Here is a 54,878-nt window from a genome sequence, read left to right as displayed (position 1 = left end):
GCAGCGGGCCTGTCACATCGCGACGGCACTTTGAGCGCCGACGTGCCCTACGTCGCCCTGGATACGTTCGCCTACGACAGCGCCGGGCGGATTTACTACCAGGTCAACGATATCCACCAGAAGCTGATTTCCGGCTACGAAAACCTGCCCGGCCCGCCGCCGGGTACGCCGCGCACCGATGACTATCCGGCGCTGGCGCGGTTTTATAACGCCAAGTATCAGGGCCAGAACGTGCGGGTGGTGAGCCTGCTCAAGGCGGTCTCCGAGCCGAACATGAACGGCATGGCGGAAATCCGCGTGGCCGAAACCGATGAGGCGCGCGTCGCCATGGCCCGCAGCCTGATGGCCGATACCTTGCTGCGCCTGGGCATGCTGGCCGTTGGTGCATTGTTGTTGGTGTTTTTCGCGGTGAGTGCGGCGCTGCGGCCATTGGAGCGCTTGCGCACGGCCGTGGAAGAGCGTCAGCCGGATGACCTGCGGCCGTTGCCGTTGGTGGAAGTGCAGCATGAGTTGGGCCCGCTGGTACGGGCGCTCAACCATTTCACCGAACGCCTGCGCGGGCAGTTCGAGCGCCAGGCGCAGTTTATTGCCGATGCCGCCCATGAACTCCGCACACCACTAGCGGCGCTCAAGGCACGCTTGGAACTCGGCCTGCGCGCCGAAGACCCGGCCACCTGGCGCACCACCCTGGAAACCGCCGCCCAGGGCACGGATCGCCTGACTCACCTGGCCAATCAACTGCTGTCGCTGGCCCGCATCGAAAACGGCGCCCGGGCGATTGCCGAAGGCGGTGCGCAACTGCTGGACTTGAGCCAGCTGGCTCGCGAGCTGGGCATGGCCATGGCGCCGCTGGCCCATGCGCGGGGCGTGGCCCTGGCGCTGGAGGCAGATGAGCCCGTGTGGCTGCGGGGCGAACCGACCTTGTTGAACGAGTTGCTGAGTAACCTGGTGGACAACGCTCTGGCCCACACACCGCCGGGCGGCAACGTGATTCTGCGGGTCACGGCGCCGGCGGTACTGGAGGTGGAGGACGACGGCCCGGGCATCCCGCTGGATGAGCGCGACCGGGTGTTCGAGCGCTTCTATCGGCGCAGCCAGCAGGGTTTGGGGTCGGGCTTGGGGTTGGCGATTGTCGGCGAGATCTGCCGGGCGCATCTGGCGCAGATCAGTTTGCATGACGGTGAGCTGGCGGGGTTGAAGGTGCGGGTCAGTTTTATCGCAGGCTAATCAGTAAAACATCGACCGCGCTGCGTCCAACTCGGCGCGCAAGGTGTCGTTGTAGGGGTCGATCCGCAGTTTCTGGATCGCAGGCAACGTCGATACCGGCACGCTGGCCAGCGGGTGGTCGGTGTTGCGATGGCAATACAGCACGGCGACCTGCACCAGATCGATATAGTCCAGGCGCTCGGAGTCGCGCTCCAGGTCCATGTAATGCGCCGGCAGGTTCACCAGCATTTCCGGGAAGTCCCAGCGTCGCAGCAGCTTGGCGCCCAGCAACGGGTGGATGCTTTCAATCACGTGGTTGAGGCTGACCGGGTCGGACAGCAGCTCATAGTGATCTTCGGCATAGGTCAGGATCGGCAGCACGCCAATCTGGTGCACCAGGCCGCCGAGGGCCGCCTGGTCTGGTTTCAGCTGGCTGTGGTTGCGGCACAGTGCATAGCTCACGCCCGCCACTTCCAGGCTGCGGCGCCACACATCGCGCATCTTCTGTTCGACCACTTCGGAGCGGGCGTGGAAGATCTGTTCCATCACCAAGCCGATCGCCAGGTTGCTGCTGTAGTTGGTGCCCAGCCGGGTGATGGCGGTGTGCAGGTCGGTGACTTCCTGAGTGGCGCGCAGCAGCGGGCTGTTGACCACTTTGATCAGCCGCGCCGACAGGGCGGTGTCGCGGCCGATGACTTTGCTCAGATGGCTGATGCTGATGTCCGGGTCTTCGGCGGCGTGACGAATCTTCAGGGCCACTTCCGGTAGCGTGGGCAGGACCAGGTCATCATTATCGATGGCCACAACCAACGCCTGTTGGACTTTTTCCGCCAGCTTGTTCATTCATGATCTCTAGGGTGTTGCAAAAAGGTACGACGATCAGCGCTGGATCTCGCGATCACGGTCCAGCTGGTAAGGCAGGTCGAGCAGCTGAAGACCCGGGCCTTCCAGCGTACCTACATGCACATCGCCACTCTCTGCTGCTTCGGCTTGCAGCACCGCTAGAAGTTCAATCGCCTCGCCGGCCCGGGCGGCAATCACCACCTCGCCGATGGCGCTGTTGTGCGTCGGGGAAAACAAGGGGGTGCCAGGCTCTGGCAGTTCGCTGGCATTCAGGCTCAGGCGATACAGGCGACGCTTGAGTTTGCCCAGGTACTGCATGCGCGCGACGATTTCCTGGCCGGTGTAGCAGCCTTTCTTGAAGCTCACGCCGCCGACGGCTTGCAGGTTGAGCATCTGCGGGATGAACAGTTCGCGGGTCTGGGGCATGACCTGGCCGATGCCCGCACGGATCTGGCCCAGCAGCCATTGATTCAGTTCATCTTCGTTCAATTGCGCGGCGAGTTGGCTGCGCAGGGTATCGGCTTGGGCGGCAGGGGCCCACAGCTCGGCACGGCCCGGCGATACGCGGATCGCGATCAACTCGTCGCTGCGCACAACGCTATCGGTCTCGGCAGGCAGCTCAAGGCCGAGGCTGGCCAAGACCTGATCGGCTTGCGACACACCGAAACGCACCCAGGCGGCGCTTTCGTCGGTGAGTTTGGATTTGGAGAACACGGCGTACTTCTTCAGGTCCGCCAGTTGCGGCTCCAGCAACTCGGTGGCCATGGCCAACAGCACGCCATCGCCCTGCAGCAGGATACGGAAGCTCGATTGCATGCGCCCTTTTTGGGTGCAGCGCGCGCCGAGGCTGGCCTGGGTGTCACTCAGGTAGTTGAGGTTGCAGGTCAGTTGTCCCTGGAGGAACTTGGCAGCGTCGGAACCGCGGACGGCGAGGACGCCTTCGTGGGACAGGGAGCAGAAGAAAGCAGAGTCAGCCATGGGTCATCGCAGGTTAAAAAGTCATGAGTGCATCATAGAGGGGCGCCCGGCAAATGGATAGTTTCCGTATGGCCGACCAAAGCCGACTGTTCCAGGCAGCTTCGGCCTGTATACTTGCGCTCTATTTGAGGAGCGCTCCATGGTCGAAGATGTAGAACTCAATCGCCTCTACTGGCACAGCCGCCGCGGCATGCTTGAGCTGGACGTGTTGCTGGTACCGTTCGTCAGGGAGGTCTACCCGCACCTCAACGACGTTGACCGCGACTGCTACCGCAAGCTGCTGGAATGCGAAGATCAGGACATGTTCGGCTGGTTCATGGAACGCGCCGAATCGGAAGATCCGGAGCTGCAGCGCATGGTTCGGATGATCCTGGATCGTGTCCAGCCCAAGTAATACGTTTGAATGCCGCTGGCACGCCTCCGGGCAGTTGCTGGCGGCTTATCTTTTCGCCCAGGCGTTCGCATTGGGTGCGTTGTGGTTTCTCGATGTGTCCCCGTGGATGGCAGCCTTTGGCGCCTTACTGTGCCTGGCGCATGCCGGTTGGGTGCTGCCGCGTCATATTCTGCTGACTCACCGTTCGTCGATCCGTGGCCTGCGCCGCGATGAGGACGGCTGGCAGTTGTGGAGCGCCGCGCGTGGCTGGCACAGCGTGCAACTGCGCCCCGACAGCCTGGCGTTGCCGTTGATCGTGGTGCTGCGCTTTCGGGTGCAGGGTGATTGGCGGGTGCGTTCGATCTGTGTGCCGCGTGATTCGCAGGCCACCGATGTGCATCGGCGCCTGCGGGTGCGTTTGAAGTTCAGCCGCCGTAGGTGGTTGGCACCAGGATAGTGTCGAGCGCCTCGGGCAGCATTTGCGGGTAGTCGAGGGTGTAATGCAGGCCCCGGCTCTCCTTGCGCTCCATGGCTGAGCGGATCATCAGTTCCGCCACCTGGGCCAGGTTGCGCAACTCGATCAGGTCGCGGCTGACTTTATAGTTGCTGTAGAACTCGTCGATCTCATCCAGCAGCAGCCGAACCCGGTGCTGTGCCCGTGCCAGGCGTTTGTTGGTGCGCACGATCCCCACGTAGTCCCACATGAAGCGCCGCAGCTCGTCCCAGTTGTGGGCAATGATCACGTCTTCGTCCGAGTCGGTCACTTGGCTGGCATCCCAGCGGGGTAGGGCGGCCGGCACGGGGATGCGCGGCAGTTGTTCAAGGATGTCGGCGGCGGCGGAGCGGGCGTACACGAAGCATTCCAGCAGCGAGTTGCTGGCCATGCGGTTGGCGCCGTGCAGGCCGGTGAAGCTGGTTTCGCCGATGGCGTACAGGCCGGGCACGTCGGTGCGGCCGTGCTGGTCGACCATCACGCCGCCGCAGGTGTAGTGCGCCGCCGGCACGACCGGGATGGGGCCTTTGGTGATGTCAATGTTGAACGCCAGGCAGCGCTCGTAGACCGTCGGGAAGTGGGTCTTGATGAAGGCTTCGGGCTTGTGACTGATGTCGAGGTAGACGCAGTCGATGCCCAGGCGCTTCATTTCATGGTCGATGGCCCGGGCGACGATATCGCGCGGGGCAAGCTCGGCCCGTGGGTCGAAGCGTTGCATGAAACGTTCGCCATTGGGCAGCTTCAGGTGTGCGCCTTCGCCGCGCAGGGCTTCGGTGATCAGGAAGCTCTTGGCCTGCGGGTGATACAGGCACGTGGGGTGGAACTGATTGAACTCCAGGTTCGCCACCCGGCAGCCCGAACGCCAGGCCATGGCGATGCCGTCACCGCAGGCGCCGTCGGGGTTGCTGGTATAGAGGTAGACCTTCGCCGCGCCGCCCGAGGCGAGAATCGTGAAGCGCGCGCCGTAGGTGTCGACTTCGCCGCTGGCGCGGTTGAGCACGTAGGCGCCGAGGCAGCGTTCGCCCGGCAGGCCCAGGCGTTTTTCGGTGATCAGGTCGACGGCAACCCGCTGTTCCAGCAGTTCAATGTTCGGACGTTGCCGGGCCTGCTCGAGCAGAGTCTTGAAGATCGCGGCGCCGGTGGCGTCGGCGGCATGGATGATGCGCCGATGGCTGTGGCCGCCTTCACGGGTCAGGTGGAACTCGAAACCGCCGTCGTCGGTGCCGGAATGTTCATCGCGAGTGAAGGGCACGCCCTGGTCGATCAGCCATTGGATGGCTTCGCGGCTGTGTTCGACGGTAAAGCGCACTGCCTCTTCATTGCACAGGCCGCCGCCGGCATTCAGGGTGTCTTCGACGTGGGATTGAACGGTGTCGGTGTCGTCCAGTACGGCGGCGACACCGCCCTGGGCCCAGAATGTCGAGCCATTGGCCAGGTCGCCTTTGCTCAGTACGGCTATGCGCAGGTGGCTCGGTAGCGTCAATGCGAGGCTCAAGCCCGCGGCGCCGCTGCCAATCACCAGGACATCGTGTTGAAACTGTTGGCTCATTTGAAGGATTCCGCAAAAAGCGATCCGAAGGGGGCGCAAACAGGACGCCTGGATCGGCGAATCAAAGGGTCACACGGCCCACTAGTATATAGAGGGGGGGAGCGGCACAATAGCCGGGCATTCGTGGCATTGTGAGACTACGGTCAACGAACTGCACGGCTTTCATGAAACGGACAGCGATTGGGATGGGAACTTTTTGCATAAGCCCCGACTCAATAGCAGGATGCCCGAAAGCTGGGAACACGCTGGATTTACTGAGCCGCGTCTCTGTCAGGCGCGTCAGGAAACTGGCGACAGATTATTCGCGCAGCCGGCATTGCCCGAGCTGCGTTTTTCGTGTGTGCCAAATCAGTGCGCGCCGGAAACTTGCTTGGAGGGGGAGAACTTTTGCGAAAAGTCCGAGTCTATGTTTGCAAGCCTGATCGATTAGTTATGCAAGCCTCCTTCAAGTACAACGAGGAGTGTTCATGCTAACCCAGGAAGAGGATCAGCAGCTGGTCGAGCGCGTTCAACGCGGCGACAAGCGGGCATTTGATCTGCTAGTGCTGAAATACCAGCACAAAATTCTCGGGTTGATCGTGCGGTTTGTGCACGACACCCATGAAGCGCAGGACGTTGCACAGGAAGCCTTTATCAAGGCGTACCGTGCACTCGGTAATTTTCGCGGTGATAGTGCGTTTTATACGTGGCTTTACCGCATCGCCATTAACACGGCGAAGAACTATCTGGTTTCTCGCGGTCGCCGCCCACCGGATAGTGATGTTAGTTCGGAAGATGCTGAATTTTATGATGGTGATCACGGCCTCAAGGATCTCGAGTCGCCGGAGCGTGCATTGCTGCGCGACGAGATCGAAGGAACCGTCCATCGAACAATTCAGCAACTGCCAGAAGATTTGCGTACGGCGTTAACTTTACGTGAATTCGATGGTCTGAGTTACGAGGACATTGCGGCCGTCATGCAATGTCCGGTGGGTACCGTACGTTCCCGGATTTTCCGGGCTCGGGAAGCCATCGATAAAGCCCTGCAGCCGTTGTTGCAGGAAAACTGAGACAGCGGCGACAGCCAAGAGAGGAACCGCCATGAGTCGTGATGCCCTGCAGGAATCGCTGTCCGCAGTGATGGATAACGAAGCGGATGAACTGGAACTTCGTCGAGTGCTCAATGCATTTGATGATGCCGAAACCCGTGATACCTGGTCTCGTTACCAAGTCGCTCGGGCGGTGATGCACAAGGATCTTCTAATCCCTCGTCTGGATATTGCTGCGGCCGTTTCTGCTGCGCTGGCTGATGAAGCCGTTCCGGCAAAAGCTGCTCGCGGTCCTTGGCGTAGCCTGGGTCGTCTGGCAGTCGCTGCTTCGGTGACTGTGGCCGTGTTGGCAGGTGTTCGCCTGTACAACCAGGACGAAATTGCCGGCGCCGAACTGGCCCAGCAGACCCAGCAACCGGTCATGGCCGGTCCGCAGGTCAAGGGTCCAGCTGTACTGGCCGGCTACAAGGAAAGCGCAGATACCACCGGGCCTATGGCCAACGGTGTACTTCAAGGGCAATCCGGCTGGCAGGATCAGCGTCTTCCAGGCTACCTGCGCCAACACGCACAGGAATCGGCCTTGAAAGGCACTGAAAGCGCTCTGCCATACGCTCGCGCTGCAAGCCTGGAAAACCGCTAGACCGCCAAGGAGCTTTATGCGCGCCATACCGCTCCTTACGCTGTTGCTCAGTGGCTGGTTTGCAGTCCCCGCCCATGCCGACGAAGCCCAAGACTGGCTGACGCGTCTTGGGCGGGCGGAGCAGCAACAAAGCTTTCAGGGCACTTTCATCTACGAGCGTAACGGTAGTTTTTCTACCCATGACATCTGGCATCGCGTCCAGAATGGTCAAGTCCGTGAGCGGCTTTTGCAGCTCGATGGTTCTGCCCAGGAAGTCGTGCGTGTAGATGGTCGTACTCAATGCGTGAGCGGCACATTGGTTGCCGGGCTTGGGGATTCCCCCGACTCTCCTTCACGCGCCCTTGATCCGCAAAAACTCAAAGCCTTCTACGATCTGGCCGTTATTGGCAAATCGCGCGTGGCCGGTCGAAATGCGGTCATCGTTTCTGTCACGCCCCGTGATCAATACCGTTATGGCTTTGAGCTGCACCTGGATCGCGAAACCGCGCTGCCACTGAAGTCGTTGTTGCTTAACGATCAGGGTCAGTTGCTGGAGCGATTCCAGTTCACCCAGCTCAAAACGTCGGTGCCTGACGATCGGGATCTGCAGCCCAGCGGTGAATGTACGCCGGTCGCCGTTACCAGCGCCAAGGCCCCGGAGGTCGAAGTCCCTCAGGATTGGCGCCTCGATTGGTTGCCGCCAGGCTTCCAGATGGTCAACAGCAGCGCCCACAAAGATTCCCACACCAAGATAACCGTCAGCAGCCTGATGTATGACGATGGCCTGGCGCGTTTCTCGGTGTTTCTGGAGCCGCTCAACGGCGCGACGGTGACCGAGACACGCACGCAGTTGGGCCCGACAGTCGCTGTATCGCGGCGTGTGAATACGCTGGAAGGCGAGGTGATGGTGACCGTCGTCGGCGAAATCCCGATTGGTACCGCCGAGCGAATTGCGCTCTCTGTACGCAGCGCCACGACCCCCGCCAAGCCGTGAGTTGTTAATCCTATGTTCATCCTGATATTTCAATGTTGCGCAGGAGAAAGTCCATGCCTGCCTCTGTCGAGAGCATGAAATGTCTGGATCGTTATTTTCACTTGCTAAAATCCCCTATGTTTTTTATAGGTCAGGGCTTAACGGCCCTGGCCTTGTTTTGTTCGCGGAACAAAAATGTCGATCGCAGTTTTTTCGGCGTTTATTGAACCCTGTCGCTCAACCCTGCTCGTCGTAACGGGAGCTGTATGTCGATACCACGTTTGAAGTCTTACCTATCCATAGTCGCCACGGTGCTGGTGCTGGGTCAGGCCGTTACCGCGCAAGCGGCCGAGCTGCCTGATTTCACCCAACTGGTGGAGCAGGCGTCGCCTGCCGTGGTGAACATCAGTACTACCCAGAAACTGCCGGATCGCAAAGTCTCCAACCAGCAGATGCCGGACCTGGAAGGCCTGCCGCCGATGCTGCGCGAATTCTTCGAGCGCGGCATGCCCCAGCCGCGCACGCCGCGTGGCGGTGGTGGCCAACGTGAGGCCCAGTCTCTGGGTTCGGGTTTCATCATCTCGCCTGATGGCTACATCCTGACCAACAACCATGTGATTGCCGATGCCGACGAAATTCTCGTACGCCTGGCTGATCGCAGCGAGTTGAAAGCCAAGCTGGTAGGCACAGACCCACGTTCCGACGTAGCCCTGCTGAAGATTGAGGGCAAGGACCTGCCGGTGCTCAAGCTGGGTAAATCCCAGGACCTGAAAGCCGGGCAATGGGTAGTCGCCATCGGTTCGCCGTTTGGTTTTGACCACACTGTGACCCAAGGCATTGTCAGCGCCATCGGCCGCAGCCTGCCGAACGAAAACTACGTGCCGTTCATCCAGACCGACGTGCCGATCAACCCGGGTAACTCCGGTGGCCCACTGTTCAACCTGGCCGGCGAAGTGGTCGGGATCAACTCGCAGATCTACACCCGCTCCGGTGGTTTCATGGGCGTGTCGTTCGCGATTCCGATCGACGTGGCCATGGACGTTTCCAACCAGCTGAAAACCGGTGGCAAAGTCAGTCGCGGCTGGTTGGGCGTGGTGATCCAGGAAGTGAACAAGGACCTGGCTGAGTCCTTCGGTCTCGACAAGCCGGCCGGTGCCCTGGTTGCGCAAATCCAGGACGATGGCCCGGCAGCCAAAGGTGGTTTGCAAGTCGGCGACGTGATCCTGAGCATGAACGGCCAGCCGATCGTCATGTCTGCAGACTTGCCGCATCTGGTGGGTGCGCTCAAGGCGGGCAGCAAGGCCAAGCTGGAAGTGATTCGCGACGGCAAGCGCCAGAACGTTGAGCTGACTGTCGGCGCAATCCCGGAAGAAGGCGCGACGTTGGATGCGCTGGGCAACACCAAGCCGGGTGCCGAACGCAGCAGCAACCGCCTGGGCATTGCCGTGGTCGAGTTGACCGACGAGCAGAAGAAAAGCTTCGACCTTAAAAGTGGCGTAGTGATCAAGGAAGTCCAGGACGGTCCTGCCTCCCTGATCGGCCTGCAGCCGGGTGATGTCATTACTCACCTGAACAACCAGGCCATCAACTCCACCAAAGAGTTCACCGACATCGCCAAGGCGCTGCCGAAGAACCGCTCGGTGTCGATGCGTGTCCTGCGTCAGGGCCGCGCCAGCTTCATTACCTTCAAGCTGGCCGAGTAATCCGCTAGTCCAATAAAAAGCCCCGCTCTCGATACACGAGAGCGGGGCTTTTTTGTGGCTGCGAGGTTTAGCCCATCATGTCTTTGATCATGCGTTCCTGGTCGATCAGTTCACGTTGGCGTGCATCGATACGTGACGAAAGCGGGAAGTTGCTTCCGGCGCGACGCTTGGCGAAGTCCAGTTGTTGAATGGCCTGTTTGAAGTCCCCTACCAGCGCAAAGTACTCGGCGCGAGCCTGATGCAGGCCGATGATGTTGCCCGACAAACCACGGGTTTCCGCGACCTGGTACCAGACATCCGGATCGTCCGTGCGTGATTTAAGCAGGCCTTCGAGGGCTTTTTCCGCGTCAGCGGTGCGGCTTTGCTTGAGCAGCAGATCCACCCGAACCTGATTCAGCGGGTAGTTGCCTGGATATTGCGTCAACATCCGGTCCGTACGCTGCTGGGCATCCGGCAGGCGATTGTTGCTCATGTCCAACTCGATCTGCGCCAGGTTGTAGGTAATGTCGTTGGGCGCCTTGGCCAGCAGCGGCTTCAGGTTTTCCCGGGCCAGGTTGAACTGGGCGCCTTTGATCTGGGCGATGGCCAAGCCATAACGCGCCACATCATTTTTCGGGTTTTCATCCAGCTGGGCCTGGAAGCGCTTGGCCGCCAAGCCCGGAGTGTCTTCGTAGTACAGCTGCACGCGCGCGCGGATCAGTTGGTAGCGCAGGCTGTCTTCAATGCCGCCCGGCTTGGCTTGCTCTGCGCGGTTACGGGTGTCGGCGATCCGCGATTCGGTGACCGGGTGAGTCAGCAGGAATTCTGGTGGCTTGGCGTCAAAACGGTACTGGCGCATCAGGCGTTCGAACATGGTTGGCATGGAGCGCGGGTCGTAGCCGGCTTTCTCCAGGTTGAGAATGCCGATACGGTCAGCCTCTTGCTCGTTTTGCCGGGAAAAGCGGCGTTGCTCCTGGATCGCGGCGGCCTGGCTGCCGGCAATCGCGGCAATGCCCGCATCGCCTGCGCCAGCAGCGGCGGCGATGATGCCGCCGAGCAGCGCGGCCATCATCGGGATCTGCATGCGTTGCTGGGCTTCCACGCCTCGTGCGAAGTGGCGTTGGGACAAGTGAGCCAATTCGTGGGCCAGTACCGAGGCATATTCGCCTTCGGTCTGGGCATTGAGGAACAGGCCGCCGTTGACCCCGACGATGCCACCCGGTGCGGCAAAGGCGTTCAGTTGCGGGCTGTTGATCAGAATGAATTCCAGGCGCCGGTCATTGACCTGGCTGGTTTCCACCAGCTTGTAAACGCTGCTTTCGACATAGTCCTTGAGCTGCGGGTCGTTGAGTTGCGAGACCTGGCCACGCAGGTAGGCCAGCCATGCCCGGCCCAAATCGTATTCCTGTTTTGGCGAGACAATGGCAGAACTGGCGTCGCCAAGTGACGGCAGGTCGTCGGCGAAGCCTGGAGAGGCCAGCAGGCAAGCCAGCGTCAGCAGGGTAGGGCGCAAAAAAGTCATGCACAAAGCCTTTCGACAAAGAGCTTACTGTAGCCGGACACTGAGCTTCGGACCAGATATTCTAAGCGCCCCCGACGCCCACCCGGAGCAAAACCATGACCGACGCTGTAGCCTTCGATGCCGAACTGGATGCCAGTGGCCTTAACTGCCCGCTGCCCTTGCTCAAGGCCAAGTTGGAACTCAACCGGCTGGCCAGCGGCGCGGTGCTCAAGGTGATCGCCACGGACGCGGGTTCCCAGCGGGATTTCCGTACGTTTGCCAAGCTGGCCGGTCACACCCTGCTGCATGAAGAAGACGAAGCGGGCGTCTATCGTTACTGGTTGCGCAAGGCCTGAATCGCTTGAATATGCTGTCCTTATCGCCTGAGGTTAATTGATGTTCAAAGTGTTACGTGACTGGATTCAGCGCTACTTCTCTGATGAGGAAGCCGTGGTGTTGGCCGTCCTGCTATTTCTCGCCTTTACGGCGGTGCTCACCTTGGGCGGCATGTTGGCGCCGGTGTTGGCAGGCATGGTGTTGGCGTACCTGATGCAAGGCCTGGTCTCCATCCTGGAGCGCCTGCGTTTGCCGGGCGGGGCTGCGGTGGGCCTGGTATTTGCCTTGTTCATGGGGCTTTTGCTGGTGTTTATCGTGATTGTGGTGCCTTTGTTGTGGCATCAGTTGATCACCTTGTTCAACGAACTGCCGGGCATGCTTGCCAAATGGCAGTCGCTGCTCTTGCTGCTGCCCGAGCGCTATCCGCACCTGGTGTCGGACGAGCAGGTGCTGCAGGCCATTGAAGTGGCCCGCGGTGAAATCGGAAAGTTCGGGCAATGGGCGCTGACCTTTTCCCTTTCGAGCTTGCCGCTGCTGGTCAACATCATGATCTACCTGGTACTGGTGCCGATCCTGGTGTTTTTCTTCCTCAAGGACCGCGAGATGATCGGTCGTTGGGTGCGTGGCTACTTGCCGCGTGAACGGGCGCTGATTACCCGGGTGGCCGAGGAAATGAACCGGCAGATTGCCAACTATATCCGTGGCAAGGTTATCGAGATCTTTATCTGCGGTGGGGTCACTTACATCGGTTTTGTCGCGCTGGGCCTGAACTATGCAGCCCTGCTGGCGCTGCTGGTGGGGGTTTCAGTGGTGGTGCCTTACGTCGGCGCGGTGGTGGTGACGGTGCCGGTGATGTTGATCGCGGTGTTCCAGTGGGGCTGGAGTGATCAGTTCATCTACCTGATGGCGGTGTACGGCATCATCCAGGTGCTGGACGGCAACGTGCTGGTGCCGCTGCTGTTCTCCGAGGCGGTGAACCTGCATCCGGTGGCGATCATCTGTGCGGTATTGTTGTTTGGCGGGTTGTGGGGTTTCTGGGGGGTGTTCTTCGCGATTCCCCTGGCGACGCTGTTCAAGGCGGTGCTGGACGCCTGGCCCCGGCAGGAACCGGTTGTAGCGCCATTACTCTGATATTTGTGCTGCCGGTGCAGGCCTCATCGCGGGCAAGCCCGGCTCCCACATTGACTGAGTTGTCATGTCGAGCAACGATCACATGTGGGAGCTGGCTTGCCTGCGATAGCTATTCCAAAGCCAGCAAGTGAATCAAGCCTTGTTCAGCGCCTGCGCCGCTGCCAGCACGGCATCCACATGGCCTGGCACCTTCACACCACGCCATTCCTGACGCAGCACGCCATCCTTGTCGATCAGGAAGGTGCTGCGGTCGACACCCAGGTATTCCTTGCCATACAGCTTCTTCAGTTTGATCACATCAAACAGCTGGCAAACCGCTTCGTCCTTGTCGCTGATCAGCTCAAAGGGGAATTCCTGCTTGGCCTTGAAGTTCTCGTGGGACTTCACGCTGTCCCGGGACACGCCAAATACTTCGGTGTTGGCGGCCTTGAACGCGGCGTGCTCGTCACGAAAGCCCTGGCCTTCGGTGGTGCAGCCCGGCGTGCTGTCTTTAGGGTAGAAGTAGATCACCACTTGCTTGCCCTTGAGCCCGGCAAGGCTGAAGGTCTGCCCACTGGTGGCCTGGGCTTCGAAATCGTCTACCGGTTTGTCGATGACTACTGCCATGAAAACTTCCTTACATTGGGTTCTGTGGGCGCCAAGGCTCGATCAGCGCGTCGAGGTTCAAGGCATCGGCGAAATCCAGGAACTGGTCGCGCAGCCAACTGATCTGCACGCCGGCCGGCAAGGTCACGGTAAAGGTAGCGTTGAGCATGGTGCCGCCGGTCTGTGGGGCCTGATAGGTGTCGCAGGTCAGGTTTTCCAGTTCGACGTTGTGGTCGATAAAAAACTGGCACAGCTCGTTAACGATGTCCGAACGGTAGGCCGAGCTGACATAGGCCACGTAGGGCAGGGCCTGGGGACGGTTCTCCAGGGCGGCGCTGCGCACCACGTTGACCGTGAAGTCATGCTTCTTGGCCAAACCCGGCAAGCCGGTTTCGAGGCGGGCCAGGGCGTCCCAGGTTCCGGAAATCTGCAGGACCAGCGCGCTGCACTCGCCATGGCGGGTCAGGCGGGAGGTCACGACGGCGCAGCGGTTTTCATGGCTGGCGCGGCACAGGACGTTAGTCAGCTCCATGGGGTTGGCGCCAAGGGCACTGATGACAAGGAATTGTTCGCGGACTGTGGGGGTGGACATGCAGCCTTCCTAAAGCGATGAGCGGTCGATACGATGAAAGCGGTATCAATCAAAGGATGAAGGGTAGCGAAAACCATCGCCAAGGGCTAGGAGGTGGCGTTTTCATTACGTAATCAGCTTCATCAAACCCTGCTTTGGCCCAATGATGGCGTTGCTGCGAACTAAGTTGATCCAGAACGCATCCTCAGGCGGTACTTCGCTTGTACAAGCATCTTGGCGCCAGTACCATTACCGCTCTCTTTTTCCGGCAGGAGCGGTTGCATGATTGCGGGCAGTATGGTGGCACTGGTCACACCCATGGATGCACAAGGTAATCTCGACTGGGACAGCCTGGGCAAACTGGTGGACTTCCACCTGCAAGAGGGCACCAACGCCATCGTGGCGGTCGGCACCACGGGTGAATCGGCCACACTTGATGTGGAAGAACACATCGAAGTGATCGAGTTCGTGGTCAAGCGCGTTGCAGGGCGTATTGCTGTCATCGCCGGCACGGGCGCCAATTCGACCCGCGAAGCGATCGAATTGACCAAGAACGCCAAGAAAGCCGGCGCCGATGCCTGCCTGCTGGTGACGCCGTACTACAACAAGCCGACCCAGGAAGGCCTGTACCTGCACTTTCGCTCCGTCGCCGAAGCGGTCGATATCCCGCAGATCCTCTACAACGTGCCCGGTCGCACCGCCTGCGACATGAAGGCCGAGACCGTGATCCGACTGTCCACCGTACCGAACATCATCGGTATCAAGGAAGCCACCGGTGACCTGCAACGCGCCAAGGACATCCTGGCCGGCGTCAGCAGCGACTTCCTGGTGTATTCCGGTGACGACGCCACGGCTGTGGAGCTGATCCTGCTGGGCGGTAAAGGCAACATCTCGGTGACTGCCAACGTCGCACCGCGCGCCATGAGCGAACTGTGCGCCGCTGCCATTGCCGGTGATGCGGTCAAGGCCCGGGCGATCCACGAGCAATTGGCACCGCTCAACAAAACCCTGTTTATCGAATCCAACCCTATCCCCGTGAAATGGGCGCTGCATGAGATGGGCCTGATGCCGGACGGTATCCGTCTGCCGCTCACCTGGCTCAGCGAAGCCTGTCACGAACCGCTGCGACAGGCCCTGCGCCAGTCCGGCGTCCTGGTTTAATTGAGGAAGCACTACGCATGAAGCGATTGGCCGGACTTTCCGCACTTGCCTTGATTATCTCCAGCACCAGTGGCTGCGGTTGGATCTGGGGCCCGGAAGGCTACTTCCGCGACCGCGGTAGCGATTACCTGGAAGCCCAACAAACCGCCCCGATGAAATTGCCGTCGGACGTCAATGTCGCCAAGCGCCTTGACCCGCTGCTGCCGATCCCGCGCAACGTGGCCGACGACACCTTCAAGGGTGAGTACGAAGTGCCACGTCCGCAGCCGTTGTCGGCCGTGGCCGATGCCAGCGACTACAGCCTGCAAAAGAGCGGCGACACCCGCTGGGTCATGGCCCAGCGCCCACCTGCCGAAGTCTGGCCGGTGGCCGTGCAGTTCTTCCAGGACAACGGTTTCCGCATTGACGAGCAACGCCCGCAGACCGGTGAATTCACCACCGCGTGGCAGCACACCAGCGAACTGTCGGCCTCCATGGCCAAGCGCCTGCAAGCCGGCGGCGTAGCCAATGACAGCGAAGCCCGCATCCGCGTGCGTATCGAGCCAGGCGTGCAGCGTAATACCAGTGAAGTCTATGTGGTCAGCGCCGAGCGTCCTGCCGGCAGCACCGCCAACGTCGACTTCACCCCGCGCTCGGTCAACACCGGCGTGGACGCGGCCCTGGTCGACGAAATGCTCGCCAGCATGAGCCGTATCTCCGAGAAGGGCGGTTCCGTCTCCCTGCTCGCCGCCGGCAGCTTTGACACGCCTAGCCGCGTCAGCCTCAGCGAAGACGGCAGCGGCAACGTCGTGCTCAACCTGGGTGAAGACCTGGATCGCGCCTGGTCGAGTGTCGGCCGCGCGCTGGAACACGGCGAATGGCGCGTTGAAGACATCAACCGCAGCCTGGGCCTGTACTACATCAACCTGGCCGAAAAAGCCGAGAAGAAAGACGATGAGCCTGGTTTCTTCAGCAAATTGTTCGGCAGCAAGCCGACCAAGGAAGAGATCGAAACTCGTGCCGAGCGTTACCAGGTTCGTTTGAGCAAGGTAGGCGACAGCGTGCAAGTCACCGTCGAGAAAAACATCAACACCGTGGCGCCGGCCGATGTGGCGCGCAAAGTGTTGGGCGTGATTCAGGACAACCTGGGCTGATCCGATGCGTTTTGCCGTTCTCGGCAGCGGTAGCCAAGGGAACGGCACGCTTGTAGCCCATGACGACACGTACGTCCTGGTGGATTGTGGTTTCTCCCTGCGGGAAACCGAGCGGCGCCTGCTGCGCCTGGGGGTTCACCCCACGCAGTTGAGCGCGATTCTGGTGACCCACGAACATGCCGACCACGTGCATGGCGTGGGTTTGCTGTCTCGGCGCTACAATCTTCCGGTGTACCTGAGTCGCGGTACCTTGCGCGGGATGCGCAAACCGATTGAACCCGCAGGTTTGCTGGCCGGTGGCGAGCAATTGCAGATCGGTGCCTTGAGCATTGATGTGATTGAAGTGGCCCACGATGCCCAGGAACCGACGCAATACGTATTCAGTGACGGTGAGCGACGTTTCGGCCTGCTCACCGACCTGGGTTCCTACTGCGCCAAGGTGCTGGACGGTTATCGCGACCTCGATGCATTGATGATCGAGTCCAACCACTGCCGTGACCTGCTTGCCCGTGGTCACTACCCGGCTTTTCTCAAGCAGCGGGTCGGCGGGCAGTTTGGACATTTGAACAACCACCAGGCGGCGTACCTGGTGTATGAGTTGGGCTGGCAAGACCTGCAACATCTGGTGCTGGCCCACCTGAGCAGCAAGAACAACCTGCCGACGCTTGCCCGGCAATGTTTTGTCGACACCCTTGGGTGCGACCCGGACTGGCTGCAACTGGCCGATCAAGATTCAGGGCTCGACTGGCGACACATCGCCTAGCCCACCTAACGTAATGCGGAGCCCATCATGGAAAAACGTGAAGAACTCTACCGCGGCAAAGCCAAATCGGTTTACAAGACCGACGACGCCAACCGCCTGATCCTGCTGTTTCGCAACGACACCTCGGCGTTCGACGGCAAGCGCATCGAACAGCTCGACCGCAAAGGCATGGTGAACAACAAGTTCAACGCCTTCATCATGCAGAAACTCGAAGCGGCCGGCATTCCGACCCAATTCGACAAACTGCTGGGCGACAACGAATGCCTGGTGAAAAAACTCGACATGATCCCGGTCGAGTGCGTCGTGCGTAACTATGCCGCCGGCAGCCTGGTGAAGCGTTTGGGCGTGGAAGAGGGCCTCAAGCTCAATCCTTACACCTTCGAACTGTTCCTGAAGGACGACGCCAAGGGCGACCCGTTCATCAACGAATCCCACGTAGTGGCATTCGGTTGGGGCACCGCTGAGCAACTGGCTCGCATGAAAGAACTGTCGCTGAAGGTCAACGACGTCCTGAGCAAACTGTTCGATGACGCCGGCCTGCTGCTGGTGGACTTCAAACTCGAATTCGGCGTGTTCCACGACGGCTCCATCGTCCTGGGCGACGAGTTCAGCCCGGACGGCTGCCGCCTGTGGGACAAAGACACCCGCAAGAAGATGGACAAAGACCGCTTCCGCCAGGGCCTCGGTGACGTTATCGAAGCCTACGAAGAAGTCGCCAACCGTCTCGGCGTACCGCTGTAATCGACGCAAGCATCTGATAGCACGGAAAAAAATCGCTCAGGCGCTTTGCTTCCACGAAACAGGCTGTTATGATGCGCGCCGTTGGAGAGATGCCAGAGTGGCCGAATGGGACGGATTCGAAATCCGTTGTACCTTCACCGGTACCTAGGGTTCGAATCCCTATCTCTCCGCCATTATTGAAAAACGAAAAACCCCTGATAACTTCAATGTTGTCAGGGGTTTTTTGCTTTCAGTCAGAAATTACATAATGAATTCTGCTACGGTCTTCGTTAATTGGCGATTCGGACATCAGTCATGAATTTTGAAAAAGTACTGGCGCACCTACAGGTTGAAGTCCCAGGTCTACTGGCTGTGTATGTGTTCGGTAGCCAAGTGACTGGTGAGGCTGGCAGTGAGAGCGACCTGGATGTTGCCGTTCTTTCTGCGGGAGTGGTCGAGCCTTTATCGCTATGGCGGCTTTCCGGGGAATTAGCCGATATAGTTGGCGTTCCAGTCGACTTGCTTGATTTGCGCGCAGCCTCAACAGTGATGCAATACCAGGTATTGACCACCGGACGTCGGCTATGGTCCGGGAGTATCCAGGCAGGTCTCTTCGAGAGCTACGTCCTGAGCGAAAAAACCGCGTTGGACACGGCAAGAGCCGAGTTGTTGGCGGATATCCAGAAGGAAGGGAATGTGTATGGTCGATGATGTTCTCATCAATAAAGCAGCCAGCATTGAACGTTGCGTTGCTCGCGCCCGTCAGGAATACGATAAAGATCCCACCAGCTTCGCTACCGATTTCACGCGCCAGGATGCGGCGATCCTGAATATTCAGCGAGCGTGTGAAGCCGCGCTGGACATGGGCCAGCACCTGATTCGTCGTGAGCGCTTGGGCGTTCCACAAGGAGCCCGTGATGTGTTTGAGTTGTTATGTCAGGGCGGTTGGGTCAATCCTGCGTTGCTGACCAACCTGAAAAACATGGTCGGGTTCCGTAACATTGCTGTTCACGAGTACCAGACGCTTCAATTGCCGATTACCGTTGCGATCATCACGAAACACCTTGGTGATTTTCTGGCATTCAGTTCGCATATTTTGATCAAGGATGCAGGTTTGGAAAGTAAACAGGTCTGATCTGTAAAATTCTCCCCTCCCTCTGAATAAGTTTCCTTGTTGCGGTGTTCACCACACAGACCACCCAGGAAACGCCCATGAACACCCCAACCGACCGCTACGACCGCCTGACCCGCACCTTCCACTGGCTGACCGCCGCCCTGGTGATCTTCATGTTCGCCAGCGCGCACATCTGGGAAAACCTGGAAAAAGGCACGCCACTGCGCAAAGGCCTGCAATCAGTCCATATCTCCCTGGGCATCGCCATGGCGGTACTGATTGCTGCACGTATCCTCTGGCGCCTGTTCGGTGGCAATCACCCAAAGAGCGACAGCCACCCGGGGCTGAACGTGACCGCCAAAATCGCCCACGGCTGTCTATACCTGTTACTAGTCACGCAGGTAATCCTGGGCTTCCTGTTCCGCTGGGCCCAAGGTGAACCCTTCAACTTCTTCGGACTGTTCCCGGTGCCCGCGCCGTTTGTGATCGATCACGAGTTGCGTGGCACCTTGGGTGGCCTGCACAACAATGTCGCCTGGGCGATCATCGTACTCGCCGGGCTACATGCCTGCGCTGCGCTGTGGCATCACTACATCCGGCGCGACAGCACGCTGCGCCGCATGCTGCCCGGCCCTCGGGGCGATCTTCAACACTGAGTTTGCTGCTGTACTTTCCCTATCGTTACGGAGCATTAACGCCATGAAGAGTCGTCACGAACACGCCGTTGGTTACCGCACCGCTCTGTTCTTCGGTGCCTGTATGGCCGCCGCGCTACTGGCCGGCCAGGCCCATGCTTCCGGTGATGAGTCGGCGCCGCCCAAGCCCAACTGCCCCAAAGGGCAGGTCTGGGATACCAAGACCGGCAAGTGCGTGCTGCAAACCAGCAAAGCCACGTCGGACGCCGACCGCACTGATTACGCCTATCGCCTGGCCAAGGACGGGCGCTACGACGAAGCCCTGTCACTGCTCGACACGCTGCAAGATCCGAACACCGCCAAGGCCCTGAACTACCGCGGCTACGCCACCCGCAAGCTGGGTCGCACCGATGAAGGCATCAGCTACTACCTCAAATCCGTGGCACTGGACCCTGGCTATGCACAAGTCCGTGAGTACCTGGGTGAGGCTTACGTCATCAAGGGCCGTGTAGACCTGGCCCAAGAGCAGTTGGTGAAAATCAAAACCCTGTGCGGCACCACCTGTGAAGAGTACGAAGACCTGGCCGAAGCCATAGCCGCTGCGCCTCAGGCTTAAACGGGAGACCGCCATCACCAGAGACGCCGAGTTACGCCGTGAGTTAAGCCAACTGTTGCCGCGTTTATGGCGATACGGCTGGGTGCTGTCGCGACAAAAGCATGTGGCGGATGACCTGGTGCAGGCCACCTGCGTGCGGGCACTGGAGCGTGCAGGCCAGTTCGTGGCCGGCACGCGGCTGGACCGCTGGTTGCTGACGATCATGCATTCGATATGGCTTAACGAACTGCGCTCGCAGCGCGTGCGGCAAGGGCAGGGGTTTGTCGATGCCGAGCAGGCATTGTCATTCGACGGCGAAACCCTGGCCCAGGACCACGTGTTGGCCGCGCAGGTGATCAAGCGCGTCAATGCGCTGCCCGAAGCCCAGCGGGAGACGGTTTTCCTGGCCTACGTCGAAGGGCTTTCATACAAGGAAATTGCCGAGGTCCTGCACATCCCGGTGGGAACGGTGATGAGCCGACTGGCTGCTGCGCGCTTGAAGCTGGCTGAAACGGCGCATTCAAGTGGCTTGCTGGATAAATCGAGCGGAGAACGACGATGACTCAAAATACCCCACCGTCGGATGAACTGCTGGTGGCTTATCTCGATGGCGAGCTGGACCCCAGCCAGCGCCAGCTTATCGATAATCTGTTGGGAATTGACCCCGCCGTGACGGCCCGCGTCGAGCAGCTCAATCGCGGTCACCTGCCGTTCAAAGCCGCGTTCGATTCGGTGCTCGATCAAGCCCCCACCGCGCGCTTGCAGGCGATGCTTGATGCCTTGCCACCGGCCCCGGCACCGGCCCTGAGCCGACGCAGGTTTCTCGCGGTGGCGGCCAGCTTCGCGGTGGCCGGCGTGGTCGCTGATCGGCTGTTCATGACGTGGCCCCGGCCTGAGCCCGGTTCGGGCTGGCGTGCTTCGGTCGCGGAATATATGGCGCTGTATACGCCCCAGACCCTGGAAAACCTCAGCACTGACCCTGAGTCGCATATCGCCCAACTGGGCTTGGTAGGGCGCCAACTCGGCCTGCCGCTGAGCCCGGCGGCGATAAGCCTGCCCGGCGCTGAATTCAGGCGCGCACAAATCCTCGATTATGACGGCGTACTGATCGGCCAGTTGACCTACCTCGACCCGCGCCACTGCCCGCTGGCGCTGTGCATCACGGCCGCAAAAAAAGGTGCTGTGGCCATGGCCACCGAGCAGCGCCGTGGCCTGAACGTGGTGTTTTGGTCCAGCCCAACCCATGCCTTCATGTTGATTGGCAGAAACCCGTTTGAGGATTTACAGATCATGGCGCGCAGTGCCGAGAAGGCTTTGTCCACTTAAAAATACGACACTCAATCATCAATATCGGGATAGATGACTCTCCCGAGTATCCAGGGCGCAACCATATCGCTATGAACCGTGCGCAGAAATGAGCCCCACTCGGTACGACTGTGGGCATCAGGTCCGATCACGGTCAGTAACAGATAGGCATCACAGTAGGAGTCGTGAGCGTAAATTAGCCAGAAGTCATTATCCGGGTCATTCAGGAGGGTAGTACGGTAATACTGGCGTTTGATTTTTGCCCATTGAACCTGAGTCTGAGAGGTGCCGGCCAGATGAATGTGATACAGATCGCTGAGATCAAGGCGTTCATCCCTGCCAAAAATAAGCGGCAGCTCACCGCACACTTTGTAGTTGAAAAAGTGCGCGGCGAAATTTTCCCAGTTACTGACTTTTTGAAACAGGGGGGAGATTTTGACAGCGGGCATTCAATCCTACTTGGAGATTGGAAGCTTGCCGCTGATCACAAAGGTGTCGAAAGCTTTTTGTCCATCACGCGCGGCTTGCCGTACATCAAGGAAGCTCAGCTCTCCGCTGACGGCCTTTTTGCGCGGCTTCTCGGTCTTTTTGGTGGTGGCCATCGGAGCCTCCGAAGGAAGTGTGTTCATAGCGTTCAGCTTATGTGAATAGTGATAGCCGAGCAAACCGCAGGCTTGATGGGCCGAGGAAAGGGACTATATCGATTGGCTTGATAGCCGCTCAAGAGCTTGGCGGAAGGACGAGGCTGATAACGCCGTCGGGCAAATCTTCATTTAGCTGGCGGTAATGGCTTCGCTACCTTTTCGCATACTTCAAGTTTTCTCCAACAACGCCCGCCAACGCGCTGGCGTCGTGCCTTCCCAGGCGCGAAACGCCCGATAAAACGAATTGGTGTCTTCATAACCGACCAGGCAGGCGATCTCGTCTATTTCGATCGTCGGTTCGGTCAGCAGGTGGCGCACCACTTCCTGGCGCGTCTCCAGCATCAGTTGCCTGAAACTGGTGCCGGCCTCGGTAATGCGCCGTTGCAACGTGCGTTCGCTCATGCCCAGTTCCCGTGCGACCTCCACCATCTCGGGCCGGCCACTGGCCAGGATCCGCTTGAGGGTGATCTTCACCTGATGGCTGATGCTGACGGGGGCCGATGCCTCGGCCAGCGCCGCTACCAGGCAGGGGTTCAGCATGTCCAGCATCTGTGGGTTGTATCCCGGAAAGGATCGATCAAGGTCCGCGGCATCCAGCACCAACGCATTGCGCCCGGCACCAAACCTCACGGGGCAGCCAAAAAACTCGGCCAGTGCACGGCTACCTTCGTCCGGGCGAGCCAGTTCGACTTTCAGAGGAATAACCTGTGCGCGGGAGCCCCGCCGGCCCAACTCGACAAACGTGGCAAACGCCGCGTCTATCAAGCGTGCAGGCGGCAACTCGGGCGTGTGCAACCAGTCGATGGTCACCGTGCAGGTGCGGCCATCCTCGGCAACCAGCAGGCGCTCGGGCGTGCACAGTTGCTTGAAGCGGGCGAGGCGGTGCAGGCCATCGCGATAATCCCGGGCGACAAAGGCGGCAAAGCTGGAGGGCGCAAGCGCGGCGATCTCCAGCTGCGTCACCAGCAAGATGCCGACAGCCGGATCGGGATTAAGCGTACGAACCGCCTCCCACAAGCGAAAGTATTCCAGCGTTGTCACCTGCCGCCGGTCTCGCCGCTCGCGCAGGTGCAAGGTCATGGGCAAGCGTGCCTGACGCAACACCTCCGATGGCTCCAGGCCGACGTTCTTCAGCGCCTGCCAGAACACATCCGGTATGTTGAAACGGGGTTGGGTCGCGTCAGACATGCAGCACCTTTTTCCAAACCGTGAGATTAATCCGAGGCTGACACACTGAGGTCGTGCCACTTTTTATCCGACTCGGCCAAGTCTGCCGCTGCCCGGGCGGCGTATTGCACGGCATCGCTGCCGATCAGCAAGCGTAGCGGGGCGTCTTTGTTCAGTGCCAGCTCCAGCACGATTTCGGCAACCCGGTCCGGACCCGTCGGCAGGATGCCGGGTGAGTTGAGCAATTCAACCAGGGCGCCGACCGTTTGCTGGTAGGGCTCACTGATGGCCGGAATCGTCATGGAACTGCCCGACCAGTCCGTGCGCATGCCGCCCGGCTCCAGAACGGTCACCTGGATGCCCAGTGGCGTGACTTCCTGTGCCAGCACTGTGGAAAATCCACCGACTGCCCATTTCGCACTCTGATACGCGGCCAGGCCGGCCATGCCGATGCGGCCACCCAGCGACGACACCTGGAAGATATGACCACTGCCCTGGGCCCGCAACACCGGCACCACCGCCTTGCTGACGTGCACCACACCATAGAAGTTGGTGTCGATCTGCGCCGAAAAATCCTCCAGCGTCACGTCTTCCACCGAAGCCAGATCACCGTAGCCGGCGTTATTGACTACCACATCCAGGCGGCCAAAATGTTTCACCGCGGCATCCACCGCTTCCAGCACCTGCTGGTTGTTGGTGACATCCAGCGCGACGGGATAAACCGCCTCACCGTATTCGGCCACCAGGTCATCCAACTGCTTGGGGTTACGGGCGGTGGCGACTACGCGATCACCGGCGCGCAGGGCGGCTACGGTAATCGAGCGACCGAGGCCGCGGGAACTGCCGGTGATAAACCATATTCTGGACATTCGAACACCTCTTCGTTTTGAGACAGCGGGAGCAACCTGTGAACGAATGATGGTGGACGAGCCCTTTTCATACACTAGCAAGAGGGCGCCAAGTGACTTGCAACTTACGCCATTTATTCCGCGGCCAGTCGCGCCGACAGGCTTTCGATAAACACCGTTTCCGCCCGGCTCATCTTCTGCTCGCGGTTCCACAGCAGGTGGATATCCACGTCGGTAATGCCTTCGTCCGGCGGCAGGCGCCACAGCAATCCATTCTTCACATCCTCGGCCACCACATGAATCGGCAGGCAGCCCAGGCCAAACCCGGCAATCACCAACCGGCGTACCTCTTCCAGGCTGGAGGACGACGCCACGATGCGCCCGCTGAAGCCCTGCTGGTCGCGAAAGATCGTCAACGGCGAGAGCATCCCGCCGATCTGGTCGCTGGTGAAACTCACGAAATTTTCCGACTGCAAATCCCCCTCCGCCAAACCGGTGCGACCAAACAACGGGTGATGCCGCCCGCAAAAAAACGCATAACGCTGGCGCAGAAACAGGTGCTGCTCCAGGCGCGGTTGCGGCCGGCGATTGAGGCTCAGGCCCAAGGTCGCGGTTTTTTCCAGCAAGGCGGCGACGATGTCGGAGCTGCGCATCACCTCAACGTCCAGATCGACCCTGGGATGCTGGCGATGGAAGTCGGCCAGGAAGTCATCAAAGGTGTCGGAGTTGATCCGGCTGATCATCAGCAAGCGCACCTTGCCGATCACCTCGTCGCCAGGCTTTTGCAGGGCGTTGCTCATCTGCGAGACCTGGCCGTACATCTCGCCGGCAATCGCGAAGATCTGCTCGCCGGCTTCGGTCAGCACAAAGCGCGGGCCGCGCCGGGCAATCAGCTGGCAGTCGAGCTGTTCTTCCAGGCGCTTGAGTGCCTGGCTGATGGCCGGTTGGGTCAGGTGCAGGCGCGCGGCGGCGCGGCTGATGCTCAATTCCTGGCCGATCACCCGGAAGGTGCGCAGCAGGTTCCAGTCCAGGCGGTCATTGAGCAGCGGGTGAAAATCGCGGCGGTTTTCAGACATGGCGACGGCTCGATAATAAGCAGGATTTATAATTGGAATAATAAATAGAAAATTGACTAATCATAGCGCCGAGACGAAAAATCACCCTCACTCAGCGCCATCAGAGCGCATGCGCCAGACCTTTCTCCTGCCAAAAAAATAACCAAAGGAGCCAACCCCATGAAGCCTTCCGCTTCGCCGCAGCCTCGCCGTGCCGCGGCCGCCGCCTTTATCGGCACCATGATCGAGTGGTACGACTTTTACATCTACGCCACCGCCGCCGCGCTGGTGTTCGGTCAGCTGTTTTTCCCTTCCGACGACAAACTGTTCAGCACCATGGCCGCGTTCGGCACCTTTGCCGTGGGCTTCTTCGCCCGGCCGTTGGGCGGCATCGTGTTTGGGCATATCGGCGACCGCATCGGCCGCAAGAAATCCCTGGTGATCACCCTGGTGATGATGGGCGTGGTGACGGTGTGCATCGGGCTGTTGCCGACCTACGCGCAGATCGGTGTCGCGGCGCCGGTGTTGCTGGTACTGCTGCGCGTGGTGCAAGGCATTGCCGTAGGCGGCGAGTGGGGCGGGGCGGTGCTGATGGCCGGCGAACATGCGCCCAAGGGCCGTCGCAACTTCTTTGCCTCCTTTGCCCAGTTGGGCAGCCCGGCGGGTTTGATTCTGTCGCTGCTGGCCTTCAGCGCGGTGACCCGTCTGCCGGAAGCCGACCTGCTCAGTTGGGGCTGGCGCGTGCCGTTCCTTGCCAGTGCGTTGCTGTTGATCGTCGGCTTGGCGATCCGCCTGGGCGTCAACGAATCCCCCGAGTTCCTGGAAGACAAAGCCAAGGCGGAAAAAGCCCGGGCCATCACCCAGGACCAGGCCCCGGTGATTGAAGTGCTGAAGACGGCCTGGCGCCCGCTGCTGCTGTGCATCGGCGCTAACACCCTGGGGATTGCCGGGGTGTATTTCACCAACACCTTCATGATTGCCTACACCACCCAGCAACTTAACCTGCCGCGCTCGTTGATTCTGGAATGCCTGTTTGTCGTGGCCATCATCCAGTTCTGCGTGCAGCCGCTGGCGGCCTGGGTGGCGGAGAAGGTCGGCGCGACGCGCTTTCTGTGTGCCATGACGCTGCTGGCAATGGCGTCGCCGTACCCGATGTTCGTCCTGGTCAGCAGCGGCCAGGCACCGTTGATCATCCTCGGCATCGCCCTGGCCGTGGTGTGCATGGCCTCGTTTTATGCGGTGATCGCCGGCTTCGTCAGCGGCTTGTTCGAAACCCGCGTGCGCTACACCGCCATCTCCCTGGCCTACCAAGTGTGTGGCGCGCTGGCCGGTGGCCTCACGCCGTTGATCGGCACCTGGCTGGCCCATGAATACCAGGGCCAGTGGTGGCCGATGGCTGTGTTCTACAGCGCGATTGCGGCGGTGTCGCTGGTGTGTGTACTCGCGTTGTCCCGCCGCCACGCCACAGCCCACCGTCTTGAAATGGCTTGATGAGTTTTATTGGAGCGTTTGTATGTTGAAGATTAAGGGTGAGCGCCTGTGGGCCAGCCTGATGGCCATGGCCGAGATCGGCGCCACGGCGCGCGGCGGCAGTTGCCGGCTGGCGTTGAGCGCCGAGGACCAGGCCGGCCGCGCACTGTTCAGCCGCTGGTGTGAAGACGCCGGGCTGACCTTGAGTGTGGATGCCATCGGCAACCTGTTCGCCCGCCGGGCGGGTACCGACCACGAGGCTGCGCCGGTGATGATGGGCAGCCACCTCGACACCCAGCCCGAAGGTGGGCGCTTTGATGGCGTCTATGGTGTGCTGGCCGGATTGGAGGTAATCCGCAGCCTTGACGACCACGGCATCAAAACCCGCAAGCCACTGGAAATCGCGGTGTGGACCAACGAGGAGGGCGCCCGTTTTACCCCGGCCATGCTCGGCTCGGCGGTGTTCACCGGGACCCTGGCATTGGACAAGGCGTTGGCCACTCAGGATGTCGACGGTGTCAGTGTCGCGGATGCGTTGCGCAGCACGGGCTACAACGGCGAGCGCCCATTGGGTAGCGCGGTGGATGCGTATTTTGAAGCGCACATCGAGCAAGGTCCTATCCTGGAAGACAACGCCAAGAGCATCGGCGTGGTCACCGGTGGCCAGGCGATTCGCTGGCTCGACGTGCGCGTGGAAGGCATGGCCGCCCATGCTGGCACCACGCCGATGCCACTGCGCAAGGACGCCCTGTACGGCGCCGCGCAGATGATCCAGGCGCTGGAAAACCTGGCGGCCGACTTTGCGCCGCAAGGCCTGACCACGGTGGGTGAATTGAGCATCGCCAAGTCGTCGCGCAACACCATTCCTGGCCTGCTGAATTTCACCGTCGACCTGCGCCACCACCGCGACGCCGACATTGAAGCCATGGAGCAACACGTGCGCGCGCGTTTGCAGGACATCGCCGCCCAGCGTGGCCTGAGCGTCACCGTCAGCCCGCACTGGGTCAGCCCGGCGACGCCGTTTGATGCCGAGTGTGTGGCGTGTGTGCAGTCGGCGGTGGATGCGTTGGGTTATGCCCAGCAATCCATCGTCAGCGGCGCCGGCCACGACGCCATCCACTTGGCGCGGTTCTGCCCCACGGCGATGGTGTTCATCCCGTGCGTGGGCGGCTTGAGTCATAACGAAGCCGAAGATGTGCTGCCCGAGGATGTTCGCCAGGGCACCGATGTATTGCTCAATGCCGTGCTGAAACGCGCCGGCCAGGCTAATTAACGAAACATTTCTGCAAGGTTGAACACGATCAAAATGTAGGAGCTGGCTTGCCTGCGATAGCGGTGGTTCAGGCAACAAGTGTGTATCTGAGCCACCGCAATCGCAGGCAAGCCAGCTCCTACAGGTCCGGTGTTCAACCGCAGATGTGTGCCCATCAGGAGAAATCCCATGCGTACCTTTTTCCATCCCGAACAACTCCTGCACCATCCCCGCAGTTACTACTCACGCGGCCAGATGCGCACCCCGCAGGAAGTCCCCGAGCGTGCCCGCAACCTGCTGCTGGCCGCGCAAACCCTGGGCTTCGACATCCAGCAACCCCGCGACCACGGCCTTGACCCACTGCTGGCCGTACACGGCGCGGCCTACCTGACCTTTCTCCAGGAAGCCTACCCGCGCTGGAAAGATATCCCCGAAGACTGGGGCGACGAAGTCATGTCCAACATCTTCGTGCGCGAGCCCAACGCCCTGCGCGGCATCCTTGCCCAGGCGGCGCGCTACCTCGCCGACGGCAGTTGCCCGATTGGCGAACTCACCTGGCGCTCGGCGTACTGGTCCGCCCAAAGCGCCGTGGCCGCCGCCCAGGACATTCTCGACGGTGCGCCCGCCGCCTATGCGTTGTGCCGTCCACCGGGTCACCACGCCCGCTTTGATGCCGCCGGTGGGTTTTGCTATATCAACAATGCGGCGGTTGCGGCGCAGGCGTTGCGCGATGGCTTCGAACGCGTTGCCGTGCTCGATACCGACATGCACCACGGGCAAGGCATCCAGGAGATTTTCTACGACCGTGACGATGTGCTTTATGTGTCGATTCATGGCGACCCGACCAACTTCTATCCCGGCGTTGCAGGCTTTGCCGAGGAGCGCGGTGCGGCGGCGGGGGAGGGCTTCAACCTCAATTTGCCGATGGCCCATGGCGCCAGTGAGGCGGTGTTCTTTGAAAAGCTGGAGCTGGCGTTAAAAGCGGTGAAGGACTTCTCGGCGGATGTGCTGGTGTTGTCGCTGGGGTTCGATATCTACGAACTGGACCCGCAGAGCAAAGTGGCGGTGACGCGGGAAGGGTTTGCGCGGTTGGGTGAGTGTATTCGTGGGTTGGGGCTGCCGTGTGTGATCGTGCAGGAAGGCGGGTATCACCTGGAGACGCTGGACAGTAATGCGCAGGCGTTTTTTGGAAGTGCGCGGGCGTGGGCAACAGCGCTGATGGAATAAAGAAACCGGGTCGTCCGGGAGGTGCATTCAAGGTATGTCTGTGGCTTGCTTATTGAGCGAACTATGCAGGGTTGCGCTGCCTGGAAGGCGGCGGTAACCTTCGCGCCGTCGCCCTCATGGCGGCCGGTTTTGACAGACCGATATACAGGTGTACAACCTCCATACGATTACAGGCTGCTTGGCTGTGACGTCGTTTTATGGCGGCTGTACGTGGGGCATCTTCGGGTGCGCCGGGTCCTGTATACCGGTCTGTCAACCCGCGTACAGCTGCCACCCAATCCTGTTTGACAGCAGGGGAATGGCAGCTCCAATTACATACAGGAGCTACACCATGAAAAAGATCACCCCCAATCCCCCTGATTCCTTTGGCGCCCGTGCGCGCAACAAACTCACCGACGGCAAAATGTCAGACGCGGCACAACGGGCACTCGACCATTACTTGCGCGAACCTGCGCCTGAACCCGAGCAATCCGACGAGCGCCCACCTCGCAGGATTTTCAGCGTAGGTGCGGATGTAGGCACCGAAGAAGCACTGGCCAACGCCACCGAAATCCTGTCCTCAGCCTTGGAAACGGCCTACCGCTGCGCCGATGGCCAAGACAGCATTCACTACCGCCTGACCATGGGCCTGGCCCAGTTGATCGAGAATGCTCAGGCGTTGGTGGACTCGGTACTTGACCGTCAATTTGCGGCTGATAACCCCGCCAATCTGTGACCGCCTCCGACGCCCCGCAAAGCCCGCTGTAGCTAAAAGCCAGCGGGCTTTTTCGTCATTGATTTATATCCGCTAACTTCCCACGAATCTCCCTCAAGTCCTGCCCCGCCTGGCCGAAACGCTGTCATACGATGTCGTATACCAATAATGAGAAGAATCGCCATGTCGCTCCGCAATCTGTCCATCGCCCGCCGCGCGGGTCTCGGTTTTGCCTTGATTGCCTTGCTCGTGGCGCTGCTGGGGTTCTTTGCGCTCTCGAACATGGCGAGCATCCGCGAAAGCGCCGTGCAGGTTGAAAGCGGCCTGGTGCCGAAAATGCGCCTGGTGTCGGATATTCGCGAAATCATGCTGCGCATCCGCACCATTTCCTTGCGCATGGCCCTTGATCCCAATCCGGCCGGCATCTCGCAGTACCGCAGCCAGATGGACACCCGCAGCCAGGACCTGACGAAAAAACTCGCCGACCTGAATGCCGTTATCGACACGCCCGAGGTGCGCAATCTCTACGATCAGTTCCAGGTTTCCCTGCGTCAGTATCAGCAAGGTCTTGCCCAGTCATTCGTCCTTGCCGACAAGCAGCAGGCCGCCGAGCTGAACAAGTTGCTGCTGGTGGACATGAAAACCGTGGTCGACGGTTCCGGCAATCAGCTCAATGCCCTGGCTGACTACTACAACGCCCAGATAAACCTGCAAGGCCAGACGGCCGAATCACAGTACAGCCGCTCGCGCACGATGGTGTTTGGCTTCGTGCTTCTGGCGGCGTTGAGCACCGTGGCCCTGGCCTGGTTGCTGACGCGCAGCATCGTCGGTCCGCTGAGCCATGCGGTGCGGGCCGCAGAAAACGTCGCCCAAGGCGACCTGACCCAAAATGTTGAAGTCACCGGCGATGACGAAGTGACCCGCCTGCTCGTGGCACTGCAGACCATGCAAGGCAGCCTGCGCAGTACCCTGCAACTGATTCGCCAGTCGGCCGGCCAGATGGCGGCATCGGCCACCGACCTTAATGGCATCACCGACCAGAGCAGCCGCAGCCTGCAGAAGCAGACCGCTGAAATCGAGCAAGCCGCCACCGCAGTCAACGAGATGACTTCGGCCGCCGATGAGGTGGCACGCAATGCTGTCTCCACCTCCGAGTCCACCCGGCTCTCCAATGAAACGGCCCGCGACGGCCAGCAGCGCGTCGGTGAAACAGTCAGCGCGATTCAGGCACTGAGTACCAACATCGGTGAAACTTCGAGCCTGGTGCAGAACCTCGCCGATCAGTCGCGGGATATCGGCAAGGTGCTGGACGTGATTCGCTCCATCGCCGAGCAGACCAACCTGCTGGCCCTGAACGCCGCTATCGAGGCGGCGCGGGCCGGTGAGTCCGGGCGTGGTTTTGCGGTGGTGGCCGACGAAGTGCGTGCGCTGGCCCATCGCACCCAGCAATCGACCCTGGAGATCGACCAGATGGTCAGCGCCATGCGCACGGGTTCCAGCGAGGCATTGACCTCAATGCAATCGAGCACCCAGCGCGCCAGCGAAACCTTGATCCTGGCCGAAGGGGCCGGTGGCGCATTGAGCCAGATCACCGACTCCATCGACCAGATTCACCAGCGCAACCTGGTCATCGCCAGCGCCGCCGAGGAGCAGGCCCAGGTGGCCAAGGAAGTGGACCGCAACATCGTCAACATTCGTGACCTGTCTGCGCAATCATCCTCCGGAGCGGGGCAGATCAACGGATCGAGCCATGAGCTGGCGCGTTTGGCCGTGTCGCTCAATGAGGCGGTGGCGCGGTTTCAGCTGTAACGGGGTCTACCTGTGCCAGGGACGGCACCAATTCCAACACACGGTTACGGCCACCTTCGGCCACCAGGTACGTTCCCTTCGTCGTACGCACAATCGACTGCGGGGCCTTCAGGAAAGACAGAATCGTCTGCTGTCGCCCTTGCTTGTCGATCAACAACAAGCGGGCCCTGTGTGTTGAATCCTCATTGATCCATAACCCGCGTTCATCGCACATCAGGAAGGTGGGTTTGTTCAACTGGCTCAGTACCACCGGGTCGCTGCCGTCTTCAGTCAACTCGCGGACCACGCCCTTCTTCTTTTCCGTATAGAGCATGCGCCCATCCGTGCAGCGAACGATCGACTCACCTTCGCTGAGCTGGTCACGCACGACGCTCAACGTCTTGTCGCTCCAGTGATAGCGCAGGATCCGGGCCCCGACCTTGCGGTCTTCGATGGCGTAGAGGTACTCGCCGTCGTCCCACAGCCCTTGCACGCTTTCTCCCTTGAACAGCTCGGTGACGACGCCATCCTTGAGGAAGCTGACCGGCGCACCGTCCACTTCCTGGCTGAACACCCAACCGCCCTGAGTGGCGACCATCCCATCCGGTTTGGACAGATTTCCTACAACCAGTTCGCGTTTTCCGCCGGGCAAGATGCGCACGATACTGCCAAGCCCGTCGCTTAATTCCTGGCTGACCATCAGTGAACCGTCGGGCATCGGCATCAGCGATGCGGCCTTTTCCACATCGCGGTGGATGACTTGAACACTCCAGTCATCGGCAGCGCTGACCGGGTAGAAGCTTTGCCAGGCGAAGAAGCCCAAAGCTGCAAAGCAGAGCAAGCCCAGTAGCCACAACCCCGGTCGAAGCACGCGATAGAGAGAGGCTGGGCTTGAAGTCCTTTTTATTGTTTTATCCATTGATGACTGCCGATAGGTATTTGTGAAGAGGATTTGCATGTGTCCGCCACCGTACCAAGCACAGGAGTCAACATCACCCTGCTTTTTTCAATCGGGTATCGCCGATGACAAGCCACTGTCCCCCATAATGATGTCACCCGCGACCAGACAACGGCCCACTCGATGATCATCAACTTCGACCTCAACGACCTCCAAGCCTTCCGCGCCGTGGTAGACAAGGGCAGTTTCCGTGCGGCGGCCGAAGCCATCCGTATCTCCCAGCCGGCCCTCAGCCGGCGCATTGAAAAGCTCGAGTCCGCCCTGGACGTCAAACTTTTCGAACGCACCACCCGCCGGGTCAGCCTGACCATGGTCGGCCGTGCTTTCCTGCCGCAAGTCGAGCGCATGCTCGATGACCTGGACATCGCCCTGATGGGCATCAGCAACGTGGCCTCAACCCGTATGGGCAATGTCACCATCGCCTGTGTGCCGTCCACCGCGTACTACTTCATGCCCCACGTGATCTCCGAATTCCACAAGCTCTATCCGAAGATTCGCCTGCGGGTGTTGGACGCGAGTGCCGGCGAGGTGTGTGCGGCGGTGGAAAGTGGCGAGGCGGATTTCGGCGTGAGTTTCAGCGGCAGCCTGGCAGACGGGGTGGAGTTCGAGCTGTTGTTGCAGGAGCGCTATGTGCTGGCCTGTCGCCGGGAGCATCCATTGGCGGACCGGGCCAGTGTGACGTGGGCCGAGGCCTACGAGCACGACTACATCACCGTGGACAAGACCTCAGGCAATCGCTTCTTGCTGGACCAGGCCCTGCGCGGGGTGCGGGTGAAGAAGCAAAGTATCTGTGAAACCCACCACGTGACCACGATGATCGGGCTGGTGGAGGCGGGACTCGGGGTGGCGATGGTGCCGTCGATTGCGATGCCGGCCGGCAAGCACCCGATTCTGATGAGTGTGCCGTTGGTGGAGCCGGAGGTGGTGCGCAACGTGGGGTTGATCAAGCGCCGCGGGCGTACGTTGACGCCGGCGGCACTGGAACTGGAGCGGTTGACGCGGGAGATGCCGTTTCGGTCAGTGTGAAACCGAGTCCAGGCCGGTGGATTGCACCACCGGTTGCGCCTGGGGCGAGGCGAGGAATTGCAGGAGCTTTTTCGCCTGCTCGGGGTGTTCGGCGTTCACCGGAATGCCTGCGGCAAAACGGGTGACGGACTGCACGTCTTCAGGGATCTTTCCGACGTAGGTCACGCCCGGGATCGGCAGCAGTTCGGAGACCTGCTGCAAGCCGACTTCGTAGTCACCCTTGGCCACCTGGGAGGCCACCGGAATGCGTTCGATCATGGTGCCCTTGGACGGCATGCCGAGCTTCTTGAACAGTTCCTTCTCGACGTAGACGCCGCTGGCACTGTCGGAATACGCCACGGATTTGGCCTTGGTCAGTACCGCCTTCAGTTCGGCATCGGTGGCAATCGAGGGCTTGGCCGCGCCTTCCTTGACCACCAGGCCGATGCGTGAATCCGCCAGCTCAACGCGGGACCCCTTGTCGACCTTGCCTTGCTTGATCAACTCATCCAGGGCGTAGCCGACCATGATCACCACGTCGGCGTGTTCGCCACGGGCCAGGCGGTTGGGAATCGCTTCCGGCGCCTTGCCCATCGACGGGCCGAGAATGGTGTCGAGGGTGTCGCCGCTCTGGGTGGTGTATTGCGGGCCCAGCAATTTATACGCCGCGGTGAAACCGCCGGAGGTCATGACCTTCAGCTGTTCCGCGTGTGCGGCCATTGCCAGTGAACCGAGCGCCAGCGCCGACAGGGTTTTCATCAGGACTTTCATCGGCATGATCCTCAGGCGAGTTGCGTGCGGGCTTTGGCGCTGCGATACAGCGCCAGGGTCGCGCACAAGGCGCACAGCGCGGCAAACATCAGCCAGTAGGCCGGGGATGCCTTGTCTTCAGTCACATGGATAAACCAGGTGGAAATCGCCGGGGTAAAACCGCCGAAGATCGCGGTCGCCAGGCTGTAGGCCAGGGAGAAACCGGCCACGCGCACTTCCACCGGCATGATTTCGGTCAGGGCCGGGATCATCGCGCCGTTGTACATGCCATAGAGGAAGGAGAACCACAGCAGGGTTTCCAGCATGTGCGCGAAGCTGGGTGCATTGACCACGTAGGAAAGTGCCGGGTAGGCGGTCAGCACGGTCAGAACGGTCATCGCGACCAGCACCGGCTTGCGGCCAAAACGGTCACTCAGGGTGCCGCCGATGGGCAGCCAGATGAAGTTCGACACGGCCACCAGCAAGGTCACCAGCAGGGCGTCGGAGGTGGTCAGGTTGAGCACGGTTTTGCCGAAGGTCGGCGCGTAGACGGTGATCAGGTAGAACGCGGTGGTGGTCATCGCCACCATCATCATGCCGCCGATCACCACGGTCCAGTTCGTCACCAGGGTGGCCAACACTTCGCGCATGGTTGGGCGGTGCTTGCGGTTGGCGAACTCTTCGGTTTCCTGCAGGTTACGACGCAGCACGAAGATGAACGGGATGATCACGCAGCCGATGGCGAACGGAATGCGCCAGCCCCAATCGGCAACTACGGCCGGTTCCATCCACTGGTTCAGGCCATAACCCAGGGCGGCCGCGACCACGATGGAGATCTGCTGGCTGCCCGATTGCCAGCTGGTGTAGAAACCCTTGCGGCCCGGGGTGGCCATTTCGGCCAGGTATACCGACACGCCGCCCAGTTCCGCGCCGGCCGAGAAGCCTTGCAACAGACGGCCCATCAGCACCAGCAGCGGTGCCCACAAACCGATGGTGTGATAGCCCGGCACCAGCACGATCAGCAGGGTGCCGCTGGCCATGATCGCCAGGGTCACGATCAAGCCTTTGCGACGGCCCACATCATCGATGTACGCGCCGAGGATGATGGCCCCCAGCGGACGCATCAAAAAGCCTGCGCCGAACACGGCGAAGGTCATCATTAATGACGCAAATTCATTGGCAGCGGGGAAGAAGGCGGCAGCGATATAGGTGGCATAGAAGCCGAACAGAAAGAAGTCGAACTGTTCGAGAAAGTTGCCGGAGGTGACGCGAAAGACCGCGCCGACTTTGGAGCGGGCAGAGTCAGGCGGTGAAGGGTTTTGCATTTTTTTGTGTCTCCAGCGTTCTTTTTAAAGTGCTTGTTTCGCTTAAGACCGCGGATAGTGGCTGACACATTTAGAAATGATAAGTGAGTTGTTTACATGCATTGATGCGTCTTGGTTATCAATTGGCTGAGCTACACAAAACCGCTCCCTCATCTATGCTTGCCCAGTGTGTCCAAATCTTACGGATGGGAGGTGGGTATGAGTAACGAGCAGAAGCAGCGCGAGGAGTTGGAGCGGGAGCGGGCCAGAAAGCTTCGCGAGGAAGAAAAACCCCAGACCTGGAAGCATCCGGACGATGGCACGGAGCTGTCCGAGCGCGATCAGGAGCGCCCGCTCAGGCCTTGATGCAGGCATTTCATTGTGGCGAGGGAGCTTGCTGTGGGGATGGAGCTTGCTGTGGCGAGGGAGCTTGCTGTGGCGAGGGAGCTTGCTCCCGCTGGGCTGCGCAGCGGCCCCAAAAAAAGCGGGAGCGCTACGCACTCCAGCGGGAGCAAGCTCCCTCGCCACAGCAAGCTCCCTCGCCACATTACGATTCACTGAATCGGCGTACACAACTCCACCAGCGTGCCATCCGGGCATCGCACGTAAGAAACAACCTGCCCCCAAGGCTTGGTGCTCGGCGTCGAGAGCTCTGTCGCACCCTCCGCCAGCGCTCTGGCGTGGGCCTTTGGCACATCCTCAGTCACAAACCCCAGCTCCATCCCCAGCGGTTGCTGTGAAGCATGCGCCTCCACGTGCCCGCCCTCGAAATTCATCTCGACCAACTCATGCGCCGCGAAGGAGAGAGTAGTACCGCCCGTATCCAACTCGCCATACGTCCCCGATTCATGCAGGAAACGGCGACTGAAGCCGAAGGCTTTTTCGAAAAATTGCAGCGATGCGGCGACGTCCGGGACGTAGACGATGGTGTAGGCAAATTTCATGGTTCAGCGGTCCTTGCTTGAGAGAGAGGCCATTTAAGTCAGCGTCGCACTCACGGTCAACGGGAAACTATTTGACATATTTGATTTGTGATCACATATTGGAGCCATAAGAACGACAACACAGGTTTTGACTCATGACAGATGGCCCGCTTCTCCTTCCCACCTTGCGCCAGGTGTCCCGCGATACCTTGCAAGACCAGGTCTATCGCCAGATCCGCGAAGCCTTGATGAGTGGTCGTTTCCAGCCCGGCCAGAAACTCACCATCCGCGGCCTCGCCGAAGCCCTCGGCTCCAGCCCCATGCCGGTGCGCGAAGCCCTCCAGCGCCTGAGCGCCGAAAACGCCTTTGAAGTCACCGAAACCTCTCGTTTGCGGGTCCGCATGATGACGGTCGAACGCCTGCGGGAGATTCGCGATGCGCGGGTCGCCCTGGAAGGTTTGCTCGCGGAAAAGGCCGTGCTGCTCCTGGAAAAGGCCGACCTCGACGAAATCTCCGACCTCTGCCAGCAGATGCAACAGGCCGCCGACGAAGTCGACGTTTCCCGTTACCTGTGGACCAACTTCGCCTTTCACCGTCGGATCTATGCCGTCGCCCAGGCCGAGTTGACCATGGCCGCCGTGGAAAACTTCTGGCTGCACATGGGCCCGTGTTTTGCCCTGGTCGCTCCCGATAAAGCTCACTTGCAGCGTTCGATGGAGGCGCATACGCGCATCGTCGAAGCCCTGGCCGCCCGCGATGGCGCTGGCGCCCGCGCTGCGGTGACCGATGACATCATGCAGGCCGCCGATTCCCTGGCGCGCCTGCTCGTCAAGAACGACCGTTCGCGGTCGTCTGTTTCAGGAGGTAAACGTGCATGAGTGTCCTACAACGGCTGCAGCCCTATCCTGGGTTACGTGTGTTGATTTCCGGCGGGGCTGCCGGTATCGGTGAAGTGTTGGCCGCGGCCTATCTGGAGGCGGGTGCCAAGGTGCATGTGTGTGATGTCAGCGAACCGGCCCTGGCGGCGTTTCGCGACAAGTACCCGGGCACTGTCGCCACCCGTGCCGACGTGAGTGATGCCGCGCAGATCGAGGCGGTGTTCCAGGTGCAGCGCGAGCAGTTCGGCGGGCTGGATGTATTGGTCAACAACGCCGGGATTGCCGGGCCCACCGGTGGCATCGATGCCATCAGCGACGCCGAGTGGCAAGCCACGATCAATATCAACCTCACGGCGCAATACCGCTTTGCCCACCACGCAGTGCCGATGCTCAAGGAATCGTCCCACGGCCATCTGCTGCATATCGCCTCGGTTGCCGGGCGTCTCGGCTACGCCTGGCGCACGCCGTATGCCGCGACCAAATGGGCCATCGTCGGCCTGATGAAATCCCTGGCCTCGGAGTTGGGCGAAAGCGACATCCGCGTCAACGCCTTGCTGCCCGGCATCGTCGAAGGCCCGCGCATGGACGGCGTGATCCGCGCCCGTGCCGAACAGGTCGGTGTACCGGAAGCCGAGATGCGCCAGGAATACCTCAACAAGATCTCTCTCAAGCGCATGGTCACCGCCGAAGACGTCGCGGCCATGGCCTTGTTTCTCTGTTCGCCCGCCGCCCGCAATGTCACCGGCCAAGCGATCAGTGTCGACGGTAACGTCGAGTACCTGTAGGCCGCGCCAGCAGTCCGCCAAGGAAGAACACACACGCAGCACCCGGGATTTTTTTCATAAGAATAAAAGTCGGAGAATCGTCATGTCCAAAAAACGTCCTGTCATCATTACCTGCGCTGTCACCGGTGCCATCCATACGCCGTCGATGTCGCCGCATTTGCCGATCACCGCGCAGGAAATTGCCGACGCCGCCATCGGTGCCGCCGAAGCCGGCGCCGCGATTGTTCACCTGCATGCCCGTGATCCCATCGATGGCCGTCCCAGCCAGGACCCCGCGCTGTTCGCCGAATTCCTGCCGCACATCAAGGCCGCCAGCGACGTGGTGATCAACATCACCACCGGTGGCGCACCGACCATGGGCGTCGAAGAGCGCCTGCAACCGGTAATGCAGTTCAAGCCGGAACTGGCCTCGCTGAACATGGGCTCGATGAACTTCGGCCTGTACGAAATGCTCAACCGCTTTACCGAGTTCAAGCACGACTGGGAGCGCCCGTACCTGGAAGAAAGCGACGACCGGATCTTTCGCAACACCTTCCGCGACATCACCCACATCCTCAATTCCTGCGCCGAGAACCGCACGCGTTTCGAAATCGAGTGCTACGACATCGGCCACCTGTACACCGCCGCCCATTTCCTGGAACGCGGCCTGCTCAAGCCGCCGCTGTTTATCCAGTCGGTATTCGGTTTGCGCGGCGGCATCGGCGGCCACCCGGAAGATTTGGCGCACATGCGTCGTACCGCCGACCGGCTGTTTGGCGACGACTACGTGTGGTCGATCCTCGGCGCCGGCCGTGGGCAGATTCCGCTGGCCACCATGGGCCTGTCCATGGGCAGCAACGCCCGGGTCGGCCTGGAGGATTCGCTGTGGGATGGCCCGGGCAAACTGGCCGCGTCCAACGCCGACCAGGTACGGCGCATTCGCACGGTGATCGAAGCCCTCGGCCACCGGGTTGCCACGCCGGATGAAGCGCGGGAAATCCTCGGGCTGAAGGGGCGCGACCAGGTCAACTTCTAAGTGATAAACCGGCCGCGTCACGGCGCGGCCATGCCCATCCCGCACAACAACAAAAAAGGGATAACACCATGCGTATCGAAGTGCTTGTGGACGTCAAGACCACCCTGGGCGAAGGCCCGGTGTGGGACGTCCTGCAACAACGGTTGTACTGGATCGACAGCGCCGACGGCCGGATCCTGCGCTGCACCGATGACGGTCGCGAGCTGCGCGCCTGGGACGTGGGCCAGAAAATCGGCTCCATGGCCCTGCGTCACAGTGGCGAGCAAGCCATCGTCGCCCTGCAAAACGGCGTGCACACCCTCGACCTCAGCAGCGGCGAACTGGCCCTGGTGATCGACCCGGAACCCGCGCTGCCCAACAACCGCCTCAACGACGGCAAGGTCGACCGTCAGGGCCGCTTTGTCTTCGGCTCCATGGACACTCTTGAAGACAGCGCCAGCGCCAAACTCTACCGCCTGGACGCAGACCTGAGCCTGCACACCCTGGACGAAGGCATCATCGTGTCCAACGGCCCGTGCTGGAGCCCGTCGGGCGACACATTCTATTTTTGCGACACCTGGTCCGGCGAGATCTGGGCCTATGACTACGACCAGGCCAGCGGCGCCGTGAGCAATCGACGCACCTTCGCCAAGGTCGACACCAGCGGTGGTGGCGCCGCCGACGGCTGCACCGTGGATGCCGAAGGCTGCCTGTGGCAGGCGCTGGTCTACGCCGGGCAACTGGTGCGCTACACACCCGATGGCCAGGTCGACCGGATCATCCAGATGCCGGTGAAAAAGGTCACCAGCCTGACCTTTGGCGGGCCGAACCTGGACACCCTGTTCGTGACTTCCATGGCCAAGCCGCCGTTGCCGCGTTTCCCGGCCGACGGTCAGCAGCGCGGGGCGCTTTTTGCGATCACCGGGCTAGGCGTGCAAGGAATAGCCGAGCGACGGTTCGCCAGCTAGCGCGTTTTTTTCAACAAGGCACTTTCCTTCCGCAACCTTGTGTCAGTGCGCGCCCTCGCGCGCCTGGAGAAACCCATGGCAATCTTGAAAAAAGCCTCGCTGCGCAGCATTCACCGGCACTCCTGGGTGTCGCTGCTGGTGTGCTGGATGATCTGGATCCTCAACGCCTACGACCGTGAGATCGTGCTGCGCCTGGGGCCGACCATTTCCAAGCACTTCGATTTGTCGGCCGATCAGTGGGGCACCATGGCCACGGTGATCATGCTCGCCCTGGCCCTGCTGGATATTCCCGGATCGATGTGGAGCGACCGCTACGGCGGTGGCTGGAAGCGCGCGCGGTTCCAGGTGCCGCTGGTGCTGGGCTACACCGCGATTTCGTTTCTGTCCGGGTTCAAGGCCCTGAGCGGCAACCTCGCAACCTTTATTGCGCTGCGGGTGGGCGTCAACCTCGGCGCAGGCTGGGGCGAGCCGGTGGGCGTGAGCAACACCGCCGAGTGGTGGCCGGTGGAGCGCCGCGGTTTTGCCCTGGGCGCGCACCACACGGGTTACCCGATTGGCGCCATGCTCAGTGGCATCGTCGCCAGTTTTGTCATCAGCACCTTTGGGGAAGACAACTGGCGCTACGTGTTTTTCTTCGCGTTTGTGGTGGCGTTGCCGTTGATGATTTTCTGGGCGCGATACTCCACCGCCGAACGCATCACCGCGCTGTACGTCGACATCGCCGCCAAGGGCATGACCCCGCCGGACAACGCGCCGGCCAGCCAGGTAAAAGGCCACGCCTGGCGCACGTTTATCGCCACCTTGCGCAACCGCAATATCGCCCTGACAGCGGGTAATACGATGCTGACCCAGGTGGTGTACATGGGCGTCAACATCGTGCTGCCGGCCTACCTGTACAACATTGCCGGGCTGTCCCTGGCGGAGTCGGCGGGGATGAGCGTGGTGTTCACCCTCACCGGAATTCTCGGGCAACTGGTGTGGCCATCGCTGTCGGACATCATTGGCCGGCGTGTCACCCTGATCATCTGCGGGGTGTGGATGGCCGCCAGTGTCGGCGCGTTTTACTTCGCCAACACCCTGACCCTGATCATCGTCGTGCAGCTGCTGTTCGGCCTGGTGGCCAACGCGGTGTGGCCGATCTACTACGCGGTGGCCTGCGACTCGGCCGAGCCGTCGGCGACCTCCACTGCCAACGGCATCATCACCACCGCGATGTTTATCGGCGGCGGCCTGGCGCCGGTGCTGATGGGCAGCCTGATTGCCATGGGTGGCGGCTGGACCACCTTGCACGGCTACACGGTGTGCTTCTTCGTGATGGCCGGCTGTGCCCTGGGCGGGGCGCTGCTGCAATTGTTTTCCCATCGCCCGCCGGCGCTGGTTGCGCAACTCGAACCCTAGAACAACACCGATGCGTCCCCCAGCCAGTGTGCTGGCGGGGCGCCAAGAGGACTTGCTCGATGAAGACTGCCACTACCGCCCGTGAGCCACGGGAGTTGAACAAACTGATGTTCGTCAAGCTGATGCCCTTGCTGATCATCGCCTACGTGCTGAGCTTCCTGGACCGCACCAACATTGCCCTGGCCAAGCATCACCTGGACGTTGACCTGGGAATCTCCGCTGCCGCCTACGGCCTGGGCGCGGGGCTGTTTTTCCTGACCTACGCACTGTCGGAAATCCCCAGCAACCTGATCATGCACAAGGTCGGCGCGCGCTTCTGGATCGCCCGGATCATGGTGACCTGGGGCCTGATTTCGGCGGCCATGGCGTTCGTTCAGGGCGAGACCTCGTTCTATGTCCTGCGCCTGCTGCTGGGCATTGCCGAAGCCGGCCTGTTTCCCGGGGTGATGCTGTACCTCACCTACTGGTTCAACCGCGAGCAGCGGGCGCGGGCCACCGGGTATTTCCTGCTGGGCGTGTGTTTTGCCAACATCATCGGCGGCCCGGTGGGCGCGGCGTTGATGCGCATGGACGGGATGCTCGGCTGGCACGGCTGGCAGTGGATGTTCCTGCTCGAAGGCTTGCCAGCCGTGGCGTTTGCCTGGGTGGTGTGGCGCAAGCTGCCGGACCGTCCGAGCAAGGCGCCGTGGCTCTCGGCCGAAGAGGCGCGGGGGATTGAACAGCGCATCGCGATGGAGACCGAAGAGGGCGCAGGCGAGGGCTGGCATTCGCTGAAAAACTGGCTGACCCCGCAGATCCTGCTGGCGATCTTTGTGTATTTTTGCCATCAGATCACCATCTACACCGTGATCTTTTTCCTGCCGAGCATCATCAGCAAATACGGTGAACTGAGCACCATGAGCGTCGGCCTGCTGACCTCATTGCCGTGGATTGCCGCGGCGGCGGGGGCGGTGTTGCTGCCGCGGTTTGCGACCACACCCACCCGTGCCCGGCGGCTGTTGATTACCGGCCTGCTGACCATGGCGGCGGGGCTGGGCATTGCCTCGGTGTCGGGGCCGGTGTTCAGCCTGTTGGGTTTCTGTGTGTCGGCGGTGATGTTCTTTGTGGTGCAGTCGATCATCTTTCTGTACCCGGCTTCGCGCCTCAAAGGCGTGGCGCTGGCGGGCGGGCTGGGCTTCGTCAATGCCTGCGGATTGCTCGGCGGGTTTGTCGGGCCGTCGGTGATGGGCGCAATCGAGATGAGCACCGGCAATGCCATGAACGGCTTGAAAGTGATTGCCGTGGTGCTGGTGGTGGCCGCCTTGGCCGCACTGCGTTTGCGCCAGGGCCAGGAGGCCGATCACACCAGCAATGAGGTGGGAAACCCCGAAGCCAGCACCAGGTAAGCGACGACTGCCGCCAGGCATAAACCGACGAAAACCCGCAACAATGTCCTGGCGGTGGGGTGAGCGATAAATTTGATGGCCCAGAGCAAAATCCCGGCAACCAGGACGCTCAAGGCAGAAATGACCAGCACGATTGTGTTCTCGCAAGCCTCGGAAGCTGTTTTATAGTCTCAAAGGCCCGCGTTGAACAGTGTGCGCATAGACGCAGGGCCCCGGGAGTTCCTAAACTGCCTCCTATCCAGGGCAGTGGGGCGAGCGCCGATGAATCGCAATGAATTACGCAAGGCCGACATCAACCTGATGGTGGTCTTTGAAACCTTGATGCTCGAACGCAATGTGACCCGGGTGGCCGAGAAGCTGTTTCTCGGCCAGCCCACCATCAGTTCCGCCCTCAACCGCCTGCGCACGCTGTTCAATGACCCGCTGTTCATTCGCGTCGGCCATCGCATGGAACCCACGGCGCGGGCCGAGGAGATCATCAAGCACCTGTCGCCGGCCCTCGATTCCTTGTCGTCGGCCCTGAGCCTGACCCACGATTTCGACCCGTCCATCAGCACCATGACCTTTCGCATCGGCCTGTCCGACGACGTCGAGTTCGGCCTGCTGCCGCCGCTGCTGCGCGCTTTGCGCCAGGAAGCGCCGCAGGTGGTGTTCGTGGTGCAGCATGTGGATTACTGGCGAATCCCGGACCTGCTGGCCTCCGGTGATATCACCGTCGGCATCACCCAGACCCGCGGCCTGCCGGCCAATGCCAAGCGCAAGTTATTGCGGCATATCCGCCCGTGCCTGTTGCGGGCGGACGCCTCGGACAACCCCCTGACCCTCGACGAATATTGCGCACGGCCCCATGTGCTGGTGTCCCACACTGCCAACGTGTCCGGGTTTGCCGATGAGTGGCTGGCGGAGATCGGTCGCAAGCGCCATGTGGTGCTGTCGGTGCCGCAATACAGCGCGCTGCCGGCGTTGCTCGCCGGCACCGACATGATCGCCAGCCTGCCGGACTACACTGCCCAGGCCATGGCCGCCGGCGGGAATCTGTTCTGTGAGCCGTTCCCGTTCGAAACTCCGACCCTGGACTTGTCGATGGTCTGGCTCAGCCACGTCGACACCGACCCGGCGGAACGCTGGATGCGCTCGCGCCTGGAGGCGTTCATGAGTGAGCGGGACATGCTGGCGGTGGTAACGCCAAAATCTTGAGATAACACCTTCAGGGAGATCCACCCATGACCCCATCCCGTTCCTTGCTGCGTGGTCGCGGCAGTCATGACAGCGGCAAGGTTGGCATGGTCGAGCTGTTTTTCGACCTGGTGTTCGTGTTCGCCGTGACCCAGTTGTCCCATTCGCTGCTTGCGCACCTGTCCATCGGCGGTGCGGTGCAGGTGGCGCTGATGATGGTGGCGGTGTGGTGGGTGTGGATCTTCACCTCGTGGGTCACCAACTGGCTCGACCCGGAAAAAATCCCGATCCGCATCGGCCTGTTCGGCTTGATGGTGGCGGGCCTGCTGTTGTCTTCGTCGATTCCCAAGGCGTTTACCGACCGTGGCCTGTTGTTCGCCGGCGCCTACGTATTCATGCAGGCCGGGCGCACTTTGTTTGCGTTGTGGGCGGTGCGTGGCGAGTCGCTGAACATGACCCGCAATTTCCAGCGGATCCTGGCGTGGATGCTGTTTTCCGGGGTGTTCTGGATCACCGGTGCGCTGCTTGAGGGCGAGCAGCGTTTGGCCTTCTGGGCCCTGGCGCTGTTGATCGAGCTGATTTCGCCGTCGGTGTATTTCTGGGTGCCGGGGCTTGGGGGCTCGACGCTTTCGGACTGGAATGTGGAAGGCAACCACATGGCCGAGCGCTGCGGCCTGTTTGTGATCATTGCCCTCGGTGAGTCGTTGCTGGTGACCGGCGCCACCTTCGCCGAATTGCCCTGGAGCGGGGAAGGCCTGGCGGCGTTTCTGGTGGCGGTGGTGGGCAGCATCGCCCTGTGGTGGATCTATTTCGACAGCGGCGCCGAGCGCGCCCACCACCGCATCGCCAGCTCCGCCGACCCGGGACGCCAGGCGCGGATCGCCTACACCTACCTGCATGTGTTGATCGTGGCTGGGATCATTGTCAGTGCGGTGGCCGACGAACTGGTGCTGGTGCACCCGGGGCACGCCAGCCAGGCGGGCGTGGTGGCGATCATCGCCGGCCCTTGGTTGTTCCTGCTGGGCAGTGCGTTGTTCAAGTGGGTGATGAGCGACCGGCCATTGCCACCGCTCTCGCACCTGGGCGGGTTGTTGCTGTTACTGGTGTTGTTGCCGCTGGGCTTGCAGCAGATGTTTTCGGCGCTGGTGCTGGGCGCACTGACGTCGGCCGTGTTGGTGGTGGTGGCCATTTGGGAAAATCGTGCGTTGCGCAGCGTGACCGAAGTTTCACATTGAAAGCGGTCTGATTCTGCGCGGCACCGTGCTATATGTATGACTCTTTTCCTACAACAACTCGGAGCCTTTCATGCCGCACCTGCATCTGGAATACACCGCCAACCTCACAGAGCTGGCCGTTGAGAAAACCCTGTTGCGGCTCAACAACGTGCTGATGGCGTCCGGGCAGTTCGGTTCCGAGTTCGATATCAAAAGTCGGGCGCAGAAGGTCGAGACGTTCCAGGTCGGCACTTCCTTGAGCCCGCGGGCGTTTATCGCGGTGAAACTGTCATTGCTCAGCGGGCGATCGCCGCAGGTCAAGAAGCAGTTGTCGGAGAGCCTGTTGGCGGCGCTGCAGGATTTGGGCGATTGGCCTGCGGACTTGCAGGTGCAGCTCAGTGTGTTGCTGGTGGACATGGATCGCGAGTCCTACAGCAAAGTCACCATCGGCTAACCACTGTAGGAGCGAGCTTGCTCGCGAAGAACTGACAGGCGACGCGGGAATCCTGAATGCCCGCGTTATCGTTAACGTTCTTCGCGAGCAAGCTCGCTCCTACAAAAAAAGGTTATAGCAACCCCTGATCCGCACACACCTTCACCACCTGCTCCCTGAACCACGTGTTGGCGCTGTCCTGCTCGCTGTGTTCGTTCCATTGCATATCCAGGGTAAACCCCGGCAACCCGTTCGGCGCATCGCAATGGCCGAACAGGGTTTGGTCCGCCAGCAGCTTCTGCACCCGACGGGGCAGGGTGACGATAAAGTCGGTGCCGGTGATCATCTTCAGCGCCGCACTGTAGCTGTTAGCCCGGGCGATCACCTGGCGCTTGCGGGACTGGCGCGCCAGCCAGCCGTCGATCATGTTGGTGTCCGAACTCCAGGGCGTGGGGAACACGTGGCGCCGCTCGACGAAGGATTGCAGGCTGAACGCCGGCTCCCGGGGGGCCGAGTGTTTGTCGAAGACGCACACCAGGTCATCTTCCAGCAGCATCTGGGTCTTGAAGTCCTTGTGCGCCCGATGAAAATGCGGGCCGAAGCAGATCACCAGGTCCAGGCGACCGTCGCGCAAGGCGTCGGCCGGAATGTCGGTTTCCAGCTTGTGCACATTGACGATCACCGGCAGGTCGGCGTGGTCGAAGGTTTTCAGCAGCCGCGGCAGGATCAACTGTTCGAAATATTCAGGGGCGCAGACGTTGAAGGCCACGGCCTTCTGGGTGGGGTCGAAAGCCTGGCTGCCGGCGTGGCACAGGTTGATGCTCTCGAGGATTTTCTGCACATGGCCGTACATGCTCGTGGCTTTGTACGTAGGACGCATGCCCGCCCGGGTGTTGATAAACAGCTCATCCTCAAAGCTGGTGCGCAGCTTCTTCAGGCTGTAGCTCACGGTGGACTGGCTGACGAACAGGGTTTCAGAGACCTCGGTGACGCTGCTTTGATCGTAAACAGCGACAAACACCATCAGGTCCTGCATATCGAGCTTTCTAAGCAAGTTGCTGTTTAGCATCCATTCCGTCCGCAAATCGTTTGTACCGAGCTCGGTACAAGACAATACAAAATGTTAACGGAACGTTCGTGCCAATAGAAAGCTCTGTCGGACCTTTCTCTGTTTGAGGTGGGACAAATAATGTTTACAACACGACCTCAGCGAATATGCCGCGCGTAATGCCGTGGGTCGAAGCGCAGTACGATCAGCAGCATCACCACCACGACCGCCGTCAGTGACCACCAGGCCCATTCGAAACTGCCCAGTTGGTCGCGGATCATCCCGGCGATCAGCGGCGACAAACCGGCGATCAGGTAGCCGATGCCCTGCACAAAGGCCGTCAGGCCACCGGCGCGGCGGGGGTTGTCCAGGTGGTCGAGGGACAGGATCAGGCTCATCGGAAACAACCCGCCAATCCCCAGGCCCAGCAGGCATGGCCACAGCAGGCTGAGGTGTTGCGGGCTGAGGATCAGGCCGCAGAAGCCGGCGATGATCAGCACCAGCAGCACCGCGACCACGCCGCGCTTGTCCTGGCGGCGGTTGGCGATGGCCGGGGTGACCAGGCCGGAGACCACTTCCATGGCGGTCAAAAAGCCCAGCAACAGGCCGGCATTCTGTTCGCTCCAGCCCAGTTCCACGTAGTACGGCGCGAGCCAGGCCAGCACACAGGTGTAGGACGCCGTGCCGAGGCCGAAAAACAGCGCCAGCAACCACGCGCGGCGATTGCCGAAGAACGACTCCTGCGGGCCGGTGCCGGCTTGGGGCAGAGGCGGCAACACCGAGCATTGGGCGTACCAGAACACCAGCGCCAATACGGCCAGCACCGCCCAGATTGCCAGGCCGATGCGCCAACTGCCGGTGTGCACCTGGACAAACGGCGAGAACGAAGCGGCGAGGGCCGCGCCGCCCATGATCGCGGTGACGTACAGGCCCATGAACAGGGAAACGTTGTCGCTGAAGCGCGACTTGATCAACGCGGGCATCAACGCCTGGATCATCGCGATCCCGATGCCGGCGGCGATGGCGCTGAGGATCAGCTCAGCCGCCGAGTCGAGAAACAAGCGTGACACGGTGGCCAGGCCGATCACCACCAGCGACAGCACAATGCTGCGATGCTCGCCGAAGCGCTTGGCCACGCCCATGCCAAAAAACATCGCCAGGCCCATGGCCATGACCGGCAACATGGTCAGCAGGGAGGCGGTGCTGAAACTCAACGGCACATCAGCGCGAATTGACGACAACAACGGACCGACGGCGGCCATCGACGGGCGCAGGTTGAGGGCGACCAGCACCACGCTGATCATCAGCCAAACGGCGGTGGCGGGTTTTGCGCGGACGTTTTCCATGGGCGGGCCTTAAGCTGACAAGGGCAGCATTAGGCCGGGCGTGGGGGAGGGCGGCAAATGAGAAAGTCGTTGGGGCTATTGAAAAAATGCGGGTGGGGTTGTTGTGGCGAGGGAGCTTGCTGTGGCGAGGGAGCTTGCTCCCGCTGGGCTGCGTAGCGGCCCCAAGAATTTTGGGAGCGCTTCGCACTCCAGCGGGAGCAAGCTCCCTCGCCACAAAAGCTCCCTCGCCACAGGGACTGTATTGTCTGATGGTTTCAGACCGCCCGAATCACATGCTTGATCTCCTGAAACGCCTGCAACCCCCACGGCCCCAGTTCCCGGCCAATGCTGCTCTGCTTGTAACCCCCCCACGCCGTCTGCGGGAAGATCACCTGCGGCGCGTTGATCCACACCAGGCCCACCTGCAACGCATTGGCCACCCGTTCAGCCGCTTCCAGGTCGCTGCTCAGCACACTGGCCACCAGGCCGAACTCGCTGTCATTGGCCAGCGCCACCGCCTCGGCTTCATTGGCAAAACTGCGCACACACAGCACCGGGCCGAAGATTTCTTCGTTCCACAACGCGCTGTCCAGCGGCACTTCGGTAAACACCGTCGGGCGAATGAAGTAACCGTGAGGCAAGTCCGCCGGGCGTGCGCCGCCACACAGCAATTTCGCACCGGCTTGCACGCCACGTTCGATATGCCCCAGCACCCGCTGGTACTGCGCACGGTTGACCAGCGCGCCCATTTCCACGTCGTCGGCAAACGGGTCCGCCACGTGAATACTCTCGGCCCTGGCCTGCAAACGGGTCAGGAACTCGTCCGCCAACTCGTCGGCCACCAACACCCGGCTGGTGGCGGAACACATCTGCCCGGCGTTGAAGAAACCACCGCCACAGGCCAGCTCCACGGCCAGGTCGAGGTCGGCGTCCGCCAGCACCAACAAGGAAGATTTGCCGCCCAACTCCAGGCTCACGCCCTTCACCGTTTCGGCGGCGCGCTGCATCACCTGCACACCCACGGCATTGCTGCCGGTGAAGGAGATTTTTGCTACTCGCGGGTCCGCCGCCAGTGGCGCGCCCACCGCCAGGCCCGTGCCGCAGACCACGTTGAACACGCCGGCAGGCAACCCCACCGAGGCGATGATCCTGGCCAGTTCCAGTTCCGCCAGCGGCGTGACTTCCGAAGGCTTGAGCACCACGCAGCAGCCGGCAGCCAGCGCCGGGGCGAGCTTCCAGGCGGTGGTCACCATCGGGAAATTCCACGGCACGATCAGGCCCACCACGCCGCACGGTTCACGGCGTACACGGGCGCTGAAATCCTCAGTGGGCAGTGCCACCGAACGATCCTGGGTGGCGTCCATGTCGTCGGCCAAACCGGCGTAATAGGTGAAGGTGGCGATCACGTCATCCACATCAATCCCGGCCTCGAACAGCGGCTTGCCGTTGTTGCTCGATTGCAGGTGCATCAGGTGTTCGCGATGGGTGCTGACGCCCTCGGCGATTTTGCGCAGCAGCGCGGCGCGATCACGGCCGGTGCTTCTGGACCAGTCCGGGAAGGCCGCGCTGGCGGCACCGACGGCCTCGGTCACTGCGCCGGCATCACCCACATTCACCTGGGCCAACGTGGCCTCGGTCGCCGGGTTGATCACGTCCAGCACCTCATGGCCCGCACGCCACACGCCATTGATATACAGCCCGTTCACTACCGTGCTCATACCGCCACCTCTTTCATCCAAAGCCCCTGGTCGATTTCAATCAGCGTCGGCCCCTGGCGATCAGTGGCAGCACGCAATGCGCTGCGCAATTCCTCGACACCCTGGATGCGCTGGGCGGCCGCGCCAAGGGCCTTGGCCACGCCGATAAAGTCCGGGGTGTAGATGTCGACGCCCACCGGCTCGATGGCGCGGTTGACCATGTATTTCTTGATCTCTTCATAGCCCTGGTTATTCCACAGCAGCACGATCACCGGGGTGCGTACTTCCACGGCGCTGGCCAGTTCCGGCAGGGTGAATTGCAGGCCGCCGTCGCCGATCAGGCACACCACCGGCGCACCGTTGCCACGCCCCAGCCATGCGCCGATGGCCGCCGGCAAGGCGTAGCCGAGGGTGCCGTAGCCGGTGGAGGAGTTGAACCAGCGGCGCGGCTGGTCGAGGTTCAGGGTCAGGTTGCCGGTGTACACCGGTTGGGTGGAGTCGCCCACCAGTACGGCGTCGGGCAGCTCTTCCAGTATGGTGTTGAGGAACAGGGTTTGCGCACGGGTGGCGGCGTCCCAGGTCGGTTCCAGTTCGCTCCATAGGCGGGCGACGCGGTGGGCGCCCCAGCCGCTGTCGCGGGCGGCCAAGGGCGTGTTGCCCAGTTCGGCGAGCAATGCCTGGGTAGCGATTTGCGCGTCAGCCACCAGCGCGACTTGCGGTGGGTAATTGCGTACGGTCTGGTCGGAATCGATGTCGATGCGCAGCAGGGCACCGGGAATTTCGAAGCCGCCGGCGAAGGTCACGTCGTAGTCGGTCTCTGCCAACTCGGTGCCGATCGCCAGCACTACGTCGGCCTCGGCCACCAGGGCGCGGGTGGCGACCAGGGTTTGGGTCGAGCCGATCAGCAGCGGATGGTGGGAGGCCAGCATGCCCTTGGCGTTGATGGTCAGGGCGACCGGGGCACCGAGGGTTTCGGCCAATTGCGTCAGCTCGGGCGCGGCGTCGATGGCACCGCCACCGGCGAGAATCAGCGGGCGTTTGGCGGCCGCCAGCAACCGGCTCATCTGCTTGACCGCCGACGGCGCAGCACCGGCGCGGGACACGCTGACCGGCTCGCTGCCGAGCAACGCATCGGCGTTTTCCACCAGCACATCCAGCGGGATCTCGATGTGTACCGGGCGCGGTCGCCCGGCCTGGAACAGTGCAAACGCCCGGGCCAGCACACCGGGCAACTCGGCCGCCGACATCAAGGTGTGGGAGAACGCCGCCACGCCCGCGATCATCGCGCCCTGGTTCGGCAACTCGTGGAGCTTGCCGCGCCCGCCGCCCAGCTGGCTGCGGGACTGCACGCTGGAAATCACCAGCATCGGGATCGAGTCGGCGTAGGCCTGGCCCATGGCGGTGGTGATATTGGTCATGCCGGGGCCGGTGATGATGAAACACACACCGGGTTTGCCGCTGGTGCGCGCATAGCCGTCGGCCATGAAGCCGGCGCCCTGTTCGTGGCGCGGGGTGACATGGCGGATGCTGGAGCGCGCCAGGCCCCGATAGAGTTCCACGGTGTGCACGCCGGGGATACCGAACACCTGGTCCACGCCGTAGCCTTCCAGCAGGTTGACCAATACTTCGCCGCAGGTCGCCATTGTCGTCGCTCTTATTGTTGATAAAGGCCGGTATTGGAACGGCTGGCCCGTAGCGGCAACAATCGATAAAAAGTCATACTAGCCATGTCCTCACGTCATGGCTGCGCCCTTATGAAACGCCTACCGCCGTTGCCCGCCTTGCACACCTTTTGGGTCACGGCCCAGTGCTGCAACTTCACCCGTGCCGCCGAGCAATTGCACATCACCCAGGGCGCGGTGAGCCGGCAGATTGCCGGGCTGGAAAGTCACCTGGGTTATGCGCTGTTCCAGCGCCGGGCCCGGGGTTTGAGCCTGACGGAGGAGGGCCGCGAATGGTCGCTGCGGGTGCAGCAGGTATTTGGTTTGATCGGTGAGGCGGTGGAGCAGATCGGCACCCGCCGCGAAACCTTGCAGCTCAAGGCCTCCACCTGCGTGATGCGCTGGCTGTTGCCACGGCTGATGCAGTGGCAGCAGGAACGCCCGGACGTGCCGGTGGAACTCACGACTACCGTGGCCTACACCGTCGATTTTCGCCGTGAGCAGTTCGATGCAGCGGTGATCTATGCACCGATTGCCGAGCAGTCGTGCGAGGCACGGCACCTGTTTGATGAGCGCCTGACGCCGGTGTGCGCACCGGCGTTGCTCGGTGGTTTGCACACGCCAACGGATTTGCAGCAACAGGTGCTGTTGCACCCCACGCGGGATGAACGGGATTGGGCGTTGTGGTTGAAGGCGGCGGATACGCGTTTGAGCAATCTGGCTCAGGGGCATCATTTTGAAACGCTGGACCTGGCGATGACGGTGGCGTCCCAGGGGTCCGGCGTGGCGATTGGCGACAGCGCGCTGATTGGCGAAGATCTCAAAGCGGGGCGGCTGGCGACGCCGTTTGAACTGCGGGTGCCGACGGGGATGGGTTATTACCTGGTGTACCCGCCGGGGACGGAGCCCTCGGCGGGGTTGGAAGCGCTGATGAATTGGTTGGTCAGCCAAGCGCAACAGCCGCCACAATGAAGATCAAAATGTGGGAGCTGGCTTGCCTGCGATGGCGGTGCATCAGCCAGCATCTGTATTGCTGAACCTCCGCTATCGCAGGCAAGCCAGCTCCCACACGGGTTCTGCAGTGTGTTTTAGTATCCGACCGTAAACCGCTGGCGCGAATGCTTCGGTGTTTCCACTTCATCAATCAGCGCAATTGCAAAGTCGGCAAAGCTGATCCAGCTGCGGCCTTCCTCGCTCACCAGCAACTCATCCTGGCCCAGGCGGAATTTGCCGGTGCGGGCGGTTTCGGTGAATTCCGCCGAGGGCGAAAGGAAGGTCCAGTCCAGGTCTTTTTCCTGGCGCAGGGTGTCGAGGAACACGCTGCCGGCGCTGGCTTCGGTTTTGTATTCCTCGGGGAAGCCGGGGCTGTCGATCACCCGGCTACCGCCCGACAACAGCAGCGAACCGGCACCGCCCACGACCAGCAGGCGTTTCACACCGGCCTTTTTCACCGGATTGATCACCGCGTCTGCCGGCAGCGTGGCGAAGTGCGCCGCACTGATCACCACGTCGTTGCCGCGAATGGCCTGTTCCAGCGCCTCGGCATCCAGCGCATCCACTTGCTTGGCGGTGACGCCGGGGCGTACGCCGATCTTGTCGGTATTGCGGGCGATGGCGGTCACGGTATGCCCGCGACGCAAGGCTTCTTCCAGCAGTTGGCTACCGGCACGACCGGTGGCACCAATGATTGCGATCTTGCTCATGACGTTCTCCAGTACGGTTAAGGGTTGAATCAACTCACCACTGCATTTCGCCCTTGGCGACTTTGGCGCCCAGTTCCAGGGTGCTTGCGTCGCCCAGGGTCGGGTAACGTTTTTTCATTGCGCTGATCAGCGCGGCAGAGTCCTTGGCCTTGGCGGTTTCTTCGTCAAACGCCTTGATGTAGTCGGCGGTGAACGCCACGGATGTGAGCGACGGCGTGCCCAGGTAGTGGCCCGGAATCACGGTGCGCGGTTTCAGATCCTGAATACGTTGTAGCGTTGCCAGCCAATCGGTGTGGGATTTGGCGGTCTGGGTATCGGCCATCCACACATGAATGTTCTCGGAGACGACCACACCACCCACCACCGCCTTGATCGACGGGATCCACACAAAGGTGCGGTCCGGTTGCGCGCCGTCGAGACCGATCACTTCCAGCTGCTTGCCTTCGAGGGTCAGGCTGTGGCCCTCAAGCACTTGGGGGATGACGGCTTTGGCAGGTTTGTCGGCCCCCAGTTTCGGGCCCCAGAACGCCAGTTTGTGCTCAACGGTGGCCTTGATATGGTCCACCACCGGCTGCGGTGCCACGACCTTGGCCTGGGGGAAGGCGGCGGTCAGGGTGTCGAGGCCGAAGTAGTAGTCCGGGTCGCCGTGGCTGATGTAGATGGTGGTCAGGCGCTTGCCGCTGGCGCGGATTTTCTGCACCAGTTGTTCGGCCTGGGTGTTGCCGAACTGGGCGTCCACCAGGATCGCGTCCTTGTCGCCGCTGACCAGTACCGAAGTGACCGGCATCATCGCGGTTTCGCCCGGGTTGTAGGCGTCCAGGGTCAAGTCGGCAGCCGCGGCGTGGGCGGTAAAGGCCAGGGTAGCGGCGGCCAGGGCCACGCGCTTGAGCGGGGAGAATCCAAACATGTGCAGCTCCAGTCATCGCTAAGGTGTGGACAGAGCTTAGTTGCACCAAACGCTACAAAAAATGCGATGCTGGGACATAGTTTGTTTCTGAAAGCGGGCAAATCATGGATCGTCTTCAAGCAATGCGCGTGTTCGTGGCTGTGGTGGACCTGGGCAGCCAGTCAGCGGCGGCCGACCACCTGGACCTGTCGCGGCCGGTGGTGTCGCGCTATCTGGCAGAGCTGGAGGACTGGGTCGGCGCGCGGCTGATGCACCGCACCACCCGCAAGCTCAGCCTGACCGCCGCCGGCAGTGAAACCTTGCCCCGTTGCCGGCAGATGCTGGAGTTGTGCAGCGACATGCAGGCCGCCGTCAGCGAACCCGACGAAGCGCCCCGCGGCCTGCTGCGCCTGAGTGTCAGCACCTCGTTTGGCCAGGCCCAGTTGGCCGATGCCATCGCCGAATACGTCAAGCGCTACCCGTTGGTCAGTATCGACATGCAGATGCTCGACCGCACGGTGAACCTGGTGGATGAACGCATCGACCTGGCGATCCGCACCAGCTATGAACTGGACCCGAACCTGATCGCCCGCCGGCTCACGCTGTGCCGTTCGGTGATCTGTGCATCGCCCGCCTATCTGCACGAGCACCCGCAACCCCGGCGCGTGCAGGACCTGGCCCGGCACAACTGCCTGACCCATTCCTACTTCGGCAAAAGCCTGTGGCATTTCGTGGAAAACGGCGAGCCGGTGTCGGTGCCGGTGCAGGGCAATATCAGCGCCAATGAGGCGAGTACCTTGTTGCGGGTGACGCTGGCGGGGGCGGGGGTGTCGCGGCTGCCGAGTTATCAGGCCGGCGACTACATCCGCAGTGGCGAGCTGATCCGCCTGCTGCCCGAGGCCGAGCCGCAGCAGATGAACATCTATGCGGTGTACGCCTCGCGCAAGC

58 protein-coding genes, 1 tRNA gene and 1 pseudogene (2 of these 60 cut by a window edge) are annotated in these 54,878 nt (G+C 61.3%); 39 read left to right on the top strand and 21 right to left on the bottom strand.

Annotated elements, in window-relative coordinates; translation table 11 throughout:
- Positions 1-1,227: the 3' portion of a sensor histidine kinase gene (locus HX875_RS20425; protein ID WP_177045064.1), read on the top strand. The gene continues 159 nt to the left of window position 1, outside the view; 1,227 of the gene's 1,386 nt are visible here — the last part of the coding sequence; the start codon falls outside the window, past its left edge; it ends in the stop codon at positions 1,225-1,227.
- Here HX875_RS20425 and HX875_RS20420 read toward each other — a convergent pair whose 3' ends face one another.
- Positions 1,228-2,049 (bottom strand): HDOD domain-containing protein, encoded by an 822-nt coding sequence (locus HX875_RS20420; protein WP_177045062.1) that lies wholly within the window; start codon positions 2,047-2,049, stop codon positions 1,228-1,230.
- Between the two features lie 36 nt (positions 2,050-2,085).
- Entirely contained in the window at positions 2,086-3,027 is a 942-nt protein-coding gene (gene ygfZ, locus HX875_RS20415; protein ID WP_177045060.1) for a CAF17-like 4Fe-4S cluster assembly/insertion protein YgfZ, read from the bottom strand.
- Positions 3,028-3,166: 139 nt separating this feature from the next.
- On the opposite strand from ygfZ, the gene HX875_RS20410 reads away from it, so the two are divergent.
- Together HX875_RS20410 and HX875_RS20405 are read left to right on the top strand one after the other, a co-directional pair.
- On the top strand, positions 3,167-3,421 hold the full coding sequence (locus HX875_RS20410) for an FAD assembly factor SdhE (RefSeq protein ID WP_003212000.1): 255 nt from the start codon (positions 3,167-3,169) through the stop codon (positions 3,419-3,421).
- A complete protein-coding gene (locus HX875_RS20405) occupies positions 3,405-3,857 on the top strand; it encodes a protein YgfX (RefSeq protein WP_177045058.1) in 453 nt (150 codons plus the stop codon). Before HX875_RS20410 ends, HX875_RS20405 begins: the two co-directional genes overlap by 17 nt.
- On the opposite strand, the gene nadB is transcribed toward HX875_RS20405, so the two are convergent.
- Positions 3,826-5,442 carry an L-aspartate oxidase gene (gene nadB / locus HX875_RS20400; protein ID WP_177045056.1) on the bottom strand — a complete coding sequence of 539 codons (1,617 nt, stop codon included), beginning with the start codon at positions 5,440-5,442 and terminating at the stop codon, positions 3,826-3,828. The two genes, HX875_RS20405 and nadB, sit on opposite strands and share 32 nt — an antisense overlap.
- A gap of 467 nt (positions 5,443-5,909) precedes the next feature.
- Between nadB and rpoE the strand changes: the two genes are divergently transcribed.
- The 4 genes from rpoE (at position 5,910) to HX875_RS20380 (ending at position 9,765) form a co-directional block, all read left to right on the top strand.
- Entirely contained in the window at positions 5,910-6,491 is a 582-nt protein-coding gene (gene rpoE, locus HX875_RS20395) for an RNA polymerase sigma factor RpoE (RefSeq protein ID WP_007944079.1), read from the top strand.
- 31 nt (positions 6,492-6,522) lie between these two features.
- Positions 6,523-7,110, top strand: a complete 588-nt coding sequence (locus HX875_RS20390) for a sigma-E factor negative regulatory protein (protein ID WP_071488935.1) — start codon at positions 6,523-6,525, stop codon at positions 7,108-7,110.
- Positions 7,111-7,126: 16 nt separating this feature from the next.
- Positions 7,127-8,083, top strand: a complete 957-nt coding sequence (locus HX875_RS20385) for a MucB/RseB C-terminal domain-containing protein (protein ID WP_177045054.1) — start codon at positions 7,127-7,129, stop codon at positions 8,081-8,083.
- Positions 8,084-8,328: 245 nt separating this feature from the next.
- Complete coding sequence (locus HX875_RS20380) at positions 8,329-9,765, top strand: DegQ family serine endoprotease (protein WP_177045052.1); 1,437 nt, start codon at positions 8,329-8,331, stop codon at positions 9,763-9,765.
- Between the two features lie 67 nt (positions 9,766-9,832).
- Here HX875_RS20380 and HX875_RS20375 read toward each other — a convergent pair whose 3' ends face one another.
- Positions 9,833-11,266 carry a M48 family metalloprotease gene (locus HX875_RS20375; protein WP_177045050.1) on the bottom strand — a complete coding sequence of 478 codons (1,434 nt, stop codon included), beginning with the start codon at positions 11,264-11,266 and terminating at the stop codon, positions 9,833-9,835.
- A 95-nt stretch (positions 11,267-11,361) separates the two neighbouring features.
- On the opposite strand from HX875_RS20375, the gene HX875_RS20370 reads away from it, so the two are divergent.
- Together HX875_RS20370 and HX875_RS20365 are read left to right on the top strand one after the other, a co-directional pair.
- The gene (locus tag HX875_RS20370; RefSeq protein WP_003211989.1) at positions 11,362-11,601 is read left to right on the top strand and encodes a sulfurtransferase TusA family protein; all 240 of its coding nucleotides are present in this window, start codon (positions 11,362-11,364) and stop codon (positions 11,599-11,601) included.
- 40 nt (positions 11,602-11,641) lie between these two features.
- The gene (locus HX875_RS20365) at positions 11,642-12,712 is read left to right on the top strand and encodes an AI-2E family transporter (protein ID WP_177045047.1); all 1,071 of its coding nucleotides are present in this window, start codon (positions 11,642-11,644) and stop codon (positions 12,710-12,712) included.
- 132 nt (positions 12,713-12,844) lie between these two features.
- Here HX875_RS20365 and HX875_RS20360 read toward each other — a convergent pair whose 3' ends face one another.
- Positions 12,845-13,318, bottom strand: a complete 474-nt coding sequence (locus tag HX875_RS20360; protein ID WP_177045044.1) for a peroxiredoxin — start codon at positions 13,316-13,318, stop codon at positions 12,845-12,847.
- Between the two features lie 10 nt (positions 13,319-13,328).
- On the bottom strand, positions 13,329-13,889 hold the full coding sequence (locus tag HX875_RS20355) for a glycine cleavage system protein R (protein ID WP_003172487.1): 561 nt from the start codon (positions 13,887-13,889) through the stop codon (positions 13,329-13,331).
- 261 nt (positions 13,890-14,150) lie between these two features.
- Between HX875_RS20355 and dapA the strand changes: the two genes are divergently transcribed.
- From dapA to HX875_RS20300, 11 genes are all read left to right on the top strand, one after another.
- Entirely contained in the window at positions 14,151-15,029 is an 879-nt protein-coding gene (gene dapA, locus HX875_RS20350; protein ID WP_177045042.1) for a 4-hydroxy-tetrahydrodipicolinate synthase, read from the top strand.
- A 17-nt stretch (positions 15,030-15,046) separates the two neighbouring features.
- On the top strand, positions 15,047-16,162 hold the full coding sequence (gene bamC / locus HX875_RS20345) for an outer membrane protein assembly factor BamC (protein WP_010176583.1): 1,116 nt from the start codon (positions 15,047-15,049) through the stop codon (positions 16,160-16,162).
- Between the two features lie 4 nt (positions 16,163-16,166).
- The gene (locus tag HX875_RS20340) at positions 16,167-16,925 is read left to right on the top strand and encodes an MBL fold metallo-hydrolase (protein WP_177045040.1); all 759 of its coding nucleotides are present in this window, start codon (positions 16,167-16,169) and stop codon (positions 16,923-16,925) included.
- Positions 16,926-16,952: 27 nt separating this feature from the next.
- A complete protein-coding gene (gene purC / locus HX875_RS20335) occupies positions 16,953-17,666 on the top strand; it encodes a phosphoribosylaminoimidazolesuccinocarboxamide synthase (protein WP_003211975.1) in 714 nt (237 codons plus the stop codon).
- Between the two features lie 83 nt (positions 17,667-17,749).
- Positions 17,750-17,839 (top strand) — tRNA-Ser (locus tag HX875_RS20330).
- A 121-nt stretch (positions 17,840-17,960) separates the two neighbouring features.
- Positions 17,961-18,356 carry a type VII toxin-antitoxin system MntA family adenylyltransferase antitoxin gene (mntA, locus tag HX875_RS20325; protein WP_177045038.1) on the top strand — a complete coding sequence of 132 codons (396 nt, stop codon included), beginning with the start codon at positions 17,961-17,963 and terminating at the stop codon, positions 18,354-18,356.
- Positions 18,346-18,780, top strand: coding sequence for a type VII toxin-antitoxin system HepT family RNase toxin (gene hepT, locus HX875_RS20320; protein WP_177045036.1), 435 nt, complete (start codon positions 18,346-18,348; stop codon positions 18,778-18,780). Before mntA ends, hepT begins: the two co-directional genes overlap by 11 nt.
- A gap of 77 nt (positions 18,781-18,857) precedes the next feature.
- Complete coding sequence (locus HX875_RS20315) at positions 18,858-19,415, top strand: cytochrome b (protein WP_177045034.1); 558 nt, start codon at positions 18,858-18,860, stop codon at positions 19,413-19,415.
- Positions 19,416-19,458: 43 nt separating this feature from the next.
- On the top strand, positions 19,459-20,010 hold the full coding sequence (locus HX875_RS20310; protein ID WP_256348142.1) for a tetratricopeptide repeat protein: 552 nt from the start codon (positions 19,459-19,461) through the stop codon (positions 20,008-20,010).
- Between the two features lie 55 nt (positions 20,011-20,065).
- Positions 20,066-20,551: an RNA polymerase sigma factor gene (locus HX875_RS20305; protein WP_177045032.1), complete on the top strand. Its 486-nt coding sequence runs from the start codon at positions 20,066-20,068 to the stop codon at positions 20,549-20,551.
- Positions 20,548-21,315, top strand: coding sequence for an anti-sigma factor family protein (locus HX875_RS20300; protein ID WP_177045030.1), 768 nt, complete (start codon positions 20,548-20,550; stop codon positions 21,313-21,315). Before HX875_RS20305 ends, HX875_RS20300 begins: the two co-directional genes overlap by 4 nt.
- Before the next feature lie 11 nt (positions 21,316-21,326).
- On the opposite strand, the gene HX875_RS20295 is transcribed toward HX875_RS20300, so the two are convergent.
- From HX875_RS20295 to HX875_RS20275, 5 genes are all read right to left on the bottom strand, one after another.
- The gene (locus tag HX875_RS20295; protein WP_177045028.1) at positions 21,327-21,743 is read right to left on the bottom strand and encodes a type II toxin-antitoxin system YafO family toxin; all 417 of its coding nucleotides are present in this window, start codon (positions 21,741-21,743) and stop codon (positions 21,327-21,329) included.
- Between the two features lie 6 nt (positions 21,744-21,749).
- Positions 21,750-21,896 (bottom strand): hypothetical protein, encoded by a 147-nt coding sequence (locus HX875_RS20290; RefSeq protein ID WP_177045026.1) that lies wholly within the window; start codon positions 21,894-21,896, stop codon positions 21,750-21,752.
- A gap of 210 nt (positions 21,897-22,106) precedes the next feature.
- Positions 22,107-23,126 (bottom strand): AraC family transcriptional regulator, encoded by a 1,020-nt coding sequence (locus HX875_RS20285; RefSeq protein WP_177045023.1) that lies wholly within the window; start codon positions 23,124-23,126, stop codon positions 22,107-22,109.
- 26 nt (positions 23,127-23,152) lie between these two features.
- The gene (locus HX875_RS20280; protein WP_177045021.1) at positions 23,153-23,974 is read right to left on the bottom strand and encodes an SDR family NAD(P)-dependent oxidoreductase; all 822 of its coding nucleotides are present in this window, start codon (positions 23,972-23,974) and stop codon (positions 23,153-23,155) included.
- A 113-nt stretch (positions 23,975-24,087) separates the two neighbouring features.
- The gene (locus HX875_RS20275) at positions 24,088-25,029 is read right to left on the bottom strand and encodes a LysR family transcriptional regulator (protein ID WP_177045019.1); all 942 of its coding nucleotides are present in this window, start codon (positions 25,027-25,029) and stop codon (positions 24,088-24,090) included.
- Positions 25,030-25,188: 159 nt separating this feature from the next.
- Here HX875_RS20275 and HX875_RS20270 point away from each other — a divergent pair, with 159 nt between their 5' ends.
- The 6 genes and pseudogenes from HX875_RS20270 (at position 25,189) to HX875_RS33190 (ending at position 31,460) form a co-directional block, all read left to right on the top strand.
- Positions 25,189-26,499 carry an MFS transporter gene (locus HX875_RS20270; RefSeq protein ID WP_177045016.1) on the top strand — a complete coding sequence of 437 codons (1,311 nt, stop codon included), beginning with the start codon at positions 25,189-25,191 and terminating at the stop codon, positions 26,497-26,499.
- 22 nt (positions 26,500-26,521) lie between these two features.
- A complete protein-coding gene (locus HX875_RS20265; protein WP_177045015.1) occupies positions 26,522-27,751 on the top strand; it encodes a Zn-dependent hydrolase in 1,230 nt (409 codons plus the stop codon).
- 168 nt (positions 27,752-27,919) lie between these two features.
- Entirely contained in the window at positions 27,920-28,957 is a 1,038-nt protein-coding gene (locus HX875_RS20260) for a histone deacetylase family protein (protein WP_177045013.1), read from the top strand.
- Positions 28,958-29,288: 331 nt separating this feature from the next.
- Positions 29,289-29,672: a DUF6124 family protein gene (locus HX875_RS20255; protein WP_256348140.1), complete on the top strand. Its 384-nt coding sequence runs from the start codon at positions 29,289-29,291 to the stop codon at positions 29,670-29,672.
- Positions 29,673-29,819: 147 nt separating this feature from the next.
- Positions 29,820-30,602: pseudogene (locus tag HX875_RS33195) on the top strand (MCP four helix bundle domain-containing protein); the annotation flags it as partial.
- On the top strand, positions 30,597-31,460 hold the full coding sequence (locus HX875_RS33190) for a methyl-accepting chemotaxis protein (protein WP_371317291.1): 864 nt from the start codon (positions 30,597-30,599) through the stop codon (positions 31,458-31,460). The pseudogene HX875_RS33195 and the gene HX875_RS33190, both read left to right, overlap by 6 nt.
- On the opposite strand, the gene HX875_RS20245 is transcribed toward HX875_RS33190, so the two are convergent.
- A complete protein-coding gene (locus tag HX875_RS20245; RefSeq protein WP_177045009.1) occupies positions 31,429-32,280 on the bottom strand; it encodes a hypothetical protein in 852 nt (283 codons plus the stop codon). The two genes, HX875_RS33190 and HX875_RS20245, sit on opposite strands and share 32 nt — an antisense overlap.
- Positions 32,281-32,520: 240 nt before the next feature.
- Here HX875_RS20245 and HX875_RS20240 point away from each other — a divergent pair, with 240 nt between their 5' ends.
- Entirely contained in the window at positions 32,521-33,423 is a 903-nt protein-coding gene (locus HX875_RS20240; protein ID WP_088422866.1) for a LysR family transcriptional regulator, read from the top strand.
- Here HX875_RS20240 and HX875_RS20235 read toward each other — a convergent pair.
- Both HX875_RS20235 and HX875_RS20230 read right to left on the bottom strand, forming a co-directional pair.
- Positions 33,415-34,173, bottom strand: coding sequence for a substrate-binding domain-containing protein (locus HX875_RS20235; RefSeq protein ID WP_177045006.1), 759 nt, complete (start codon positions 34,171-34,173; stop codon positions 33,415-33,417). The two genes, HX875_RS20240 and HX875_RS20235, sit on opposite strands and share 9 nt — an antisense overlap.
- Before the next feature lie 11 nt (positions 34,174-34,184).
- Positions 34,185-35,477 carry an MFS transporter gene (locus HX875_RS20230; RefSeq protein ID WP_177045004.1) on the bottom strand — a complete coding sequence of 431 codons (1,293 nt, stop codon included), beginning with the start codon at positions 35,475-35,477 and terminating at the stop codon, positions 34,185-34,187.
- 198 nt (positions 35,478-35,675) lie between these two features.
- Here HX875_RS20230 and HX875_RS20225 point away from each other — a divergent pair, with 198 nt between their 5' ends.
- Positions 35,676-35,822, top strand: a complete 147-nt coding sequence (locus tag HX875_RS20225) for a hypothetical protein (RefSeq protein ID WP_177045002.1) — start codon at positions 35,676-35,678, stop codon at positions 35,820-35,822.
- A gap of 188 nt (positions 35,823-36,010) precedes the next feature.
- Here HX875_RS20225 and HX875_RS20220 read toward each other — a convergent pair whose 3' ends face one another.
- Positions 36,011-36,400, bottom strand: a complete 390-nt coding sequence (locus HX875_RS20220; RefSeq protein WP_177045000.1) for a VOC family protein — start codon at positions 36,398-36,400, stop codon at positions 36,011-36,013.
- 134 nt (positions 36,401-36,534) lie between these two features.
- Here HX875_RS20220 and HX875_RS20215 point away from each other — a divergent pair, with 134 nt between their 5' ends.
- From HX875_RS20215 to HX875_RS20175, 9 genes are all read left to right on the top strand, one after another.
- Positions 36,535-37,257 carry a GntR family transcriptional regulator gene (locus HX875_RS20215; RefSeq protein ID WP_003211913.1) on the top strand — a complete coding sequence of 241 codons (723 nt, stop codon included), beginning with the start codon at positions 36,535-36,537 and terminating at the stop codon, positions 37,255-37,257.
- Positions 37,254-38,042, top strand: a complete 789-nt coding sequence (locus HX875_RS20210) for an SDR family oxidoreductase (protein ID WP_010176559.1) — start codon at positions 37,254-37,256, stop codon at positions 38,040-38,042. Before HX875_RS20215 ends, HX875_RS20210 begins: the two co-directional genes overlap by 4 nt.
- 82 nt (positions 38,043-38,124) lie before the next feature.
- Entirely contained in the window at positions 38,125-39,057 is a 933-nt protein-coding gene (locus HX875_RS20205) for a 3-keto-5-aminohexanoate cleavage protein (RefSeq protein ID WP_088422860.1), read from the top strand.
- Between the two features lie 68 nt (positions 39,058-39,125).
- A complete protein-coding gene (locus HX875_RS20200; RefSeq protein ID WP_177044998.1) occupies positions 39,126-40,004 on the top strand; it encodes an SMP-30/gluconolactonase/LRE family protein in 879 nt (292 codons plus the stop codon).
- A 75-nt stretch (positions 40,005-40,079) separates the two neighbouring features.
- Positions 40,080-41,402 carry an MFS transporter gene (locus tag HX875_RS20195; RefSeq protein WP_177044996.1) on the top strand — a complete coding sequence of 441 codons (1,323 nt, stop codon included), beginning with the start codon at positions 40,080-40,082 and terminating at the stop codon, positions 41,400-41,402.
- A 59-nt stretch (positions 41,403-41,461) separates the two neighbouring features.
- Entirely contained in the window at positions 41,462-42,787 is a 1,326-nt protein-coding gene (locus HX875_RS20190) for an MFS transporter (protein ID WP_177044994.1), read from the top strand.
- A 261-nt stretch (positions 42,788-43,048) separates the two neighbouring features.
- On the top strand, positions 43,049-43,984 hold the full coding sequence (locus tag HX875_RS20185) for a LysR substrate-binding domain-containing protein (RefSeq protein ID WP_177044992.1): 936 nt from the start codon (positions 43,049-43,051) through the stop codon (positions 43,982-43,984).
- A gap of 26 nt (positions 43,985-44,010) precedes the next feature.
- Entirely contained in the window at positions 44,011-45,198 is a 1,188-nt protein-coding gene (locus tag HX875_RS20180; RefSeq protein ID WP_177044990.1) for a low temperature requirement protein A, read from the top strand.
- 70 nt (positions 45,199-45,268) lie between these two features.
- A complete protein-coding gene (locus tag HX875_RS20175; protein WP_177044988.1) occupies positions 45,269-45,631 on the top strand; it encodes a 5-carboxymethyl-2-hydroxymuconate Delta-isomerase in 363 nt (120 codons plus the stop codon).
- Positions 45,632-45,743: 112 nt separating this feature from the next.
- Here HX875_RS20175 and HX875_RS20170 read toward each other — a convergent pair whose 3' ends face one another.
- The 4 genes from HX875_RS20170 to HX875_RS20155 form a co-directional block, all read right to left on the bottom strand.
- Complete coding sequence (locus HX875_RS20170; RefSeq protein WP_177044986.1) at positions 45,744-46,679, bottom strand: LysR family transcriptional regulator; 936 nt, start codon at positions 46,677-46,679, stop codon at positions 45,744-45,746.
- A gap of 137 nt (positions 46,680-46,816) precedes the next feature.
- Entirely contained in the window at positions 46,817-48,004 is a 1,188-nt protein-coding gene (locus HX875_RS20165; RefSeq protein WP_177044984.1) for a cyanate transporter, read from the bottom strand.
- Between the two features lie 254 nt (positions 48,005-48,258).
- The gene (locus tag HX875_RS20160; protein WP_177044982.1) at positions 48,259-49,701 is read right to left on the bottom strand and encodes an aldehyde dehydrogenase family protein; all 1,443 of its coding nucleotides are present in this window, start codon (positions 49,699-49,701) and stop codon (positions 48,259-48,261) included.
- Positions 49,698-51,323, bottom strand: a complete 1,626-nt coding sequence (locus HX875_RS20155) for a 5-guanidino-2-oxopentanoate decarboxylase (RefSeq protein WP_177044980.1) — start codon at positions 51,321-51,323, stop codon at positions 49,698-49,700. The genes HX875_RS20160 and HX875_RS20155 overlap by 4 nt, the downstream gene beginning before the upstream one ends.
- Before the next feature lie 111 nt (positions 51,324-51,434).
- Between HX875_RS20155 and HX875_RS20150 the strand changes: the two genes are divergently transcribed.
- Positions 51,435-52,313 (top strand): LysR substrate-binding domain-containing protein, encoded by an 879-nt coding sequence (locus tag HX875_RS20150; RefSeq protein ID WP_177044978.1) that lies wholly within the window; start codon positions 51,435-51,437, stop codon positions 52,311-52,313.
- Positions 52,314-52,429: 116 nt separating this feature from the next.
- On the opposite strand, the gene HX875_RS20145 is transcribed toward HX875_RS20150, so the two are convergent.
- Entirely contained in the window at positions 52,430-53,044 is a 615-nt protein-coding gene (locus tag HX875_RS20145) for an NAD(P)-dependent oxidoreductase (RefSeq protein WP_177044976.1), read from the bottom strand.
- A gap of 34 nt (positions 53,045-53,078) precedes the next feature.
- Positions 53,079-53,951, bottom strand: a complete 873-nt coding sequence (locus HX875_RS20140) for an MBL fold metallo-hydrolase (RefSeq protein ID WP_177044974.1) — start codon at positions 53,949-53,951, stop codon at positions 53,079-53,081.
- Between the two features lie 104 nt (positions 53,952-54,055).
- On the opposite strand from HX875_RS20140, the gene HX875_RS20135 reads away from it, so the two are divergent.
- A protein-coding gene (locus tag HX875_RS20135) for a LysR family transcriptional regulator (RefSeq protein WP_177044972.1) crosses the window boundary here: on the top strand, positions 54,056-54,878 show its 5' portion. 83 nt of this gene lie beyond the right edge of the window; 823 of the gene's 906 nt are visible here — the first part of the coding sequence; its start codon is at positions 54,056-54,058; its stop codon lies off the right edge, out of view.

The organism is Pseudomonas yamanorum (genome assembly GCF_013386765.1).
Taxonomy (GTDB): Bacteria; Pseudomonadota; Gammaproteobacteria; order Pseudomonadales; family Pseudomonadaceae; genus Aquipseudomonas; species Aquipseudomonas yamanorum_A.
Note: the sequence above shows the minus strand (reverse complement) of the source record. Positions and strands in the feature narration are given on the sequence as shown.

Coding starts and splice junctions, on each gene's coding strand:
- HX875_RS20420 (WP_177045062.1), bottom strand. CDS start 2,049: ATGAACAAGCTGGCGGAAAAAGTCCAACAGGCGTTGGTTGTGGCCATC.
- ygfZ (WP_177045060.1), bottom strand. CDS start 3,027: ATGGCTGACTCTGCTTTCTTCTGCTCCCTGTCCCACGAAGGCGTCCTC.
- HX875_RS20410 (WP_003212000.1), top strand. CDS start 3,167: ATGGTCGAAGATGTAGAACTCAATCGCCTCTACTGGCACAGCCGCCGC.
- nadB (WP_177045056.1), bottom strand. CDS start 5,442: ATGAGCCAACAGTTTCAACACGATGTCCTGGTGATTGGCAGCGGCGCC.
- rpoE (WP_007944079.1), top strand. CDS start 5,910: ATGCTAACCCAGGAAGAGGATCAGCAGCTGGTCGAGCGCGTTCAACGC.
- HX875_RS20390 (WP_071488935.1), top strand. CDS start 6,523: ATGAGTCGTGATGCCCTGCAGGAATCGCTGTCCGCAGTGATGGATAAC.
- HX875_RS20385 (WP_177045054.1), top strand. CDS start 7,127: ATGCGCGCCATACCGCTCCTTACGCTGTTGCTCAGTGGCTGGTTTGCA.
- HX875_RS20380 (WP_177045052.1), top strand. CDS start 8,329: ATGTCGATACCACGTTTGAAGTCTTACCTATCCATAGTCGCCACGGTG.
- HX875_RS20375 (WP_177045050.1), bottom strand. CDS start 11,266: ATGACTTTTTTGCGCCCTACCCTGCTGACGCTGGCTTGCCTGCTGGCC.
- HX875_RS20370 (WP_003211989.1), top strand. CDS start 11,362: ATGACCGACGCTGTAGCCTTCGATGCCGAACTGGATGCCAGTGGCCTT.
- HX875_RS20365 (WP_177045047.1), top strand. CDS start 11,642: ATGTTCAAAGTGTTACGTGACTGGATTCAGCGCTACTTCTCTGATGAG.
- HX875_RS20360 (WP_177045044.1), bottom strand. CDS start 13,318: ATGGCAGTAGTCATCGACAAACCGGTAGACGATTTCGAAGCCCAGGCC.
- HX875_RS20355 (WP_003172487.1), bottom strand. CDS start 13,889: ATGTCCACCCCCACAGTCCGCGAACAATTCCTTGTCATCAGTGCCCTT.
- dapA (WP_177045042.1), top strand. CDS start 14,151: ATGATTGCGGGCAGTATGGTGGCACTGGTCACACCCATGGATGCACAA.
- bamC (WP_010176583.1), top strand. CDS start 15,047: ATGAAGCGATTGGCCGGACTTTCCGCACTTGCCTTGATTATCTCCAGC.
- HX875_RS20340 (WP_177045040.1), top strand. CDS start 16,167: ATGCGTTTTGCCGTTCTCGGCAGCGGTAGCCAAGGGAACGGCACGCTT.
- purC (WP_003211975.1), top strand. CDS start 16,953: ATGGAAAAACGTGAAGAACTCTACCGCGGCAAAGCCAAATCGGTTTAC.
- mntA (WP_177045038.1), top strand. CDS start 17,961: ATGAATTTTGAAAAAGTACTGGCGCACCTACAGGTTGAAGTCCCAGGT.
- hepT (WP_177045036.1), top strand. CDS start 18,346: ATGGTCGATGATGTTCTCATCAATAAAGCAGCCAGCATTGAACGTTGC.
- HX875_RS20315 (WP_177045034.1), top strand. CDS start 18,858: ATGAACACCCCAACCGACCGCTACGACCGCCTGACCCGCACCTTCCAC.
- HX875_RS20310 (WP_256348142.1), top strand. CDS start 19,459: ATGAAGAGTCGTCACGAACACGCCGTTGGTTACCGCACCGCTCTGTTC.
- HX875_RS20300 (WP_177045030.1), top strand. CDS start 20,548: ATGACTCAAAATACCCCACCGTCGGATGAACTGCTGGTGGCTTATCTC.
- HX875_RS20295 (WP_177045028.1), bottom strand. CDS start 21,743: ATGCCCGCTGTCAAAATCTCCCCCCTGTTTCAAAAAGTCAGTAACTGG.
- HX875_RS20290 (WP_177045026.1), bottom strand. CDS start 21,896: ATGGCCACCACCAAAAAGACCGAGAAGCCGCGCAAAAAGGCCGTCAGC.
- HX875_RS20285 (WP_177045023.1), bottom strand. CDS start 23,126: ATGTCTGACGCGACCCAACCCCGTTTCAACATACCGGATGTGTTCTGG.
- HX875_RS20280 (WP_177045021.1), bottom strand. CDS start 23,974: ATGTCCAGAATATGGTTTATCACCGGCAGTTCCCGCGGCCTCGGTCGC.
- HX875_RS20275 (WP_177045019.1), bottom strand. CDS start 25,029: ATGTCTGAAAACCGCCGCGATTTTCACCCGCTGCTCAATGACCGCCTG.
- HX875_RS20270 (WP_177045016.1), top strand. CDS start 25,189: ATGAAGCCTTCCGCTTCGCCGCAGCCTCGCCGTGCCGCGGCCGCCGCC.
- HX875_RS20265 (WP_177045015.1), top strand. CDS start 26,522: ATGTTGAAGATTAAGGGTGAGCGCCTGTGGGCCAGCCTGATGGCCATG.
- HX875_RS20260 (WP_177045013.1), top strand. CDS start 27,920: ATGCGTACCTTTTTCCATCCCGAACAACTCCTGCACCATCCCCGCAGT.
- HX875_RS20255 (WP_256348140.1), top strand. CDS start 29,289: ATGAAAAAGATCACCCCCAATCCCCCTGATTCCTTTGGCGCCCGTGCG.
- HX875_RS33190 (WP_371317291.1), top strand. CDS start 30,597: ATGCAAGGCAGCCTGCGCAGTACCCTGCAACTGATTCGCCAGTCGGCC.
- HX875_RS20240 (WP_088422866.1), top strand. CDS start 32,521: ATGATCATCAACTTCGACCTCAACGACCTCCAAGCCTTCCGCGCCGTG.
- HX875_RS20235 (WP_177045006.1), bottom strand. CDS start 34,173: ATGAAAGTCCTGATGAAAACCCTGTCGGCGCTGGCGCTCGGTTCACTG.
- HX875_RS20230 (WP_177045004.1), bottom strand. CDS start 35,477: ATGCAAAACCCTTCACCGCCTGACTCTGCCCGCTCCAAAGTCGGCGCG.
- HX875_RS20225 (WP_177045002.1), top strand. CDS start 35,676: ATGAGTAACGAGCAGAAGCAGCGCGAGGAGTTGGAGCGGGAGCGGGCC.
- HX875_RS20220 (WP_177045000.1), bottom strand. CDS start 36,400: ATGAAATTTGCCTACACCATCGTCTACGTCCCGGACGTCGCCGCATCG.
- HX875_RS20215 (WP_003211913.1), top strand. CDS start 36,535: ATGACAGATGGCCCGCTTCTCCTTCCCACCTTGCGCCAGGTGTCCCGC.
- HX875_RS20210 (WP_010176559.1), top strand. CDS start 37,254: ATGAGTGTCCTACAACGGCTGCAGCCCTATCCTGGGTTACGTGTGTTG.
- HX875_RS20205 (WP_088422860.1), top strand. CDS start 38,125: ATGTCCAAAAAACGTCCTGTCATCATTACCTGCGCTGTCACCGGTGCC.
- HX875_RS20200 (WP_177044998.1), top strand. CDS start 39,126: ATGCGTATCGAAGTGCTTGTGGACGTCAAGACCACCCTGGGCGAAGGC.
- HX875_RS20195 (WP_177044996.1), top strand. CDS start 40,080: ATGGCAATCTTGAAAAAAGCCTCGCTGCGCAGCATTCACCGGCACTCC.
- HX875_RS20190 (WP_177044994.1), top strand. CDS start 41,462: ATGAAGACTGCCACTACCGCCCGTGAGCCACGGGAGTTGAACAAACTG.
- HX875_RS20185 (WP_177044992.1), top strand. CDS start 43,049: ATGAATCGCAATGAATTACGCAAGGCCGACATCAACCTGATGGTGGTC.
- HX875_RS20180 (WP_177044990.1), top strand. CDS start 44,011: ATGACCCCATCCCGTTCCTTGCTGCGTGGTCGCGGCAGTCATGACAGC.
- HX875_RS20175 (WP_177044988.1), top strand. CDS start 45,269: ATGCCGCACCTGCATCTGGAATACACCGCCAACCTCACAGAGCTGGCC.
- HX875_RS20170 (WP_177044986.1), bottom strand. CDS start 46,679: ATGCTAAACAGCAACTTGCTTAGAAAGCTCGATATGCAGGACCTGATG.
- HX875_RS20165 (WP_177044984.1), bottom strand. CDS start 48,004: ATGGAAAACGTCCGCGCAAAACCCGCCACCGCCGTTTGGCTGATGATC.
- HX875_RS20160 (WP_177044982.1), bottom strand. CDS start 49,701: ATGAGCACGGTAGTGAACGGGCTGTATATCAATGGCGTGTGGCGTGCG.
- HX875_RS20155 (WP_177044980.1), bottom strand. CDS start 51,323: ATGGCGACCTGCGGCGAAGTATTGGTCAACCTGCTGGAAGGCTACGGC.
- HX875_RS20150 (WP_177044978.1), top strand. CDS start 51,435: ATGAAACGCCTACCGCCGTTGCCCGCCTTGCACACCTTTTGGGTCACG.
- HX875_RS20145 (WP_177044976.1), bottom strand. CDS start 53,044: ATGAGCAAGATCGCAATCATTGGTGCCACCGGTCGTGCCGGTAGCCAA.
- HX875_RS20140 (WP_177044974.1), bottom strand. CDS start 53,951: ATGTTTGGATTCTCCCCGCTCAAGCGCGTGGCCCTGGCCGCCGCTACC.